Here is a 46,085-nt window from a genome sequence, read left to right on the forward strand (position 1 = left end):
AACGCAAACAACAAACAACTTCCTGAAAAGTAAGCCTTCAGCCTATTAGTACCAGTCAACTCCACGAGTCTTCAGTCCTCGCTTCCATACCCGGCCTATCAACCTCATCATCTATAAGGAGCCTCACACACCAAAAAGTGCCAGGAAATCTCATCTCGAAACAGGCTTCCCGCTTAGATGCTTTCAGCGGTTATCCCTCCCGAACGTAGCCAATCAGCCATGCACCTGGCGGTACAACTGACATACCAGAGGTTCGTCCGTCCCGGTCCTCTCGTACTAAGGACAGCCTTTCTCAAATTTCCAACGCGCGCAGCGGATAGGGACCGAACTGTCTCACGACGTTCTGAACCCAGCTCGCGTACCGCTTTAATGGGCGAACAGCCCAACCCTTGGGACCGACTCCAGCCCCAGGATGCGACGAGCCGACATCGAGGTGCCAAACCATGCCGTCGATATGGACTCTTGGGCAAGATCAGCCTGTTATCCCCGAGGTACCTTTTATCCGTTGAGCGACGGCCGTTCCACAACGTACCGCCGGATCACTAGTCCCGACTTTCGTCCCTGCTCGACCTGCCAGTCTCACAGTCAAGCTCCCTTGTGCACTTACACTCAACACCTGATTGCCAACCAGGCTGAGGGAACCTTTGGGCGCCTCCGTTACACTTTAGGAGGCAACCGCCCCAGTTAAACTACCCATCAGGCACTGTCCCTGAACCAGATCATGGCCCGAAGTTAGACATCCAGATTGACCAGAGTGGTATTTCAACAACGACTCCACACAAACTAGCGTCCATGCTTCACAGTCTCCCACCTATCCTACACAAGCCAAACCAAACACCAATACCAAACTATAGTAAAGGTCACGGGGTCTTTCCGTCCTGCTGCGCGAAACGAGCATCTTTACTCGTACTGCAATTTCGCCGAGTTCATGGTTGAGACAGTAGGGAAGTCGTTACTCCATTCGTGCAGGTCGGAACTTACCCGACAAGGAATTTCGCTACCTTAGGATGGTTATAGTTACCACCGCCGTTTACTGGGGCTTAAATTCTCAGCTTCGCCACAAAGGCTAACCAATCCTCTTAACCTTCCAGCACCGGGCAGGAGTCAGTCCGTATACATCGTCTTACGACTTCGCACGGACCTGTGTTTTTGATAAACAGTCGCTTCCCCCTGGTCTCTGCGACCCATACACGCTCCGGGCAGCAAGTACCCATCACGCTCAAGGTCCCCCTTCTCCCGAAGTTACGGGGGCATTTTGCCGAGTTCCTTAACCATGATTCTCTCGATCGCCTTAGTATTCTCTACCTGATCACCTGTGTCGGTTTAGGGTACGGGCGGCTAAAACCTCACGCCGATGCTTTTCTCGGCAGCATAGGATCACCAAATCCCCCAAAAAACAGGGTCCCATCACGTCTCAGGCACACAGCCGGCGCATTTAACAACCGACAACCCTACACGCTTAGACCACGACAACCATCGCGTGGCTTGGCTACCTTCCTGCGTCACACCTGTTAACACGTTTACCTCCAAAGATCGGGCCCCACAACCCACACAACACACAAACAAAAGCCTGCACATCATGCTTCGCATGGTTAGCATCACAATATCAGTATGGGCGGTTTTTCACCGGTACGGGAATATCAACCCGTTATCCATCGACTACGCCTGTCGGCCTCGCCTTAGGCCCCGACTAACCCAGGGCAGATTAACTTGACCCTGGAACCCTTGATCATCCGGCGGATGAGTTTCTCACTCATCTTTCGCTACTCATGCCTGCATTCTCACTCGCATAGCCTCCACCACTGGTTTACACCGCAGCTTCACCGGCCACACGACGCTCCCCTACCCAACAATCCAAAAAGATCATTGCCACAACTTCGGCGGTGTACTTGAGCCCCGCTACATTATCGGCGCAGAATCACTTGACCAGTGAGCTGTTACGCACTCTTTCAAGGATGGCTGCTTCTAAGCCAACCTCCTGGTTGTCTAAGCAACTCCACATCCTTTCCCACTTAGCACACGCTTAGGGGCCTTAGTTGGTGGTCTGGGCTGTTTCCCTCTCGACAATGAAGCTTATCCCCCACTGTCTCACTGCTACGCTCTCACTTACCGGCATTCGGAGTTTAGCTGACGTCAGTAACCCGTGAAGGCCCATCGGCCATCCAGTAGCTCTACCTCCGGCAAGAAACACGTAACGCTGCACCTAAATGCATTTCGGGGAGAACCAGCTATCACAGAGTTTGATTGGCCTTTCACCCCTATCCACAGCTCATCCCCTCCATTTTCAACTGAAGTGGGTTCGGTCCTCCACGACGTCTTACCGTCGCTTCAACCTGGCCATGGATAGATCACTCCGCTTCGGGTCTAGGTCATGCCACTCAAACGCCCTATTCAGACTCGCTTTCGCTACGGATACCCCACACGGGTTAACCTCGCGACATAACACTAACTCGCAGGCTCATTCTTCAAAAGGCACGCTGTCACCCCAAAAGGCTCCAACGGCTTGTAAGCACACGGTTTCAGGTACTATTTCACTCCCCTCCCGGGGTACTTTTCACCATTCCCTCACGGTACTGATTCACTATCGGTCACTAAGAAGTATTTAGACTTACCAGGTGGTCCTGGCAGATTCACACGAGATTCCACGAGCCCCGTGCTACTCGGGTGGCCACACCACGGACAGAACAATTTCGATTACGGGACTCTCACCCTCTACGGCCGACCATTCCAAGTCGTTCACCTACCATCCTGAACATCATGCCGGCAGCCAGTTAGAACTGCCACTGTGACTCCCACAACCCCCATGATGCAACGCCTAACCGCTATCACACACCACAGGTTTAGTCTCTTCCGCTTTCGCTCGCCACTACTCACAGAATCATTACATTATTTTCTCTTCCTGCGGGTACTGAGATGTTTCACTTCCCCGCGTTCCCCCCAACCAGCCTATACATTCAGCTGGTGGTAACTCACCATGAAGATGAGCCAGGTTTCCCCATTCGGAAATCCTCGGATCACAGCCCAGTTATCGGCTCCCCGAGGCTTATCGCAGATTCACACGTCCTTCATCGGCTCTTAATGCCAAGGCATCCACCGTGTGCCCTTAATAACTTACACACAATCAAGAAAAATAAGAATCTAAAATCAACAATCAAACCAACACCAAAGCATTGATTCAACGCAAATTCCAGAAGATGCTCGCGTCCACTATATAGTTCTCAAACAACAACCCACAACACAACAACAACACAAAAATAATCTCTTGCATCATCACCATGCCAGGCAAACAAAGGAACAACACACATGTGTTACCCCAAAACCCAACAATGCGCCTCATCCAACCCAAAACCAATATTCCACCCATGAGCAAAACCACCCACCCGACACTCGCGGATAGCATGGCCAACTAAATGTGCTCCTTAGAAAGGAGGTGATCCAGCCGCACCTTCCGGTACGGCTACCTTGTTACGACTTAGTCCCAATCGCCAATCCCACCTTAGACGGCTCCCTCCCAAAAGGGTTAGGCCACCGGCTTTGGGTGTTACCAACTTTCGTGACTTGACGGGCGGTGTGTACAAGGCCCGGGAACGTATTCACCGCAGCGTTGCTGATCTGCGATTACTAGCGACTCCGACTTCATGGGGTCGAGTTGCAGACCCCAATCCGAACTGAGACCGGCTTTTAGGGATTAGCTCCACCTCACAGTATCGCAACCCTCTGTACCGGCCATTGTAGCATGCGTGAAGCCCAAGACATAAGGGGCATGATGATTTGACGTCATCCCCACCTTCCTCCGAGTTGACCCCGGCAGTCTCCTATGAGTCCCCACCATAACGTGCTGGCAACATAGAACGAGGGTTGCGCTCGTTGCGGGACTTAACCCAACATCTCACGACACGAGCTGACGACAACCATGCACCACCTGTATACCAGCCCCGAAGGGAAACACCATCTCTGATGCGGTCCAGTATATGTCAAGCCTTGGTAAGGTTCTTCGCGTTGCATCGAATTAATCCGCATGCTCCGCCGCTTGTGCGGGCCCCCGTCAATTTCTTTGAGTTTTAGCCTTGCGGCCGTACTCCCCAGGCGGGGCACTTAATGCGTTAGCTACGGCGCGGAAAACGTGGAATGTTCCCCACACCTAGTGCCCAACGTTTACGGCATGGACTACCAGGGTATCTAATCCTGTTCGCTCCCCATGCTTTCGCTTCTCAGCGTCAGTTACAGCCCAGAGACCTGCCTTCGCCATCGGTGTTCCTCCTGATATCTGCGCATTCCACCGCTACACCAGGAATTCCAGTCTCCCCTACTGCACTCTAGTCTGCCCGTACCCACTGCAATACACGGAGTTAAGCTCCGGCCTTTCACAGCAGACGCGACAAACCGCCTACAAGCTCTTTACGCCCAATAATTCCGGACAACGCTCGCGCCCTACGTATTACCGCGGCTGCTGGCACGTAGTTAGCCGGCGCTTTCTCTGCAGGTACCGTCAATCTCTCTTCTTCCCTGCTAACAGAGGTTTACAACCCGAAGGCCGTCATCCCTCACGCGGCGTCGCTGCATCAGGCTTGCGCCCATTGTGCAATATTCCCCACTGCTGCCTCCCGTAGGAGTCTGGGCCGTGTCTCAGTCCCAGTGTGGCCGGTCACCCTCTCAGGCCGGCTACCCGTCGTCGCCTTGGTGAGCCGTTACCTCACCAACAAGCTGATAGGCCGTGAGCCCATCTATAACCACTACATAACGCTTTCCACCAACACCCCATGCGGAGATTGGTCGTATCCGGTATTAGACCCAGTTTCCCAGGCTTATCCCAGAGTTAAAGGTAGGTTACTCACGTATTACTCACCCGTTCGCCACTAATCCACCTAGCAAGCTAGGCTTCATCGTTCGACTTGCATGTGTTAAGCACGCCGCCAGCGTTCGTCCTGAGCCAGAATCAAACTCTCCGTTGAAAAAATAGAAAAGCTTGATAATCTGATCTCAAACAGCGAATCACACACGGGGGTGCGTGACTCAAGCTGACTAAATTTGAAACCATTTGATGATTATCAAATATAAATAAATATTTGGTATTAGTTTCAGTTTCAACCACCATAATGGTGATTTTATTGAACAAAGCACACTATTGAGTTCTCAAGCAACACACCGATTCAACACCTCAACTTACTATTTCAAGCAAGCCTTACCGTTGAACGGTCATTCATGTTATTTTCATCGTTACCGCGTTCCCGCGGCAACCCAATCAACTATACCAGCGTTTCGTTTGTCATGCAAATCCGTTTTTCGTGATTCACACCACAAAGTTTCCTTCCTAAAATCCTCCAACATCACCAACAAAGCAACCCGGATTTCCTTCAAGTAAGAAACCAAAACACTATACAATTGAAAGCCATTCAAACCGCTTCCGACTAGGAGAAACACCGAAGAAGTTCTTCGTTTTTTCCTCCTCGCCGCGGCGACTCATACAACTATACAGACGCCTAAACACCCATGCAACCTCAAAAAGGGTGAAGTAGACCACAAACATGGCGTTGTAAGGGTCTAAACCACCCTTCCAGAGACTAAACTACCTAGTCAAAGTATTTTATGGGTGCTAGAAAATCTTTAAAAAACTTCTAAAAAACCTTATAACCACAGAAGAAACCACTCAAACCCTCGCAGAATACCCTCCAGCGCCCCTCTGCAGCCCCTATTCCCATACCCTGCGCTTGATTCCTAACTCTTCATTTTGGGCGCCCATACCTATAGATACGAAAAGCCCCTCCCCTTCCATCCTGCAAGGAATAGAAGAAGAGGGGTGCAGCTACAGAGTGCTAAAGCTTAGTACTGAGGCGGTTAGTGCTGAGCTGATTAGTACTGGGGAGGCGCATCATTCGCCATATTGTTAAAGCGCGAGTACTTACCGCTAAACGCCAACGGAATAGTACGAGTCGGACCACCACGGTGCTTAGCAATAATCATATCCGCCTCACCCACGCGATCACTCTCAGGGTTATACATATCCTCACGATGCAGCAGAATCACCATATCCGCATCCTGCTCAATAGAACCCGACTCACGCAAATCCGAAACCATCGGACGCTTATCAGTACGCTGCTCCGAACCACGGTTCAACTGAGACAGCGCAATCACCGGAACATCCAACTCCTTAGCCAACAGCTTCAGGCTACGAGAAAACTCCGAAACCTCCTGCTGACGCGACTCAACTTTCTTACCCGAACTCATCAGCTGCAGGTAGTCCAGCACCACAAGCTTTAAATCATTACGCTGTTTGAGGCGACGGCACTTCGCGCGAATCTCCATCAGAGTCATATTCGGCGAATCATCAATAAAGAGAGAAGCAGAATCAATGCGCCCCTGCAGAGTCGCCAGGTTCGTCCAACCCTCAGTATCCAAATCCCCCTTCTTCAGGCGACCCATCGAAATCTTGCCCTCCGCAGAGAGAATACGCATCGCCAACTCAGTACGACTCATCTCCAGCGAGAAAAACACAGTCGTCATCTGATGATGAATAGAGGCAGAACGAGCAATATCAAGGGCCAGAGTCGACTTACCCACACCCGGACGAGCCGCAATAACAATCATCTGGCCACCGTGCAGACCACCGGTCAGCTCATCAAACTCAATAAAGTCAGTCGGTACACCGTACACGCCATCGGGGCGGTTCGAGTTCGCATCAATCTCGTTGATGGTCTCCTCCAACGCCTCAGAGAAAGATACATAGTCTTCCTTCGCGTTACCATCAGTCACCGCATAAATCTCAGCCTGCGCCTGATCCACCAAAGTATCGACCTCAGTCTCATTGGCGTAACCCAGCTGAGCGATCTTCGTACCCGCTTCAATCAGGCGGCGCATAATCGCGTGCTCCTTAACAATCTCAGCGTAATACTGAGCGTTAGCAGCAGTTGGAACTGACGCAATCAGGGTATGAATATAGGACGCACCGCCCACACGAGTCAGCTCACCACGCTTCTTCAGCTCATCAGCAACCGTAATCACATCCGCAGGGCTACCGTGACCGTAAAGAGAAAGAATCGCTTCATAAATCGTCTCGTGCGCCGGCTTATAGAAATCAGACGCACGCAGGCTCTCAACCACATCAGCAATAGCGTCCTTCGACAGCAGCATGCCACCGAGCACCGACTGCTCAGCCACATCATCATGAGGCATAGTGCGGGAACCATAATCAATGGCAGTTTCAGACATGCTTATCCTCGCGTTTCAATCCAATATCTACGACGTTCCAGAAACATTTTCTGCTGAACTCCTATGCTAGTTTCTCACGAAGGCACACGCGAAACACATACACGCCTAATGGGTAGCGCGCAGATAATCCTCAATCTTCTCAACAGCGAGCGCCGCGCCATCCATAGTGCGCATTGCCTCGCCCAGCTGCCGTGCCTTAGCGCATGCCCTCATCGCTGAGCAGACGTGACTGCCTCACAAAAACCAGGCCACTGCTATGTGCCTAGTAGATCCCTCGATATCAGAGTCGAGGGCACTAGTCATGAAAGCAGGTCTCGGACCATGTTTAAGTTTCTCTCTCTCCTTGTATTGCATGCCCTCTCGCATCTGGTGGCGGTGCTGCTACTACACACCTATAGTATGTCGCTGCCTGTAACACACACCATGGTACTTGAGTACCTGCGAGTATCAGCAGTGCTGTACTACTACAGGCTCGCCGGTACGGTGTCGTGGGCGTATATGGGTGGGGGTGGTGCGGCACTCGGAGGCTGTGGTGCAAGCAGATGCTGGGTGAGTGTCTGCTACTGGTGCAGTATCCAGTGCTGATGCTGGTACTAGTGCTCAGCGCCGTAGTCACTGCGGGACTGAGGTACTGTGTACTAGTATGCCTGGTGAGAGCAGGCTAGCGAATGAAAACGGAGCCTCAGTATTCCCCCGCATAACGAGGAATACTAAGGCTCCGTTTCGCTGTATAAGCTTCTCTTACTTCTTACGCAGAATCATGCCGATAGCGCCAATATGGTCGGCATGGCGGCGGAACACACCGCGCATACCCAACACGCGCTCACGAATCTGCGGCTTACGCACCAGATTGAACGCAATCTTCGCAACGCCAGCGGGACCTTCATCAGCCAGTAGACGCTTCGGCTCCAGCAGAGCCATATCGGTCTGGTACACATCCAGCACCTCAAAGCCAGCCTCTTCCGCCAGAGCAGTCCACTCGGCAACAGTCAGCGGGCGGGCATTCACGCGGATAGTACGCGCCAAATCCTTCTGGATCTCTTCCTTCAACTCGGGGCGCAGGTAATCGGGAACCAGCGACATCTCGTGAATAGCGTAGTAGCCGCCCGGACGCAGCAGACGAGCCGCCTCACGCATAATCTCCAGCTTGTGCTTATCGGTCTGCATGGTCAGCATCGCCTCGCCCACCACGGCGTCGTAGCTCTCCGAGGGCAGACCGGTCTCCTGGGCACTAGCATTCACCACACGGTAGTTCGGCTTAGTCGATGCACCAATACGCTCGGTCACGATTTCAGCAGCCTTGGGATCAAGATCCACACCGGTGTAGCTCTTGGGGGAACGCTTCACAATCTCCAAGGCGGTAATACCCAGGCCCGGCGCAAACTCCACGACGTCAATGTCACCACCCAGAGCGCGAGCCAGCAGCCAATTGGTGGTCTCGCGGCCACCGGGGCGCAGAACCTTCTTGCCCAGCTGAGCCAGAAGCCAGTGACCGGCAGCCTTTTCAGCGGGGCGGTCGGTACCGGGAACGGAAGGGGTCTTAGACACGGAAGACAACTCCTAAATACTTGTATTTAATATGCAAAATTTATCTTTCCCAATTCTAGACCCGCACGGCGCCCAAAAGAAAGACGAATCCACGAAAGTTTTGGACGCACGACCCGACAACCTTCAGAAAGCCAGGGCAGCAACACTGCTTCCCTCTGTCATCCAGGTGGTTAAAACAGAAACTGGAGCTGGACCTCTCAGTCCAACCCCAGTCTCATCACACACATACATACGAAAATCAGAGCCACTTCCGCAAGGGAAGTCCAACTTTCTGATGGTCCTCTCGAACCATCTATATAAAGTATTACGCGTAAACCTTTATTCCCTGTAGGTTAAAGCTGCAAGAAAGCTGGGAATAGATTTTTCTTCAAAATCGAGGTGCAGCACCCCGCATTTCATACCGAAACTACATGTCGCATTAAAAGAAGAATGGCAAGGCGCTTTTGCCTTGCCATCCTTCTTTCGCTAGCGGGCGACCCCGCTACACGAAACACACACATTCACATCGCAGTCCTCTCGAACCAACACTTATAGTAAACACCCCCAACCTTATGGGAGGATTGAATTTCGCTGGAAACAAGCTGGGAGAAAACCAACAGAACCCTGAGAGCTTTGATATTGTGCAGTTTTTGGTCTCTAAACCGGGCTAATAAGCCGCCATATACAGACCCAGCAGCACCAACGGGTTAGCCACTACAGAAATAACCGCCAGGCAAATATTAGCCACGCGGTACTGACCAAACTTCACCAGACCCACTAGCGCACACACCAACGCAATACTGGATACAAGACCGCCAACCACCAACAAAAGAAGCAGAAGAGCAGTAGCAAGATTAGCGTCCGCAAATGGGATAACCGCTAGAGCACACAGCAGCAAATTGACGCACTCCAACAGCACACCCGTGAATAGAAGCTGAGCGCTAGAAGACAAACGTGAAAAAGATCGAGCCATGTATACCAGTCTACGGTGTCTACCAGACTATGGGGCGCAAAGAGAATGTCGAATATGCAGACCGGTCTGGGATGCCCCGAAAGTCTCAAGATACTTCCCATATAGAGGTAATCCATCAAAATCCCCGACCTAAGGGGTGGGAATATCTACGCAATCAGCACGATAAACGAAAAAAACCGCGATGTCTCACGTGAAACATTGCGACTTTCTGTATCTAAAAGGGTAAAGCAAACGGGGTGCCCCTCACGAAGAGGGACACCCCGTCCGACACTCAACGCCGCAGCATCAAAGCACCAGCGTCAAATATCTAAAAACCTACTTACGCAGCAGCAACGACGTCCAGGACAACGTTAGCAACAACGTCAGCGTGCAGGCGGACAGTCACCTTGTACTCACCGGTACGCTTAATAGCGGAACCCAGGTGGATGGTGCGCTTGTCAACGGAGCCAATGCCAGCAGCCTCAATAGCCTCAGCAATAGCCTCAGCCTTGACGGTACCGAACAGGCGGCCGTCAGCGCCAGCCTTGTGTGCAACGACAACCGACTTAGCAGCCAGGGCCGCCGCAGTTGCCTGAGCCTCTTCCAGAGAAGCCTTAGCACGAGCCGCACGAGCGGCGCGGATGGACTCAACCTGCTTCTCGCCACCCTGGGTCCAGGTCAGAGCGAAGCCGCGGGGCAGCAGGTAGTTACGTGCGTAACCGTCCTTAACGGTGACAACATCGCCAGCTGCACCGAGGCCGGAAACTTCCTGAGTCAGAATGATCTTAGCCATGTTACTGTCTCTCCTTCTCTTTAGCGGCCAGCGCCGGAGTAGGGCAGCAGTGCAACTTCGCGGGCGTTCTTAATAGCCTGAGCGATCTTGCGCTGCTCCTGAACGGTCACGCCAGTCACGCGGCGAGCGCGGATCTTGCCGCGGTCGGAGATGAACTTGCGCAGAAGTGCGACGTCCTTGTAGTCGATAACGGTGACGTCAGCAGCCTTGAGGGGGTTCTGCTTGGGTTTGGGCTTACGGATTTCAGCCTTAGCCATCGTGGTGCTCCTTAGAGTTGGGAGCCCGCGGCGGATAACCGCGGGATGGATTGATAAATTACTATTCGGAAAACGAAACCGGCTTAGAACGGAGGTTCGTCGTCGGCGCCGCTACCCCAGTCATAGTTACCACCAGACTGAGAACTCCACGGATCAGCAGCAGGAGCTGCAGGGGCCGCCGGAGCAGCCGGAGTGGAGTAGCCAGACTGGCCAGAGTAACCATTACCCTGAGCAGCAGCAAAATTATTCTGCTGAGGAGCGGAGTAACCGCCCTGAGCAGCAGCGTTGTACCCAGCACCACCGCCAAAGCCACCCTGCGCACCGCCACCGAAGTTATTACCTCCGGCAGAACGCTGTGCGCGAGTCACCTGAGCAGTAGCAAAACGCAGAGTCGGGCCGATCTCCTCGACCTCAAGCTCAAACGAGGTACGACGCTCGCCTTCCTTGGTCTCGTACGAGCGGGACTTCAGACGGCCCTGCGCGATAACCTGAGTACCCTTCTTCAAGGTCTCTGCAACATTCTCCGCATAACCACGCCATACCGACGCACGCAGGAACAGGGTCTCCCCATCCTCCCACTGGTTCGTCTGGCGATTAAAAGTACGCGGAGTCGATGCGATCGTGAAATTAGCAACCGCCGCACCCGCAGGGGTGTAACGAAGCTCCGGATCGCCAGTCAGATTACCAATAACAGTAATAACGGTATCGCCTGCCATTTGATGCCTCCTCGATAAGAGTTACAAGTATATTGAATCCAGTACAGCGCAACCCCCTGACATTTTTAGGGGGTCAGCCGACCGGAAAGAAACAACTACTTGCTGGAGATCTTCTGATCCTCCGGGCGGATGATCTTGGTACGCATGACGGACTCGTTCAGGTTCAGAACACGATCGAGTTCAGCTGCAGTCTCGGGGGTAGAGGTGAAGTTCACCACTGCGTAGATACCCTCAGACTTCTTCTGGATCTCGTATGCCAGGCGACGACGGCCCCAGATGTCGACGTTATCGACGGAACCACCATCGTTGGTCACGATCTCGAGGAACTTGGACAGCGACGGCTCAACCGCACGGTCCTCAACCTCGGGGCTGAGGATAACCATCAGTTCATATGCACGCATGATTAAACCCCTCCTTTGGGCTAAACGGCTATGGGATTTCCATAGCAGGAGATTCAATGTGCCCTATACGTGAAACACACCGGGTGGGGAACACGCATAGATTTCTTAACAATACACGAGAAAATACAGATAGAACAGTACCGCACCGCGTGACCTCAACCATGCGATGCAGTACCATAAACCGCAGAAGCTACGCCTCCCGACGCTGCTCCCACCACTGCACCAGGCGAGCCTTCGCCTCCTCCTCAGGAAGCGAACCCTCATCCAGACGCACATTCAACAAGAACTTATACGCCTCACCCACCACAGGGCCCGGCGCAATACCAAGAATCTGCATAATCTGACCGCCATCCAGATCCGGACGAATCGCATCCAGCTCCTCCTGAGCAGCCAACTCAGCAATGCGACGCTCCAAATCGTCGTACGCCTCAGCCAGCGAGCGCGACAGGCGACGATTACGAGTCGTCACATCAGAACGAGACACACGATGCAGACGCTCCAACTGATCGCCAGCATCACGCACATAGCGGCGCACCGCAGAATCAGTCCAACCTGACTCGCGGTAACCATAGAACCGCATATGCAGTTCCACCAGACGAGCCACAGCCTTAATCGTGTCATTATCAAAACGCAGCGCACGCATACGCTTCTTCACCATCTTCGCGCCCACCACCTCATGGTGCAGGAACGAGACAGAACCGTCTTTCTCAAACTTACGAGTCTTCGGCTTACCAATATCGTGCATCAAGGCCGCAAAACGCAGAATAAAATCAGGAGCCGGACACGGACCATCCTCACCCGTCTCCTTCTCCATCGCCTGCTCCATCACTTTCAACGAATGCTCATACACATCCTTATGGTGATGCTCAGGATCAATCTCCATACGCAAAGCAGGAAGCTCCGGCAACACATAATCCGCCAGACCCGTATCCACCAGCAGGTTCAAACCCACCCGCGGATAATCCGCCTCAATCAGCTTCACCAGCTCATCACGTACACGCTCAGCCGAAATAATCTCAATACGGCCAGCCATCTCGCGCATCGCCTCGAAAACCTCCGGGGCAACCTCAAGATTAAAACGCGCAGCAAAACGAGCCGCACGCATCATACGTAGCGGATCCTCAGAAAAAGACTCCTCCGGCGAGCGCGGAGTACGCAAAACACCCGCACGCAAATCCTCAACGCCACCAAACAAGTCAACAACCTCACCACTGGGCAAAGCCGCCGCCATCGCATTAATCGTGAAATCACGACGCACCAAATCAGCGCTCAAATCCGTACCGAACTCAACCGTCGGCTTACGCGAATCCGAAACATACACCTCAGCACGGTACGTGGTCACCTCATACACCACGCCATTCTTACGCGCACTAATCGTGCCGTACTCCTTGCCGATATCCCATGTATGTTCACCCCACCCACGTAGAATCTGCTCGCTCTGCTCAGGAGTAGCATCCGTCGTCAAATCAAAATCGGTGAAGAGACCATCCTCAACCCGCAGATTATCGCGGACAATACCGCCCACCAAGTACAGCTCAAAACCCTCTGCACGGTACAGTTCTCCCAGCTCGGCGGCATCCGGGTACTTCGACACAACATCAATAATCAGCGACATAATCCTTTAATCGTGCCAGAAAAACCACCCATGCGCCCACCCCACACCCACAACACCCCATCAAAGACAGCTATCTCACCCCAAACCGAGACACAAAAACCTCAGCCTATCAGTTAAGGTAGAACCATGAGCATTCCCGTACCCCGCGCCCCCAAAACGCGCTTCACCGCGCCCGTGCGAGCGGTACCCGCCCCTGAAGAAGTCTCTGCAGGCGGGCTCATCATCGACTTCGACCGACCCGAACAGCTACCCGTAGCCATTATCGCCCGCATCAACCGCAACGGCCAACGCGAATGGTGCCTCCCCAAAGGCCACATCGAACACGGCGAAACCACCGTCGAAGCCGCACAACGCGAAATCAGCGAAGAAACCGGAATCACCGGCTACCCCGTAGCCTCCCTCGGCACCATCGCCTACTGGTTCACATCCAACGGCACGCGCATCCACAAAACCGTGCACCACTACCTCTTCGCAGCAACCGGCGGCGAACTCAGCATCGACAACGACCCCGACCACGAAGCAATCGACGTCGCCTGGGTTCCCCTCGAAGAGCTACCCACCCGCCTCTCATTCGCCAACGAGCAACACATAGCCCGCAGTGCGCGCGAATACATCACCACCCAGCTCTAAACACCCGCCGAAGAGCCCAAAAATAAAAGAAGCAATCACCCGCCGACACAGGAGAGACCTACGTGGCACGTAACGACGCCCGCTCAAGCGCAATCATGGCAGCAGGCACCCTCGTCTCGCGCATCCTCGGATTCGTCAAGACCATCCTGCTCACCGTAGCCATCGGCTCACTCTCAACCGTCGGCGACGTCTTCGAAACCGCTAACACCCTGCCCAACCTCATCTATGTCCTCGTAGCAGGCGGCGTGTTCAACGCAGTCCTCGTACCGCAAATCATCAAAGCGGCCAAAGCACAAGACAGCGGCGCACAATACATCTCCAAACTCGTCACCCTCACCATTACCGCAATCGGCCTCATCACCCTCATCACCGTCGCCTGCGCCTGGCCCCTCATCAGCATCATGGGCTCAGGCTGGAGCCCCGAACAACGACAGCTCGGCTTCATCTTCTCCCTCTGGTGCCTACCCCAAATCTTCTTCTACGGCCTCTACACCGTCATCGGACAGGTCCTCAATGCCAAAGACGCATTCGGTGCCTACATGTGGTCACCCGTACTCAATAATGTCATCACCATCCTGTCACTATTCCTGTTCATCTTCATCTTCGGCGCACAGACCCCCAACCCCAACCCTATCCACACCGTAGACAATTGGACCAATGCACAGACCCTTGTGCTCGCCGGCTCCTCCACCTTCGGCGTCATCATGCAGGCGCTCGTCCTGTTCATCCCCCTACGCAAGCTCGGCCTGCGCCTCAAGCCCGACTTCGCGTGGCGAGGTATCGGCCTGCGCGCAGCCTCCAAGCTCGCCGCATGGACCCTCGCTTCCGGTATCATCTCCAACCTCGCATTCCTCTACATGACCAAGGTTGCCGCAGGCATCGTCGGTCAGCGCGAACACTACGCCACCCTCGGCATCCAAATCCCCGGCCTGCAGGCACTCAACTACGCCTCCATGCTGTACATGCTCCCACACGGCGTCATCGGCATCTCCATCGCCACCGTGCTCTTCAACCGCATGAGCGCCTCCGCCATCGCCGACGACAGCGACAGCGTCATCTACGCACTCTCCCATGGCCTGCGCAACGCAGCCGTAGCCACCGTCTTCTGCATGGTCGCGCTCATAGTCCTGGCAGGGCCCATCGCAGTGCTCTTCAGCGGCGGCGACCCCATCGCAGCAACCATCATCGCCAAGCTCATCGTCATCACCGCACTCGGCACCCCCACCCTCACCATCAACTATCTCTACAGCCGCGTGCTCTACGCCCGCGAAGACGCACGCACCCCCTTCCGTATCCAGGTGTACTCCGCCATCATCATGGTCATCATGAGCTTCGCAGCATCCCTGCTCAACGCACAGTACACCGTGTACATGCTCGCCTTCATCTACCCGGTGCACAACATCCTGATCATGTTCATCAGCCACCACATGGTCCGCCGCCGCCTCGGCTACTACGGCCAGCGCGGCATCGTCAGCACCTACGCCCGCACAACCCTCGCCTCCCTCTTCGCCGGAGGCATCACGGCCATTGCACTCTGGCTGCTCGGCGGCTACCAGCTCGACGGATTTGCCTGGGCATCCAAGCTCACCGCAATCATCACCCTCGCCGTATGCGGCACCGTCATGGGCCTCGCATACCTCGCCGGCATACAAATCTTCCGCGTCAAGGAAGCCAACGCACTACTGGCACCCCTAACCTCGAAACTTGAGCATTTTGCCCGCCGCTAAGGCAGCACACAACGCCCAACCAGGGTAGCTGTCCGTGTACCCACCGCACCCCACACCAGGGCCCGCAGAGGACATAGGCAACCACCCGAACGCAACAAACTATCACTCAGCCCCGGTATCCTTCAATGCCGGGTAGAATCTAATAGTCAGGGCCCGCCACACGGCAGGCACTATGAAACCACCTCGGGAGAACACGTTGTCGCAACAGTTTCCGGTCGGATCGGTCCTCGGAGGCCGCTACGAGATCACCACACACATCATTATTACGGCAGAATCCGACATGGTGCTTGAAGGCACCGACCAGGTTCTCAACCGTAAGGTCTCGGTCGTCATCGCATCGCCCAGCCGCAGCGCACTGCTGGAAGCAAACTCCCGCGCGCTCGCAACCAACGCACGCGGCAACATCCAAATCCTCGACCTGGGCATCACCCCCGAAGGTAGCCGCTACCTCGTCACCTCCCACACCCGCCCCGACACCCTGCTGGACACCCTGCTGATCGAAAACCACGCACTCTCCAACGCAGAAGACGCACTGGGCACCGAAATCTTCGGTGACTCCGAGAGCAGCAGCTCCCCCAACACCTACGAGAAGGTCTCTTCCTCCGCCGCTAACCAGGAGAGCATCACCGCCGCCAAGAACTGGAGCTCATCCGGCGGTGCGGCAGTGACCGCATACTCCGAGCCCACCAGCATCTACGAAGATGACGAAGACGAAGAAGACGGCAGCCGCGGTACCTGGGCAGTCGCCCTGGCAGCAGTCCTGCTACTCGTCATTGTCGCAGGCAGTATCCTCACCTCCCTGGGTGCAATCGGCTCCAACCAGGCAGCCGCACCACACACCCCCAAGTCTTCCGCCTCGGCATCCGAATCGGCTGCGGCAGGCGCCAGCGCATCGGCATCCCCGACCGCTAAGGCATCAAACGACCCGGCTAAAATCGCATCCGTGGCTCGTTTCGCGCCCTCGAACCCCACGTTCATGAACGACATGGACACCCTCATCCCCCACCTGACCGACGGTAACGCCAACACCGCATGGATCAGCTACGGCTTCGGCACCGCCAACTACGCCGGCACCATCAAGGAATTCGGTCTGGCGCTGAAGCTGCAGACCCCCACCATCGTCTCCAAGCTGACCATCCAGCAGAACACCGGCGTCGGCGGCTCCTTCACCGTCTACACCAATAGCTCCGCATCCCTAAACGGCGCGGTTGAGGTCGGCAAGGGCACCTTTGAAGGCAAGGATGCAGTCGTCACCCTGGACACCTCCAAGCAGAGCATTGAAAAGGGCGCCTACGTGATCATCGTGGTCAACGAACTACCCCGCCTCACCCTGCCGATTGGAACTTGGAATTACGGTCTGCGCATCAACGAAATCAAGGTGGACTAATCAACCCATAACGCGACGCCGACAGGGCGCTCGCACCCCAGACATAAGGGCGTGGTTTCTGAACTCAACAGTTCGGAAACCACGCCCTTTTTGATGTCCATTTATGACTCTTTATGGCAGGGCCGCTACTCAAAGATTCACAGTGCGCGGAGTATCTGGATAAGGGTCCCCCAAAAATGGAATAATCGAGGATAAAGCCCTGTTATAGGGGCATAACGAAAGACCTACAAGGGAAAGACATATCCGATGACTGAGAATCTGGGAGGCCTCTTCGGAGGCGCCGCCCTGGGCAACCTGAACCTGGCATCCGCACCCGCCACCGAAGCGGCACCGACTGCCGAGGTTGAGGCCGACGCAACCGTCCACAACGTCATTATTGTGGGCTCCGGCCCCGCGGGCTACACCGCGGCAATCTACGCGGCACGCGCCGAGCTGAAGCCCGTCCTCTTCGCCAGCTCTCTGGCACCCGGCGGCTCCCTCATGAATACCACCGAGGTGGAGAACTTCCCCGGTTTCATTCAGGGTATCCAGGGCCCCGAGCTGATGGAGAACATTGGCCAGCAGGCTGAGCGTTTCGGTACGGACATCCGCTACCAGGACGTGGAAAAGGTCGAGCTCACCGGCGACGTTAAGAAGGTCTACACCGCAGATGGTGCTGTTCACCTGGCGAAGACCGTCATCATGACCACCGGTTCTCAGGTTCGTAAGCTCAACATCGAGGGCGAAGATCGACTCTCCGGTTACGGCGTCTCCTGGTGCGCAACCTGCGATGGCTTCTTCTTCAAGGACAAGGAAATCGCAGTGGTCGGTGGTGGCGACTCCGCACTGGAGGAGGCACTGTTCCTGACGACCTTCGCCTCCAAGGTGTACCTGGTGCACCGCCGTGATTCTTTCCGTGCTTCGGAAATCATGCAGACCCGCGCTTTCAACAACCCGAAGATTGAGGTTGTCTGGGACTCGGCTGTCACTGCCGTTCACGGTGAGAACAACCTCGAGTCGATTACTCTGACCAACACCAAGGACGGTTCTGAGCGTCAGCTGGCCGTTCAGGGTCTGTTCATCGCTATTGGATCCGACCCTCGCGTGGAACTGGTACGTGACCAGCTGGAGATTACCGAGAACCACACCATCGCAGTTCAGGGTCGTTCGTCGAAGACTTCCGTTCCCGGCATTTTTGCTGCCGGTGACGTGATTGACCCGACCTATCGCCAGGCAATTATTGCCGCTGGTTCCGGTGCTGTTGCCGCTCTGGACGCGCAGCACTACCTCGAAAACCTCTAAACTATTCGTATTACTCGCAGGGGAATCCGCCCCGTGTCAGAAAGGAGCACTCCGTGAGCAGTGCACAGCAGGCAACTGATACTACTTTTGACGAACTGGTTCTGAAGAACGACAAGCCCGTTATCGTAGACTTCTGGGCTGAATGGTGTGGCCCCTGCCGCATGGTTGGCCCCGTGATCGACGAGATTGCTGGTGAGTACGCCGGTCAGGTCGATGTGGTCAAGGTGGATGTTGAAGCAAATGGCGATACCGCCATGAAGTACGGCATTACCTCTATTCCCGCCATCTACCTTTTCAGGGGTGGCGAGGTCATCAAGAAGACCGTAGGTGCTAAGACGAAGTCCGCTCTGCTGGGCGAGTTCTCCGAGCACCTGGGCTAATCTTTCGAGAATCTAGAGAAAAACCCTCGGTGATGTTTCACATGAAACATCACCGAGGGTTTTTATATATACAACTGATTTCAGTTGCCAAATATTGTTTTATGTGAAAATTTAGCCCGAGAAATCAGAATCCAAAACGCGGATAATACGGTTCAAGTCCTCGACATTCGCGAATTCGATGGTCATCTTACCCTTGCGGGCCCCCAGCGAAATCTTCACCGAAGTATCGAGCTTATCAGCGAAAGCCTCCGCAATATAGTCCAGACGCTCACGGTGCTTCTGAGGCTGAGGAGTCTTACGTTCCTTCACCTCTGCAGTGCCGGATGCGTGGTTCACCAGCTCCTCGGTTGCACGAACCGACAGTCCCTCATTCACAATCTTCTGTGCGAGAGTCTCAATCTGAGCCTGGTCTGTCAGAGACAGCAGGGCACGAGCGTGACCGGCAGAAAGAATACCCGCCGCAACGCGACGCTGCACCAGAGCTGGCAGCTTCAGCAGACGAATCGTATTTGAAATCTGGGGGCGAGAACGACCAATGCGCTTAGCCAGCTGCTCCTGAGTAGTGTCAAACTCCTCCATGAGCTGCTGGTACGCCGCCGCTTCTTCAATGGGGTTCAGCTGACTGCGGTGCAGGTTCTCCAGCAGGGCGTCACGGAGCAGATCGCCGTCTTCAGTCTCACGAACAATCGCCGGGATGGTGCTCAGGCCAGCTGCCTGGGTTGCACGCCAGCGGCGCTCACCCATGACCAGTTCATACTTTTCAGCACCGTTTTCACGCGAGGGACGCACGACAATCGGCTGTAGAACGCCAATCTCACGTACCGAATGTATGAGCTCTTCCATATCCTGCTCATCAAAATCGGTGCGGGGCTGCTTGCGGTTGGGGTGAATATCACGAACATTCAGCTCAGCAAACTGGGCGCCGGGAACCGGGACCAGACCGCCCCGCTCTTCGGAAGCAGACTGCGGGGTGGAAACATCTTCACCAAAGAAGAAGTCCACCGGACGGCGAGTCAGGGTGGTATTGCGCAGTGCCGCGCCCATGTCCACACGGGATTTCTTCTTCGATGTTTCACGTGAAACATTCTGCGAGGAGGCGGGAGCTTCGACCTTCTCCTCTACCCTCTGAACTTCAACAGGCTTTTCCTGAGCAGGTACAGCTTCAGCAGGCTTATCTTCTACAGACTCAGCTTTAGCACTCTTGCGCTGCTTCTCCGGCTTGGCCTCATGAGCCATTTCGAAGAGGCCATCACTCATCGACTCTTCAATCGGAGTAGATGCTTTCTTGGGTGCAGTCTTTTCAGATGCCTTCGCCTCAGCATTACCAGAATTCTTCGTACTCTGAGGGATCAGCGCCCCCAGGCCACGACCCAAGCCGCGTCGCTTTTCAGCCATCGTTACTCCTTAGGACTCCCGGACGAGCCCGCTCATTTTTTTCTTCTTCATCTAGTGTAAACGAAATAAGCACTCGAAAGCAGGAGAGAAAACTGCACAGCACATAATCCGAATTATTCCTGATAATTAATTCTTTAAGGATGTTTTCTTGGGTTTAACCCAGAAAATACCGCACAAAATGAACCCTTTTGAATCATCAATAGACACTTCAAAAAGGCTCATTTCAAAAGATTTAGATTATGCAAATCGGCGTGAGAGTTCCTGTGCTGCCTCGCGGTAAGCGCGTGCACCAGTCGACGAAGAATCGTAGGTGATGACGGTCTGCTGATAGCTGGGAGCCTCAGAAATACGAACCGAGCGAGGAATCTTCACGCTCAGAGTCTCCTCCGGGAAGTGCTCGCGCACCTCCTCTGCCACCTGGAACGCCAAGTTGGTACGGGCATCGTACATGGTCAGCAGGATCGTGCTGATGCGCAGCTTAGAGTTCAGGTGCTTCTGAATCATCTGAATATTCTTCAGCAACTGGCTCAGGCCTTCCAGTGCGTAGTACTCGCACTGAATCGGAATCAGAATCTCTTCTGCCGCGACGAAGGCGTTGACGGTCAGCAGGCCGAGGCTCGGCGGGCAATCGATGAAGACATAGTCTAGACGCTCCATACCCTGCTTCTCGCGCCATTCAGTGTAGTCCATCAGGGCGTTCTTGAGGCGAGTCTCACGTGCGACCAGAGAGACCAGCTCAATCTCCGCGCCAGCGAGGTCGATATTGGCGGGGGCACAGAACAGGCCGGGCATATCGGGACATTCCTGAACAATTTCAGAAAGCGGCTTATCCTCAATCAGGACATTGTAGACACTGAGAACATCCACGCCGTGCTCAATACCCAGTGCGGTTGAGGCGTTACCCTGCGGGTCGTTATCGATCACCAGGACGTTGAGACCAGCCTCCGCGAGTGCAGCTGCGAGGTTCACTGCAGTACTGGTTTTACCCACGCCGCCTTTCTGGTTCGACACGGTGAAGACACGCGTATGCACAGGCTTGGGGAGCAAATCTGCAACAGATTTCTGAGCTTGAGGAGTCATCGGGTGCCTTCCATAATTCGGGTGGTGCGTCTACGGTGATACTTCTTCTAATGCCTCGCGTGTGGCAACACTCTGAGATATGTGTACGCAAGGAGGATTCAACCTCCGCTCCCCCACCATTCACTCATCTCAGTATGTTTCACGTGAAACATACTCCGTGAGGTAATGAAGCCTGTAGTGTTTCACGTGAAACATTAGTGATACCTGAATGGTTTGTGAAGGGTTCGGGGCCCTTAGTGAACCAGCAGGCTTTGATATAGAAGAGTCTAAGGTTTCAGTCCTTCCTTAAGGGTACCCGGCATCAGGTCAATACTCCACGCGAGAGGTCATTCTATGTACTCTACGGATGCAATTGCTGCGCGCACCCGGCAAGTAGGCGCACAAAAATGGGCGGCACCGCGTAAGCCAGTATATTCACCAGCTCATTGCGGCACCGCCCACTCAGGACGAAACCTTTAGAGGCGAACTCGAACCACCGTCGTCGGCTCTTCCAGCAGATCACCGCCGGCGGTGAGGATCTCGGTCTCACGCGCACCGTAACGGTTCAGCTTCTTCTTTGCTTTAGTAATCTCCTCCGCGGCACTACGACCCTTCAGAGCCAGCAGCTCACCGGTGCCGCGCAGAATCGGCAGAGTGATGTCCAGCAGACCCACCAGAGCGGACACAGCACGCGCAGTCACCACATCGGCCTCCACGGCACCCACAGCCTGCTCAGCACGCGAGCGCAGCACGATCACGTTCTCCAGCCCCAGATCCTCAACAACCTCATTCAGCCAAATCACGCGGCGCTCCAGAGGTTCAATCAGGGTCAGCTTCAAATCCGGGCGGGCAATCGCCAGACACAGACCGGGCAGGCCGGCACCAGAGCCAACATCAGCCACCGACGCGTTCAGCGCGATGTACTCCTGCACCACGGCACAGTTCAGCACGTGGCGAGCCCATAGGCGCGGCACCTCACGCGGGCCAATCAGACCACGCTCAATACCGGTCGTCGCCAGGTGCTGCACGTAACGCTCCGCCAAAGGCAGGCGTTCACCGAACACAGTCTCCGCTGCGGCGCGCTCACTCTCGTTGAGAGTAATCATCGAAGTCTCCATACTAGGCTCCTGCCTCGGGAAGAGAAATCACCACGTGACGACGGGGGCCTTCGCCCTCAGACTCACTGTACAAGCCAGCGGCAGCCACCACATCGTGGACCACCTTACGCTCATACGCACTCAGCGGCTTCATGTGCTCATCACGACCGGTAGCGCGCACCTTCTCAATCGCGTCAGCGGCAAGCTTCTCCAGCTGCTCACGACGCTCAGCACGATAACCAGCAATGTCCAGGATCAGGCGGGAACGGGTGCCGTTACCAGCCAGGACTGAGAGACGCACCAGCTCCTGCAAAGCCTCCAGAACCTCGCCGTGGCGACCAACCAGGTGGCGCAGTTCCTCATTGTCATCATCCTCATTGACGACCGACAGGTAGATGCGGTTATTGCGCACCTCAATATCGATGTCGCCATCCATATCGACAATATCAAGAAGCTCTTCGAGGTAGTCAGCGGCAATATCACCTTCCTCGTCGATGTCCTCAAAATCGTCTACTTCGCCCTCAAGGGGCTCCTCTACAAGCTGCTCCTCAACGAGCTGCTCGTCCTCATATTCCATAGCTTCAGTCACGATTGTCCTCGGGGTATTAGGAGGGGTGTCATAGGGGTAAAAAGTATCTCATACACGGTGCCGGGCCCGCGCCAACAACGGCGAGAACCCGGCCCGAGTCAAGGAAAGAAACTATTTCTTTCCGTTTTGCTTATTGCGTTGCTGCTTCTGGCGCTTCTTACCAACCGGTTGCTGACGCTGACCAGCTGCGGCACGCTCACGAGCCTCCTGCAAGTCCTTCTCGTGCTGCTCACGGGTCTTACCAATCGGGGGCAGGCCCTTCGCTGCCCGGCGGGCATTCAGCTCACGCTCAGCCTGAGAACCGGGGGTCGGGTTATTGCGGATAACCCACCACTGCTGGCCCAGCGACCAGATGTTCGAAACAGTCCAGTAGTACATAACACCCAGCGGGAAGTTAATACCGGAGACAGCGAAAATGATCGGGAAGATGTACATGATCATCTGCTGCTGACGGAACATCGGAGAGTTCAGAGCCGCCTCTGACATGTTCTTCACACTCAGTTGCTTCTGAATGTAGAACTGGGTCGCACTCATCAGAACAATCATGATGACAGCCTGAACGACAGTAGCGGTAGCGTCACCAGCACCCGGGTGCAGCATGGTCGCGAACAGCTGCGCACCAAAAATCTGCGAGCCATTGAACTGAGAAACCAGGTCAGCCGGCAGCATCAGCAGGCTCTCATTGTGCTGCGCCGCGTTGGGAATACCCATCAGCACCTGGTACAGACCGAAGAAAATCGGCATCTGCGCCAGAATCGGCAAGCAGGAAGCGAAGGGGTTCGTACCGTGCTTACGGTACATTTCCATCTGCTCCTGAGCCATAGCCTGGCGGGAGAGCTGGTCCTTCTTACCCTTGTACTTCTCCTGCAGCTTCGCCATATCGCCCTGCATCGCGGTCATACCGCGCATAGCCTTAATCTGCTTGACGAACAGCGGAATGGTCAGGGTACGCATCACCAGGGTCAGGAAGATAATGCACAGAACCCAAGTCAGACCGGAAGCCGGGTCCATGCCCAGCGAGGTGAAAAGAGTGTGGAACAGCCATAGGACCACGGAGACGATCCATTTAAACGGCCAAAGAATCAAATCAAAAATATTCACGCGGGAATACTCCTTAAGGACTCGGCTAAGTCATTGTGTGGGAGGCACCGCCTACTCAGGGCAGGCGTCACCGCCGGTGTGAGGGTTATAAAGATGGGGGTGGTTGAGCAGAATAATTTTCGGTTCTGCTCCGGGAGCGAAAGTACGCTTCCCCTCCGGAACTGGGTCGATACCTCCGGTCGCCCAGGGAACACACCGCAGAATACGGCGCACCGTCAGGGAAAGCCCGCGCATCGCGCCGTGGGTAGTCAGCGCCTCCAGGGCGTAGGCTGAGCAGGTCGGGTAGTAGCGGCACACATCCCCATAGAGGGGGGAGATGACCTTGCGGTAGGCCTTCATACACGCAATCAGCAGGTTCTGCGGTAGAACGTAGAGTGCCTGCAGGAAAGTTTCAGCCCTCACGAATTCGTTAGGTGCTAGAGCCAGCAACTCGTCGGGGCCCAGAATCTCGGCAGAGGCGCTATAGGTGCCGCTGTTATGCGCATGGAAGCGTTCTTCACAGCGCTCACGCTGGGGACGACTCACGGCTTCTCCTTACTCTGAGGCAGGTCGAGCTTAGCGAAAGTAGCCTCAAGTGCCGATTCGTAATCACGCCGCAGCTGATCCCAGCTGGCGCTCGCGGAGGCGGGAAGTGCTCGCACCGCGATGGCGTAGCCTTCCGGATGCGCGGCGCAGGTGAACGCAGCAAGTTCACGCAACCGGCGTTTGACCAGATTGCGTGTGACTGCGTTGCCCACCGCCTTCGACACAATAAAACCTACCTGGGTTGTTTTTCCAGGATTTTTCGCCGTAGATATAAGGATGTTCCGACGTCCTGTACGGATGCCGGAACGGAAGGCGTGGGAGAATTCAGCGCTGGTGCGCATACGGTGCCGTTGAGGCAGCACGTGTTCCCCTTTACGTAGTGTGGGAGATTCGGCTCTTGTGGTGAGCTAATCTCCGCATGTATTTCACGCTTAATGATAGTTCGCCCGCCGATGCGTGTGCATCGGCGGGCGAACTATATGCCGTGATTAGGCCGAGAGCTTTGCGCGGCCCTTACCGCGGCGGCTCGACAGAATCGCGCGGCCTGCACGGGTACGCATACGCAGACGGAAGCCGTGCTTCTTAGCGCGACGGCGGTTGTTCGGCTGGAAAGTACGCTTGCTCATACTTTGTCTCCTTGATTTTTTGCGGTTCGTGCCCTCACAGGTATCGGAACCGTACGCTTCTTGGTGCACGGAGGTACCGCGACTATTCGCAGTAGACGGTGCACACACAACAGCACAACTTTAGAAGAGTGGAGGGCGTAAATCAAGTTCTTGACGCTTTTTTCCGCGTGATTCCAGGCTCGTTTGTTCTGAGGAGGCGGGGGTTTCAGTGGGTATTAAGGATGCGGAGACACTACTAGCTCATGGGGTGCAAATCTGAGGATATTTACGGCAGCATAATATCCACCACGGTGTATATCTCATCCAACCCTTCTATTATTAGTGAGTTATCCACACCCATGCATTACCAGGCTGTTCCGCTAAATATCAAGGAAGAAGCCTTGCTACACACTCAAATCCACTACTTATCCACCTCTGTAATTACAAGTTTTCCACCGTGTGGAAAACTCTTGTGGATAACTTTCCTCCCCTGTGCATTAAGCGGGTAGAATCTTAATGACCTCGCGGTGGTTTCCGGCATGATTTTCTTTACTGAACCACCGCTTCACATCGAGTGAAAGTAAAGAATTCCATGACCGACTCCCTTCAGGCGCGCTGGGCGCATCTGATCTCTATTCTTGCCGCTGATCCGGCAGTGACGGCACGTCAGCGTGGTTTCGTGAATCTTGCGCAGCCTCAGGGTCTGATGGGTTCTTCTCGTCTCATCATTGAGGTGCCGAATAAGCTGACCCGTGCAGTCTTCGAGGAACAGATTAGTGCTTCGTTCCGTGCGGCTCTGCACGAGGCTTTTGGCCCCTCGACCACCGCGCTTTTCGATGTGAATGAGTCGATGCTTCCGGTTGAACCTGCAAGTCAGGACGTTTTCCAGGGTGAGCGTGAGGTGCCTGTCGAGCACCAGCCAACCCCTTCGATAACGACGGCTTCTGTGCATCCCGAGACGCCCGCTGGCTCGCGTGCCTTTGAGTACTACACGGAGCCGCATCCGGGTCCGGACCACTACGAGGTGCCCGCTGATGAGCAGGTCACCCGCCCCTCTATGCACGCTTTGGAGGCGGAGCGTGCCGGATTCCCCTCCGTACAGCAGCCCGCTCCGACAGCTCCTGTTGAGGCGCCATCTCCTCGCGAATACCAGACACCTTCTTTCGTTCCGGACGCCCCGGCGGTACCGGAGGCTCAGCAGGTGCATCCGCATGAAGACCCGGAAAACGTGCCGACTTGGGATAGCTCTGCCCGACTGAACCCGAATTACACCTTCGACACCTTCGTGATTGGTCAGTCCAACCGCTTTGCGCACGCAAGCGCTTTCGCAGTGGCGGAGCAGCCCGGCATTGTCTACAACCCGCTGTTCATCTACGGCGGTTCGGGTCTGGGTAAGACCCACCTGCTGCACGCAATCGGCCACTACACCAAGTATCTGTACCCGAATTTGCGGGTACGCTACGTGAATTCTGAGGAGTTCACGAATGACTTCATTAACTCGATTCGTGACGATGAGGGTTCGTCGTTCAAGCAGATTTACCGCAATGTCGATGTTCTGCTGATTGACGATATCCAGTTTTTGGCGGGTAAAGAAGCGACGATGGAAGAGTTCTTCCATACGTTTAACGCCCTGTATAACCACCAGAAGCAGATCGTGATTACCTCTGATTTGCCGCCGAAGCAGCTGACCGGTTTTGCTGAGCGTATGCGTTCACGGTTCGGTTCAGGCCTGAATGTGGATGTGCAGCCTCCGGAGCTGGAGACTCGTATCGCGATTCTGCGGAAGAAGGCTCAGAACGAGATTTTGCCGGTGCGCGATGACGTCATGGAATACATTGCGTCCCATGTCACGGCCAATATTCGCGAGTTGGAGGGCGCGCTAATTCGTGCGAGCGCTGCCGCCTCGATGAAGAAGCCGCCGGAGCCCATTACCCTGGCTGAGGCTGAGACTTATCTGAAGGATTTGCTCTCTGATACCGGTGGCGCGGAGATTACATCAGCACTGGTTTTGGCGACGGTGGCGAAGTATTTTGATGTCTCCATTGAGGATATGCAGTCGAAGTCTCGCACCCGTACACTCACGAATGCGCGTCAGGTGGCGATGTATCTTCTGCGTGAGCTGACCGAGATGTCTCTACCGCGTATTGGCAACGATTTGGGTGGCCGCGACCATACGACGGTGATGCACGCGGTGCGTAAGGTGAGCGCACAGATGGCTGAACGTCAGACAATTTTCAATCAGGTGACTGAACTGACGAATTTGATCCGCCAGGAGCAGCGTGCCGCCGGCTAAATGTGCTTTTCTCCCCGTTCCGTAGCTTATTTTGCGCCTCGACTAGATGTTTTATAGGATTCCGGGCGAGCATTCACGCTGGATTCAAGGATTTTAGTGACTCGAAAAAGTGGATTTTCGGGGTGTGGATAAGCTGTGCTTTAACTCATGCATTCGTGTGGACGTTAAGTGCATGAATATTCAAAAGGTGTGGAATCGAGAAAATGTATAAATATCCATACACAATGCATCCTCAGCACTGAGTGGATTCTTCCACTTAATGTCCACAGGCTACTTCCGTGTCATTGCAGGCAAGGAAGGGGTTTTCCACCGTTTCCACAAGCGTTAACAATACTACTGTACTTAAAGAAAAAATCCTCCCCATAACAAGTCGTTCTGCTCAACAAACCGGGCTGGTTAAGGTTTTTCTATGTGTCCCTACTGAAAATCGTAGATTTTTGCGGATTTGGATTGATTGCTGCATGCTATCTCTGAGGTTGGGTTTGCATAAGAAACCAACACTGAATCATCATCTAGTTCGAATCTTTTTTCGACTGGATTCACTGCATCTTCCACCTATCTTTGTAATTACAAAAATACAGCGGCCCTTAATGCCTTACCCCACCCAATTTTTCACTACAGGATTGACCTTCGAGTCTCTGTGTAATTACAAAATCCGGTAGGATGGATAGACGCGCGCGCGGAAGATTCACTGCGCATCAGAGCACGCGGTATTTCCGGCTCTATCGTCCAAAGTTTTACGTGCGCCCAAAAACTACTATCTAATTCCGTGAAAGGCGCCTTCTCGATGAAATTCACCGTTGAACGCGATGTCCTTGCCGAAGCAGTCGGCTGGACGGCACGCTCACTTCCGTTGCGTCCCACCTCCCCCGTACTCAACGGTCTGCTGATTACCGCCTCCGCAGGTGAGGTTAGCATCGCAAGCTTCGATCACGAGACTAGCGCCCGTCAGGTCATTGCAGCCGATGTTGAAGTAGAAGGCGTTTGCCTGGTTCCCGGCAAAATCCTGGCAGAAATTTGCCGTTCTTTGCCGAACGCGCCCGTCGAGTTCACTGCAGATGAGTCCGTTATTCGTATTCACTGCCGTTCCGCTAACTTCCAGCTGGCTGGCATGCCGGTCGTGGACTACCCTGAGCTTCCCGAGCTTCCCGAAATTTCCGGTACCGTGGACGGCGCTGAGTTCGCTGAAGCCGTTAAGCAGGTTCAGATTGCGGTGTCCAAAGATGAGACCCTGCCGCTGCTGACCGGTATCCGCGTAGAAATTAATGGCGACACCATGACCCTGCTTGCCACCGACCGCTATCGCCTGGCAATGCGCGAAATTAAGTGGAACCCGGTCAATCCCGATGTTCAGGCGGCTGTGCTGCTGAAGGCTAAGACCGTCTCTGAGGTCGGTAGCACCCTCTCCGGATCTGGTGAACTGTCTATCGCTCTGCCCGCCGCCGGCGAGCTAATCGGCTTTACTGCCGGCTCCCGCCGCACCACCAGTGTTCTAATGGACGGTGACTACCCCAACATCCGCGCACTGTTCCCGGAGCAGACCCCAATCCACGCAGTTGTTCGCACCTCCGATCTGGCTGAGGCTGCTCGACGTATCTCCCTCGTGGCGGAGCGCAATACTCCCCTGCGTCTGAAATTCACTCAGGGTTCGGTTGCTATTGATGCCGGCCGCGGTGATGAGGCTCAGGCTTCCGAGACTCTGCAGGCGCACCTGTCAGGTAATGACATCACCGTTGCGTACAACCCCGCCTACCTCTCGGATGGTTTGAAGGTTTTCGGTACTGAGTTTGTTCGTTTCTCCTTCACCGATGCGCCGAAGCCCGCCGTGATTTCCGGTCAGAACGAGCCTCTGGCTGAGGATGACCGCAACTACCGTTACCTGCTGATGCCGGTTCGCCTGCCGTCGAACTAGTTCCAGCCTTTGCCGCCCCGTACGTCTTTCGGTGCCCATGCGCCGCGAGTATGTGCGGGGTTGCGCTGTTTTTTCTGTGCTCATCCACGCGGAAAAACCTAGTATTGTGACCTCTCACTGTGCCTTCCAGCAGGGTGCCGTGAAGCCCTAAGATAAGAACCCTAGCTAAGAACCCGCGTATGAAACCCCGTGAAAGGAGCTTCCGGTGTATATCGACCATATTTCGTTGTTGGATTACCGCACCTACGCTCTGCTGAGTCTGCCTCTTTCGGCGGGAGTTACGGTGTTTCTGGGCTCGAATGGTGTGGGGAAAACCAACATTGTTGAGGCGATTGACTATGCAGCGTCGCTATCTTCGCACCGTGTAAGTTATGACGGACCGCTGGTGCGGATGGGCGCTTTGCGAGCTTATATTCGCACCCGTACGGTGCGTGGTTCGCAGCAGACGGTGACTGAGTTTGAGATTGCTCCGGGGCAGAGTAACCGGGTGCGCATTAATCGTGCCGCGCCGGTTCGTGCTAAGGAGGCGCTGGGTATTGCCCGCACGGTGCTGTTTTCTCCGGAGGATCTTCAATTGGTGAAGGGGGATCCTGCGGGTCGTCGTCGTTTTGTGGATGAGCTGGCTATCTCTTTGCGTCCGGTGGTTGCCGGCTACCGTAGCGAGTATGAGCGGATTTTGCGGCAGCGTAATTCGCTGCTGAAATCCATGCAGCGTAAGGCGCGGGACGAGAACGCTTTGAGCACACTCTTGGTGTGGGATGAGCAGCTGTCGACTCTGGGCGCCCAGATGCTTTCTGCGCGTTTTCGTCTGCTGCAGCGTTTTTTGCCGCAGCTTCGCCGCGCCTATGCGGGGCTGACGGACGGCTCTAAAGAGGTCGGGTTCAACTATGAGTCGACTGTTTTTTCGAGCATGGGCGAGCGCTCAATCGAGCATGCGGCGCTGATGCGCATTGAGGACCTCAAGGAGGCTTTGATGCGTGGTTTTGCGGAGCGTAGGCGCGATGAGATTGAGCGTGGCGTGACCCTGGTGGGTCCGCACCGTGAGGATATTACCCTGCTTCTCGGCGGCATGCCGGTGAAGCATTTTGCCTCGCACGGGGAGAGCTGGTCTTTTGCGCTGGCACTGAAATTGGCGTCCTGGTTTGTGCATGTTGAGGATGACTCCTCGGTGGGTTCTTCGCCGATTCTGATTCTTGATGATGTGTTTGCGGAGCTGGATTCTGCGCGCCGCCACCGCCTGGGTGCGATGGTTGCTGGCGCGGAGCAGGTGCTGATTACCTGCGCGGTACTTAGTGATATTCCGGAGGAGCTGGGCGACTACCGGCTGGTGTCGGTGACCGCGGGACACGCCGAGTATGCGCATCCTGCCACCGACTCTGTCACTGACTCTGCGGGACGGTCGAGCTCAACCGATTCTGCGCTCGAGGAGAGTGACGGCAATGAGTAACCCCACCCGTCCCCAAAACCATGTTTCACGTGAAACATTCGATGAATTCGCGGAATCGCAGTTTGTGGAGACTCAAAATCCGCGCGAGGTTGACTGCGTAGGTGAGTTCTACCGTGACGAGGTGGATGCCCCCTCCGCCCTGCTGACCCGCATGCGAGTGGCGGCTCAAGAACGCGGCGAGGCGCCCCTGAACGTCTTCTCAGCGAATAAAATTATGCGCGATTTTGGTGCGGTCATGTCCGGCACCGCCTCGAAGAAGAAATCACTGCGAGCGCAGGGCTGGGACCCCCGCGTTATGGGCGGCTATAGCGGCCCCGGAGAGAGCTCTCGCGATCCCAAACCCCTCGGTGGTATCGTCAGTGCTCTGATGCGTTCTCGCGGATGGAAAGAGCCCGTGGCAGTCTCTAGTGTGCTGGCTCGCTGGGCAGAGCTGGTGGGTCCTGAAATCGCGGCGCACACCCGCCCGATCAGCTTCGAAAACTCCATTGTTGAAGTCCAATGCGACTCTACCGCCTGGACGACTCAGCTGCGCCTGATGCAGGGGCACCTCATTGAACTATTCCGCCACGAACTGGGTGAAGGTATCGTAGCTCAAGTTCGAGTACTGGGTCCGAACAACGGACACTGGAATCAGCGAGGCTATCGGCGCGCTACCGGCATGCGCGGTGTACGCGACACATACGGGTAGCCTTCTGATTGACCCCGACTCTCGGGCACCTTCTGGTTGAACAGCGTTAGGTCAAAATAAGCCTTTTTCTACACGGCATGAAAGCTATAGAAGCGCCAGCAATCCCCACGAGGCTGTGAACTGTACCCCCTTACCTCAAGAGGGGGTTGAACCACTCTAAACCGCCTTTGTGGGCTTTTGAGCGGGTGATAGCCCTCAAAAAGCTCAATAAATGACGTATACAGATGGTTTTATGCTCTCTTGCTCGGTAAAATAAAAGAGACAATGCGTAAAGTGTGCCCACCTATGGGCACTACCGGCAGCACGGGTTGTAATAGGCACTTTCTTGTGCCCTCTGTGAGGCGTTCTAGGCTCCGCTCTTGACTACCCGTAACTTTTCTTCGCCGGTTGCATCATCTACTCAAGGAGTTCTGCCTCGTGGCATCTGAACAGAATGCATCTGAACAGCAGCATGAATACGGTGCATCCGATATTACCGTGCTGGAAGGTCTGGAAGCGGTTCGCAAGCGCCCCGGCATGTACATTGGCTCGACCACTGAGCGCGGTCTGCACCACCTGGTCTACGAGGTTGTAGATAACTCGGTTGACGAGGCGCTCGCTGGCTACGCCTCCGAAATTGACGTGACCATTCAGGCTGACGGTTCTGTCCGTGTGAAGGATGATGGCCGCGGTATTCCCGTGGATGAGCACCCCACCGAGCGCAAGTCCACCGTTGAGGTTGTTATGACCGTGTTGCATGCCGGTGGTAAGTTCGGTGGCGGCGGCTACTCGGTCTCCGGCGGTCTGCACGGTGTGGGTATCTCCGTGGTGAACGCACTGTCGACCCGCGTGATTACCGAGGTGCACCGTCAGGGCTACGCATGGCATATCTCCTTCTCTAACGGTGGCGCGCCGGATGGCCCCCTGCGCCGTGGTGAGCCTTCCGATAAGACCGGCACTATCCAGACCTTCTACCCGGATCCTGAGATTTTCGAGACTGTTGAGTTCGACTTTGAGACTCTGCGCGCACGTTTCCAGCAGATGGCGTTCCTGAACAAGGGGTTGACCATTACCCTAACTGATGAGCGCGAGAAGTTCGTTGGTGACGAGGTTACCGACGAGGAGAAGGCGAATACCCTCAACCGCGTGCGCGCGAATGCTGAGGGTTTCACGACCGTCACCTACCGTTATGACAACGGCCTGTTCGACTATGTGCACTTCCTCAATGCAGGTGCGAAGACCATCGTGAACGAGGAGATTGTCTCCTTCGAATCTGAAGACACCGACCGCAATATGAGCCTGGAAGTGGCAATGCAGTGGACCGGTGCATACAAGGAATCCGTCTACTCATACGCGAACACGATTAACACCCATGAGGGCGGTACCCATGAAGAAGGTTTCCGTGCTGCTCTGACCTCGCTGGTGAACCGTTATGCGCGTGAGAATAAGCTGCTGCGCGATAAGGACGATAACCTCACCGGTGAAGATGTGCGTGAGGGCCTGACCGCGGTGATTTCGATTAAGATTTCTGAGCCGCAGTTCGAAGGTCAGACCAAGACTAAGCTGGGTAACTCGGAGGCTAAGTCCTTCACCCAGCGTGAGGTGAATGATCACCTCGGCGACTGGTTCGGCCGTAACCCCGCGGTGGCTAAGGATATCGTGCGCCGCGCAATCACTGCCGCTCAGGCACGTATTGCAGCTCGTAAGGCACGCGAGACGACCCGCCGTAAGGGTCTGCTGGAAACCAGCTCCATGCCCGGTAAGCTCAAGGACTGCTCCTCGAAAGATCCGTCGATTTCTGAGATTTACCTGGTGGAGGGTGACTCTGCGGGTGGTTCGGCGGTCCAGGGTCGTAACCCGAATACTCAGGCTATTCTGCCGTTGCGCGGTAAGATCCTGAACGTTGAGCGAGCTCGCCTAGATCGTGCCCTGTCGAATGCTGAAATTCAGGCGATGATTACCGCTTTCGGTACCGGTATTGGTGATGACTTCGATATTGAGAAGGCTCGTTACCACAAGATTGTTCTGATGGCGGATGCGGATGTGGACGGTCAGCACATTACGACTCTGCTGCTGACTCTGCTCTTCCGCTTTATGCGTCCGCTGATTGAGGCCGGATACGTGTACCTGGCTCAGCCGCCGCTGTACCGCATCAAGTGGTCGAATGCGCCGCACGACTATGTATACTCGGACGCTGAGCGTGATGAGGCTCTGGATCGTGGTGCCGCAAAGAACCTGCGCCTGCCCAAGGATAACGGTATTCAGCGTTACAAGGGTCTGGGCGAGATGGACTACACCGAACTGTGGGACACCACCATGGACCCAGCACGCCGCACCCTGTTGCAGGTGAAGATGGAGGATGCAGCTGCTGCTGACCAGATCTTCTCTGTTCTGATGGGTGAAGATGTGGAAGCTCGCCGTGAGTTTATTCAACAGAACGCCAAGGACATTCGTTTCCTTGATATCTAGCCCGAAACGGTATATACCCCATATGACATATGTCAAATGAGGTATATGGCTCTATGGGGCATAAACAAATGAGAAAGTTATGAGCGAAGAACACCAGAATGAGACCACCGAGGTTGACGTAGTCAGCAATGGTGGTGCTGAAAGCGTAGACCACCACGGTCACATTGAGCAGGTGGACCTGCAGACTGAAATGCAGCGTTCCTACCTGGACTATGCGATGGCGGTTATTATCGGTCGTGCCCTGCCGGATGTGCGTGACGGCCTCAAGCCGGTGCACCGCCGTGTGATCTACGCGATGTACGATGGCGGCTACCGTCCGGACCGATCCTTCAACAAATGCGCCCGCGTGGTCGGCGATGTGATGGGTCAGTTCCACCCCCACGGTGACAGCGCTATCTACGACACTCTGGTGCGTCTGATTCAGAGCTGGATTATGCGTTATCCGCTGGCACTGGGTCAGGGTAACTTCGGCTCTCCGGGTAATGACGGTGCTGCAGCGCCTCGATACACCGAGACCAAGATGGCTCCCATTGCCTTGGAGATGGTGCGTGATATCAACGAAGACACCGTTGATTTCCAGCCCAACTACGACGGCAAGTCCCTGGAGCCTACCGTTCTACCCTCACGCATCCCGAACCTGCTGGTTAACGGTTCTTCGGGTATTGCTGTGGGTATGGCGACTAATATTCCGCCGCATAACCTGCGTGAGGTTGCCGAGGGTGTGGAGTGGTTCCTGAAGAACCCGCACGCCACCAATGATGAGCTGCTGAACGCGCTGATGGCGCGCATTAAGGGCCCCGACTTCCCCACCGGTGCACAGATTCTGGGCACCAAGGGCATTGAGGATGCGTACCGTACCGGTCGTGGTTCCATTACCATGCGCGCGGTGGTCAACGTGGAAGAAATCCACGGTCGTACCTGTCTTGTGGTGACCGAGCTGCCGTACCAGGCAAACCCGGATAACCTAGCAATTAAGATTGCTGAGCTCATCAAGGACGGTAAGGTCAGCGGCATCGCGGATTTGCGCGATGAGACGTCGGGTCGTACCGGTCAGCGTCTGGTGATTGTGCTCAAGCGTGATGCTTCCCCGAAGGTTGTGTTGAACAACCTGTACAAGCACACCCAGCTGCAGGAAAACTTCTCCGCGAATATGCTCGCCATTGTTGATGGTGTGCCGCGTACCCTGTCCCTGGACGCGTTTGTGCGTCACTGGGTGGATCACCAGATGGACGTTGTCGTTCGTCGTACCCGTTACCGTCTGCGTCAGGCGGAGGAAGAGGCGCACATCCTGCGTGGCCTACTGAAGGCTCTGGATGCTTTGGATGAGGTTATCGCCTTGATTCGCCGCTCCCCCACCGCTGATGAGGCGCGTAGCAGCCTGATGGAGTTCCTGCAGATTGATGAAGCTCAGGCGCAGGCAATTCTGAACATGCAGCTGCGTCGTCTGGCTGCGTTGGAGCGTCAGAAGATTCAGGATCGCCACGATGAGCTGATGCGTATGATTGCTGAGTACAACGCGATTATTGCCTCGGAGACTCGCCAGCGCGAGATTATCTCTGAGGAGCTGGGCGAGATTGTGAATCGCTACGGCGATGAGCGTCGCACCCAGATTATGTACGGCTACAACGGTGACATGTCCATGGAGGACCTCATCCCTGAGGAGGAGGTCGTGGTTACGATTACTCGCGGCGGCTACATTAAGCGCACCCGCAGTGATCAGTACCGTAGCCAGCACCGAGGTGGTAAGGGTATTAAGGGTGCCTCTCTGCGCGGTGATGATGTGGTGGAGCATTTCTTTGTGACCACTACGCACAGCTGGATTCTGTTCTTCACGAACCTGGGTCGCGTGTACCGTGCGAAGGGTTACGAGCTGCAGGAAGCTGGCCGTGACGCGAAGGGCCAGCACATTGCGAACCTGCTGGAGTTCCAGGGCGGCGAGCATATTGCTCAGGTCATGGAGCTGAAGAGTTACGACGATGCTGAGTACCTGGTGCTTGCTACTCGCGGCGGTATGGTGAAGAAGAGCCGCCTGAGCGATTACGATACGAACCGTACTGCCGGCCTGATTGCGATTAACCTGCGTGAGGGCGATGAGGTTGTTTCGGCGTTCACTGTGTCGGCTCAGGACGATATTCTGCTGGTGTCGCGTAACGGTATGTCGCTGCGCTTCCACGCTGATGATGAGTCGCTGCGTCCGATGGGTCGCTCCACTTCCGGTGTGACCGGTATGAAGTTCCGTGAGGGCGATGAGCTGATTTCTGCGAATGTGGTCACTGAGGGCTCCTTCGTCTTCGTGGTCACTGAGGGTGGTTACGCGAAGCGTACGAGCGTGGATGAGTATCGCGTGCAGGGCCGTAACGGTTTTGGCATTAAGGTTGCTAAGCTAGTTGAGGATCGTGGTGCCCTGGTGGGTGGCCTCATTGTGGATGAAGAGGACGAGGTGCTGGTGGTTATGGCCAGCGGTAAGGTCGTTCGCTCGAACGTGAATGAGGTTCCCGCGAAGGGACGCGATACTATGGGTGTTATCTTTGCAAAGCCCAGTAAGGGCGATTCTATTATTGGTGTTGCGCGCAACCAGGATCGTCAGCTGGATGATAGCGACGATGAAACCACTGAGAACACCGAGGCTTCGGAGTCTTCTGAGACGCCCGGTACGGACAACGAGGGTGAAGCGGCAACTGCCGATCTCACCGCTACTGGAGGTAACTAATGAGCAGCACTCCTGCGTCGACACAGCGTTCGGCGTCGGCTGGCGCATCCAAGTCTTCGGGTGCGGCTAAGGCTGGTGCGCGTCGCCCGGCTCAGTCGCGTTCGGGTCAGGCTCGTCCTGGCGGTACCGCTAAGCGTCCTGCTGGCAAGCGCCCTGTAAAGACTATGCGTCCGACCGGTTCGCGCCGTCAGTTGGTGCGTCCGGCGCCGCGTTCGAAGATTCGTCGCGCGCGTTTGGTGGTTCAGAAGGTTGATACGTGGTCGGTGGCTAAGCTGATCTTCCTGCTGTCTATTGCTCTGGGCATTGTGACTGTGGTGGCTTCGGTGATTCTGTGGCTGTTCCTGCAGGCTTCTGGCGCGTTTGTCGGTGTGAACCAGCTGATTAGCTCTCTGGGTACCGGTTCGACTGCTGTAGATATTTCGCAGATGATTTCGCTGGGTCAGGTTGCTTTGGTGACTACTATTTTTGCTGTGGCCAATACTGTAGTCTTTACTCTGCTGGGTATGATTGGCGCGATTCTTTACAACCTGGCTGCGAAGCTGGTTGGTGGCGTGACCTTGACTCTGAGCGATGAGTCCTAGTTTGTAGCTTTTTGAGCTTTGTGTGCGGGCGGTACTGTCTCCGATGGAGACGGTGCCGCTCGTTCTGTATGCTCGGGAACCTTCGATATTAAATGTGATGCAGAACATGCTTTTTTGGTTTGGTGTTACCTTCAAAAACCTGTATAGTTATATTTCGTTCTACGGAAGAAATTCCGCAGAGGGAGGGCGTATAGCTCAGACGGTTAGAGCGCTTCGCTGATAACGAAGAGGTCCCAAGTTCGATTCTTGGTACGCCCACTCCACACTATGAAAGGCAATAATGAAGAGATTATTGATTCTTACTGTTATTTCGTGTGTCACTGTGAAGATCTTGAAGAAGTATCAGAGCAATGAAGTCGTGAAGGCTTGGAAGAATAACTAAACAGTGGTTTCCGCTGAGACGGGGGCGTGGCGCAATTGGTAGCGCATCTGCTTTGCAAGCAGAGGGTTAGGGGTTCGAGTCCCCTCGCCTCCACTTTCCGGTGATTATAGCAAGAGGGAAACGCCTGGCTCCATTCCGAACCCAGAAGCTAAGACTCTTCGCGCCGATGGTACTGCACTTTTGAGGGTGTGGGAGAGTAGGTCATTGCCGGTTTATTTTTGAAAAAGACCCCGTATCGAAAGATGCGGGGTCTTTTGTTGTATGCTGAAGCTGGTATATGGCAATCTGGGCATCTGTCCCATGTTGTATCTGACCTATGTATGCTTGCGGTCTTTGAGGGGAGCTCTTGACTGTAGCTTGGTGATCTTGGCGTGTGATGGCAAGTACAGTTGATCGAAACCCACATCTGCAGCGAAAAGGGTGCTGCTTGGGCGTGAATGAGGGATAAATGAGGTCTGAATAATAAAGATGAGTCACAAAAAAGAAAGCTGGGAGGTTCCTGAAGGTGAACACTTGGTGAACACACTTTAGCCTATCGATGGATATAATCGCCCCTCTCCCCCACATCTACGCTTAAGCCACATAAACCAACTTAAATATTCTGTTGGGTGCACCTATCCTGCCGCGGAATTTCAGTGTTTTTGCTCCTAAAATGTAGGCTCTCCAGTGAAACCCTCACGAAAACCCGTAAATAGATATGGGTTCATCTGTTATTTCGTGTTAATCCGGAATACTTTAGATTTCGCGAAAACCGACAGATAATTTTCTTGTGACTACAGAACTCATTATTCTCGTGATCGTGGTGCTTACCGCGCTCGCCTTCGACTTTACGAATGGCTTCCATGACACCGGTAACGCGATGGCAACCTCCATTGCAACCGGTGCTCTGAAGCCTAAGACCGCCGTGGCGCTTTCTGCGTCCCTGAACCTTGTGGGCGCATTCCTCTCCGTTGAGGTGGCACGCTCGGTCGGTAGCGGTATCGTGAACCTAGACCGTATCGATGTAGCGACGGATGGTTCAGCGCTGATGCTCATCGTCTTTACCGGCCTGGTTGGCGGCATCCTCTGGAACGTTTTGACCTGGCTTTTGGGTCTTCCCTCCTCCTCGTCGCACGCTCTGTTCGGTGGCCTGATTGGTTCGGCTATTGTCGCTATCGGCTTTGACGGAGTGCAGTGGATGGGCGTTCTATCCAAGATTATTGTTCCCGCGGTTCTCTCCCCCGTCATCGCGGCTATCGTGGCAGCAACCGGTACCTGGCTGGTTTACCGTATTGCTGCTCCGGTTGCTGATGACCGTAAGCACGGTGGTTTCCGCAAGGGACAGATTGCGACCGCCTCCCTGATGTCTCTGGCACACGGTACCAACGATGCGCAGAAGACCATGGGCGTGATTTTCCTGGCTCTGGTTGCTTCGGGCACCCTGAACAATGACGATGCGATTCCCATGTGGGTGAAGGCAGCCTGTGCTGTTGCTATTGCCCTGGGTACTTACCTGGGCGGCTGGCGCATTATCCGTACCCTCGGTAAGGGCATTGTTGAGGTGGATACCCCTCAGGGCGTTGCTGCTGACGGCGCGTCTGCTGCGATTATTCTGACCTCTTCGCACTTCGGTATGGCACTGTCCACCACTCACGTGGCATCCGGCTCGATTCTGGGTAGTGGCCTGGGTCGTAAGGGCGCTGAGGTTCGCTGGTATGTTGCTGGCCGTATGGTGGTTGCTTGGCTGATTACTCTGCCGGCTGCCGCAATTGTAGGTGCGCTGACCTGGTTGATTGGTCACGGCCTGAATACTCTGAGCGGTACTCAGTTTGTTGGCGAAATGACCGTGTTTGCGTTGCTGATTATCTTCTGCTTCCTGATGTGGCGCCATTCCCGGAAGGACAACATTGATGCTTCGAATGTGACTGGCGACTGGGATGAAAAGGAAGGCGCTGCAGTCACCAGCGCTGAAGTATCCGCAGAAGCTCAGACTCTTGCTACTGAGAAGGCAGGTTCGTAGCCATGCAGTACGTAATCGACATTCTAGATAAGGTCATTCCGGTGTTTATCGCCGGTCTGTTCTTCGGTGCGGGCCTTCCGGCACTGTATGCGATGGGTCTGCGTCTGCTGGCCGGTCGTACCGAATACACGGCGGACGGCAAGCTTGTGGAAATTGAGCCTCCGGGAACGATGGCGAAGATTGCCGCGTCCTGCATTTTTGCTATTATCGTAGCAATCGTAATCATCGGTATTCTCTGGGTCGCTAAGGACTTTATCGACCACACTTTCGGCTGGAATATCTTCGGCGTAACCGGTGGAGGCCACTAATCCCGTGAACACTAAATTGCATATGATGACTGCTTTGAAGGAGGGGCTCGGTGCCTGATAAGAGCATAATCTCTCGAGTAATCGACTGGCTGAGCATCGGGTATCCCAAGGATGTTCCGGTGCAGGACCGTGCGGCAGTGATGGCTATTTTGAAGATGCGTCTGACCGATGAGCAGCTGCAGGAAGTTGTTCGTCAGCTCATGCAGTCTCGCGCTGCCCGTGGTGAGGCATATGTCAGTGACCAGCGCATTAATGAGTACATGCGTCGCGTGGTGGACCATACTCCGACTCCTCAGGATATTGATCGTGTCGCTAAGATTCTTGGTGCTCACGGTTTCCTAATTGCGGAGAATCACGTGAACGAGGATGCAGAGCCCCTCGCAGGCGGCACCGAGTATGTTGCGTATGAGGATCCGACGACCGGTGAGATTCGCATTGCGGAGCTTGCTGCTGAGTCGGCTAATATCCCGGCTCCGAACGCTGCTTCGGTTGAGGAAGCCTAAATAATCTGTGCTGAGAGTTCAGAGCTCTCATGAAGCTTATGATCTATGGGGTGGACTGAGTCCACCCCATAGATTTTCTTTATGCCCTTGTGATTGATGCGCCGCGATTCTTTAGCAGATGTAAGGACGCGAGCGGTATTCTAGAGGGACTTCACTCCCCTCAAACCGCCGGTGGGCTTTGCGCTCGCTCTCACTATGGAGATTCTGTGTCTTCTTCACCTACCCCTGAACCCGAGAACTCTCACATTACATCCGCTCAGGGCTCTTCTGAGGCGGCATCGGTTGCCGCTGAGGACTCTGTTGCTCAGACCCCATCTACTCGCGTAAATGCCGCTCGCAAGGCTATTGCCGGGCAGATGCGCCACCTCGTGGTGCCCCGCCGCTCACTGCTTCTGACAGGCGGCGTGGTTGCCGCCACCGGGGTGCTCGCCGCAATGCCGCAGATTGCGGCAACCGGAGTGCTGGGCGAGGATGCGGCAGCGGTGGTTTCAACCGAGAAGCTGTTGGCGCGCCGCGAGCGTCTGATTCGTGAAAATATCGATACCCGCTACCTGAAGATTGAGTCGCTGGGGCGTATCTATGTGGGTCAGGGGCGCCGTGAGCAGGATCTGCGTCTGGTGGGTTCTTTCTCCCTCACGGAGGCGGCACAGGCCGATTTGCCGGTGGCTGCTACAGCGCTGACAAACCTGTCTGTCTACGGTTCTTTGAATCGGCTGAGCGTCACCTACGGAGGTGTGGACTTGGCGAATGACCCGCAGAATATTGCTCATACGGTGACGGATGCGCCGGTGAGCCCGCTACGCGTGAACGAATCGGCAATCCTGAAGGAAGAGCAGTGGCTGAAGGTGCTGACCGCTAACGCGGCTCTGGGAACGACTGCGAGCTACGCCCAGGTGGGCCTGCTGGCAGATGAGCTGCATCTGAATACTGCAGTGATTGATGAGAACTATGAATCCCTGATGAAGCGTTTCCGTACTCTGGCTGAGCTGGATTTGAAGAACGAGAGGGTGCAGCAGATTCACCTGAATATTCAGTTGGCTCCGGAGAAGGCACTGAGCCTGCCCTCGGGTGCGCAGTCGAAGATTTCGGTGAGTGTTGCCGAGTCTTCGCGTGTGGCAACGGTCACTGATGTGTTGTCGAAGGCTGCCACGAAGAAGGAGCTCAACACTTTGGCGTCGTTCTCACTGGTGTGGAATGCTCGCGAGAAATATCCGTCGGCGAGCCAGCGGGATGGGTTTAAGGTGGGTTTCACGGCTCCTGAGTCGAAGGAGGAGACTGCGAAGGAGGCACAACGCACTGCGGTTCGTAAGTACCTGCAGGAAGTTAGTGCCTCCCTGCAGGCTCTGACGAAGCGTGAGGCGACAGTGCCGGGTGAGGTTATTACCTAAATCCCTCAGTAATGTGATGGGTTTAACTAAAAAAATGCACCTGAGGATTTGGTGAAGTCGTAAAAGGTGTTATAGACTAGTAGGGCACCACGGGGGCGTGGCGCAATTGGTAGCGCATCTGCTTTGCAAGCAGAGGGTTAGGGGTTCGAGTCCCCTCGCCTCCACTTTCCGGTGATTATAGCAAGAGGGAAACGCCTGGCTCCATTCCGAACCCAGAAGCTAAGACTCTTCGCGCCGATGGTACTGCACTTTTGAGGGTGTGGGAGAGTAGGTCATTGCCGGTTTATTTTTCAACCGAGAACCCCATGTTGAAAGACATGGGGTTCTTTGTATATCCGGGTATCTCAGGGAAATACAGCAGGGTGCACCCAAGGAGATTTAGTGCTCTATCTCTAGCGCCTCCTTTTGCCTCTGCCCCCCCTAAAAAAATAAATAAATAAATAGCCGCCCACCAGAGTACAACTCTAGCGGGCGGCTATCTTTCATAAAGCACTCCCTCACGCCGCTAGCGGCGTCTCAGAACGTGTAGAGAGGAAAAATGGGGAATATAACGCTTATGCGTTCTTCCAGGGGTCCTCCACGGGGCGAGCTGCGTTATAGGCTGCAGCGCCCGCAACACCCAGAGCAACCAGCAGACCCAGGAATGCCAGGCCCTTACGGGGGCGCTTGCCGCCGTTACGCTCAATACGAGCTAGTTCCTTCTCAGCGGAACGAACGGTCTTCGTGGTAGCCTTACGAGCCTTGTTCAGGGCCTTCTTGTTGCCGGTCAGCTTCTCAGCGAACATCTCAGCGGTCTTGCCTTCCAGCGCGGATTCAACAGCAGCCAGAGAAGAGACGATAGCCTGAGCCTTAGCAGCCTTGCGTGCCTTACGCTTCTTGCAGCAGAACATAGGGTGACCTCCATCGGTTAAAATGCGCTAGCAACCAGAAAACGCCGCCGCGCGCGTAGTGTTCACCTCTCAGGATATTCAATTCCCGCCCAAAAAGCCCGCCCAACGGTGCGCCCGGGGCGAAAAAATATGTTAGATGGCGAATGAGCACCGCCCCGTGCCACAATAGAGCCATGACTAATGCAACTGCTAAGGCAACTATCCACACTAACTACGGTGACATCATCGTCGAGCTCTTCGGCAACCACGCACCGCTGACTGTTGAAAACTTCATCGGTCTGGCTGACGGCTCCCGTCAGTGGAAGCACCCCCGCACCGGTGAAATCATGAACACCCCCCTGTACAAGGACGTCGTGTTCCACCGCATCATCAAGGACTTCATGATTCAGGGTGGCGACCCCCTGGGCATGGGCGTTGGTGGCCCCGGCTACCAGTTTAAGGACGAGATTCACCCCGAGCTCTCCTTCTCCAAGCCCTACCTACTGGCAATGGCTAACGCAGGCCCCGGCACCAACGGTTCTCAGTTCTTCATCACCACCGTTGAGACCCCCTGGCTGAACGGTCGCCACACTATCTTCGGTGAGGTTACCGATGAGGCATCCAAGAAGGTTGTTGACGCTATTGAGGGCGTTGAGACCGGCTTCCAGGACCGCCCGGTCAAGGACGTTGTCATCTCCTCGATCGATATCGAAAAGCTCTAACAAACCCGATCAGAAAGCTCATACAAGCATTCTGCTGAAGGTATTGAGAAAACACGTATAGTTCAGGGGCCCGCCAGGATTCTTCCGGTGGGCCCCTGCGCTTATATGCCCACATACACCACCTTCGGATGAACTGGTACACAACCTTTGGAGGTTCAGTGGAGAACTTTCCCAACTACGCAGGCTATGCACAGACCCCCACGGTCTGCATCAACCACCCCAACCACGTGAGCTACGCCCAGTGTGGGCGCTGCAATCGAACTGTCTGCGGCGAATGCCAGGTGGCACTGGACGTGGGGATGGTCTGCCCCGATTGCTACCGCGATCTCACGGGCGGCAGCTCGAAGGCGCCGGGCTCCTTCCTGGCGCACCATTGGCATATTAGCTACACGCTCATTTTGATAACCGCTACGATTTACGGCCTGCAACAGATCATCCCCAGCCAATGGGTCGTTAAACATGGCGCCATCTGGTGGCCCTACGTCCAGCACGGCGAGTACTACCGCATCATTAGCTATGGTTTTCTGCATTCGCAGAATGACCCGATGCACCTGGTGTGGAACGTGATTAATCTGTTTATCTACGGCGTGTCCCTCGAACGCATGATGGGCCGCTGGAAGTTCCTCTTCGTGTATCTGGGCTCAATCGTCTTTGGAGCCATCGGCGTGTATGTATTGGCTCCTGCAACCAGTGTGGTGGGTGCCTCCGGAGGTATTTTTGGCCTGATGGGTTCGTTCTTGACCCTACTGATCATCATGAAGCAGAAGGACACCGCCCGTGTGTTTGCCATGATTACCGCGGTAAATGTCATCTATAGCCTTTTGACTTCGTCAAATATTTCCCACGCGTGCCACGCGGGTGGCTTTATAGGCGGCGTACTGCTGACGCTGCTACTTTTTCCTTTTGCGAAGAAGCCCGAGTCCTCGAATCCGCTGCCGTAAAGCCCTTAGGAGTGGCTCAACGGCAGGTATTGAGCCTGAAAAACCGCGGAAATCCGACACTGATATACGTTATCCACAGTAGTTTTCCACACTGTGTATAACTACATTCGTGTAATTCCACGATTGTGAGTGTAGGTTAAAAATCTGTAGATACAGGCTAAAACAATCGAATTACACAGGCTGAATTACACGGGTGTAAGAGTTTTCCCCAGATTTCTCCACAGATGTGGAAAACTTTAAACACCAGGGTGTGTGTAATTACAAAAAAATTCCGGTGCTATGCACCGGAGAAAATAAAAAGTGCCCGGACAGATCAACTTTCCGGGCACTTTCACGTATCGAGCCCCTCACGGGGCAAAGAAGCAGCGGGCGCGAACCTAATTTGCCTGAGCCTCCGCCTCCTCAACCTCCTCGGGAGTGAGCTCCACACCGGTGTACAGACGGAACTGCTCAGCAGCCTGCAGAGCAATCACTTCACCGCCGTGAATAACTTCCTTACCTGCCGCGCGAGCTGCACGCACCAGTGGAGTCTCAACGGGCATCGCCACCACATCAAAGACCACTTGCGCCTCAGCAATAGCCTCTTGCGGGTAAGACAGCTCCTCGCTCTCCTCACTGCCAGCCATGCCAATCGGGGTCACGTTCACCAGAATTGGCGCTCGCAGATTGCCCACCTCCGGTGCCCAGGCGTACTCGTAACGCTCAGCCAGCGCACGGCCGGTCTTCTCGTTGCGGGCTATAATCATGCCCTGCGAGAAGCCTGCGTCAAAGAACGCGCCAGCCACAGCCGCCGCCATACCGCCGGAACCACGCAGCAGGAACGGTAGCGACGGATCCACATTATGCGAACGCAGCAGGGAAGCTACCGCAATCACATCCGTGTTGTACGCTTTCAAGAAGCCGTCAGTGTTCATAATCGTGTTTACTGCACCAATAACCGCAGCCGAGTGATCCATATCGTCTATCAGCGGAATAACAGCCTGCTTGAACGGCATAGACACCGAGCAGCCGCGAATACCCAGTGCACGCACGCCGGCGATAGCACCCTCAATATCAGTGGTGGTCATCGCCTTGTATAGATAATCCAGACCGTGCTTCTCATACAGATAGTTATGGAACTTAATGCCGTGATTTGACGGATGACCAGACAGAGAAATACAGATCGCCGTATCGCGGTTCAGCGCAGGGCGAGCCATCTTAAGCCTCGCCGCCAGCGTCGAGAGTGTTCTGAATCAGCTTCTTCACCTTGTTGCGGCTCACCAGGTCAGCAACCACAAAGTGGGTGTCGCCGGTGTCCACGGTGGGAACGATTGCGTTGCCGTCGTTGAGGGACTTCACGTGTGCCTCAGCCTGCGGGTCTTCCCAAATGTTGACCCAGGTAGCGTGGTCGCCCAGCTCACCCAGCTTAGAATCCAGAGCCTCGCAATAAGGACAGCCGGGACGCCAATAAATGACGACGCCGCCATCCTTCATGACCTCGCGTGCCTTCTGCTGATCGGACTGCTGACGTTCAAACATGGTTCCTCCATAGATGGGGTGCTCCGCGGTCTTCAGGAGGCGCTGAAACCTGCCTGAGAGCGTAGCTTAATAAAATTGACATATCAAGCATAGCCTGAGGTTACAGGGGTGGGGGAGAGGTCCTCATAGGGCG

General features: G+C 55.0%; 37 protein-coding genes, 3 tRNA genes and 4 rRNA genes. 23 read left to right on the forward strand and 21 right to left on the reverse strand.

Annotated elements, in window-relative coordinates; translation table 11 throughout:
* Window positions 1-25 precede the first annotated feature (25 nt).
* From O3648_RS06265 to O3648_RS06310, 10 genes are all read right to left on the reverse strand, one after another.
* Window positions 26-3,117, reverse strand: a 23S ribosomal RNA gene (locus tag O3648_RS06265).
* A gap of 306 nt (window positions 3,118-3,423) precedes the next feature.
* Window positions 3,424-4,952, reverse strand: a 16S ribosomal RNA gene (locus O3648_RS06270).
* Between the two features lie 898 nt (window positions 4,953-5,850).
* Window positions 5,851-7,206 carry a replicative DNA helicase gene (gene dnaB / locus O3648_RS06275; RefSeq protein WP_371569121.1) on the reverse strand — a complete coding sequence of 452 codons (1,356 nt, stop codon included), beginning with the start codon at window positions 7,204-7,206 and terminating at the stop codon, window positions 5,851-5,853.
* A gap of 741 nt (window positions 7,207-7,947) precedes the next feature.
* Complete coding sequence (locus O3648_RS06280; RefSeq protein ID WP_279741977.1) at window positions 7,948-8,754, reverse strand: class I SAM-dependent methyltransferase; 807 nt, start codon at window positions 8,752-8,754, stop codon at window positions 7,948-7,950.
* A gap of 646 nt (window positions 8,755-9,400) precedes the next feature.
* Window positions 9,401-9,706, reverse strand: coding sequence for a hypothetical protein (locus O3648_RS06285; RefSeq protein WP_279741976.1), 306 nt, complete (start codon window positions 9,704-9,706; stop codon window positions 9,401-9,403).
* Between the two features lie 319 nt (window positions 9,707-10,025).
* Window positions 10,026-10,478 (reverse strand): 50S ribosomal protein L9, encoded by a 453-nt coding sequence (gene rplI / locus O3648_RS06290; RefSeq protein WP_279741975.1) that lies wholly within the window; start codon window positions 10,476-10,478, stop codon window positions 10,026-10,028.
* Window positions 10,479-10,498: 20 nt separating this feature from the next.
* Window positions 10,499-10,735 carry a 30S ribosomal protein S18 gene (gene rpsR, locus O3648_RS06295; protein WP_004005948.1) on the reverse strand — a complete coding sequence of 79 codons (237 nt, stop codon included), beginning with the start codon at window positions 10,733-10,735 and terminating at the stop codon, window positions 10,499-10,501.
* Between the two features lie 83 nt (window positions 10,736-10,818).
* The gene (locus O3648_RS06300; RefSeq protein ID WP_279741974.1) at window positions 10,819-11,451 is read right to left on the reverse strand and encodes a single-stranded DNA-binding protein; all 633 of its coding nucleotides are present in this window, start codon (window positions 11,449-11,451) and stop codon (window positions 10,819-10,821) included.
* A gap of 95 nt (window positions 11,452-11,546) precedes the next feature.
* Window positions 11,547-11,852, reverse strand: coding sequence for a 30S ribosomal protein S6 (gene rpsF / locus O3648_RS06305; RefSeq protein WP_279741973.1), 306 nt, complete (start codon window positions 11,850-11,852; stop codon window positions 11,547-11,549).
* 190 nt (window positions 11,853-12,042) lie between these two features.
* Complete coding sequence (locus O3648_RS06310; protein WP_279741972.1) at window positions 12,043-13,467, reverse strand: CCA tRNA nucleotidyltransferase; 1,425 nt, start codon at window positions 13,465-13,467, stop codon at window positions 12,043-12,045.
* Window positions 13,468-13,593: 126 nt separating this feature from the next.
* Here O3648_RS06310 and O3648_RS06315 point away from each other — a divergent pair, with 126 nt between their 5' ends.
* The 5 genes from O3648_RS06315 (at window position 13,594) to trxA (ending at window position 18,872) form a co-directional block, all read left to right on the forward strand.
* Entirely contained in the window at window positions 13,594-14,097 is a 504-nt protein-coding gene (locus O3648_RS06315) for an NUDIX hydrolase (protein WP_279754399.1), read from the forward strand.
* A 62-nt stretch (window positions 14,098-14,159) separates the two neighbouring features.
* Window positions 14,160-15,824, forward strand: coding sequence for a murein biosynthesis integral membrane protein MurJ (gene murJ / locus O3648_RS06320; RefSeq protein WP_371569126.1), 1,665 nt, complete (start codon window positions 14,160-14,162; stop codon window positions 15,822-15,824).
* A 196-nt stretch (window positions 15,825-16,020) separates the two neighbouring features.
* Window positions 16,021-17,211 (forward strand): serine/threonine protein kinase, encoded by a 1,191-nt coding sequence (locus tag O3648_RS06325; protein ID WP_371569129.1) that lies wholly within the window; start codon window positions 16,021-16,023, stop codon window positions 17,209-17,211.
* Between the two features lie 246 nt (window positions 17,212-17,457).
* A complete protein-coding gene (trxB, locus tag O3648_RS06330) occupies window positions 17,458-18,492 on the forward strand; it encodes a thioredoxin-disulfide reductase (protein WP_279741968.1) in 1,035 nt (344 codons plus the stop codon).
* Between the two features lie 53 nt (window positions 18,493-18,545).
* Window positions 18,546-18,872 (forward strand): thioredoxin, encoded by a 327-nt coding sequence (gene trxA, locus O3648_RS06335; RefSeq protein ID WP_371569131.1) that lies wholly within the window; start codon window positions 18,546-18,548, stop codon window positions 18,870-18,872.
* A gap of 111 nt (window positions 18,873-18,983) precedes the next feature.
* Here trxA and O3648_RS06340 read toward each other — a convergent pair whose 3' ends face one another.
* The 8 genes from O3648_RS06340 to rpmH form a co-directional block, all read right to left on the reverse strand.
* Entirely contained in the window at window positions 18,984-20,267 is a 1,284-nt protein-coding gene (locus O3648_RS06340) for a ParB/RepB/Spo0J family partition protein (RefSeq protein ID WP_371569133.1), read from the reverse strand.
* Between the two features lie 237 nt (window positions 20,268-20,504).
* Complete coding sequence (locus O3648_RS06345) at window positions 20,505-21,347, reverse strand: ParA family protein (RefSeq protein WP_279741965.1); 843 nt, start codon at window positions 21,345-21,347, stop codon at window positions 20,505-20,507.
* 455 nt (window positions 21,348-21,802) lie between these two features.
* Window positions 21,803-22,444, reverse strand: coding sequence for a 16S rRNA (guanine(527)-N(7))-methyltransferase RsmG (gene rsmG, locus O3648_RS06350; RefSeq protein ID WP_279741964.1), 642 nt, complete (start codon window positions 22,442-22,444; stop codon window positions 21,803-21,805).
* 1 nt (window position 22,445) lies between these two features.
* Window positions 22,446-23,012, reverse strand: a complete 567-nt coding sequence (locus tag O3648_RS06355) for a R3H domain-containing nucleic acid-binding protein (protein ID WP_279741963.1) — start codon at window positions 23,010-23,012, stop codon at window positions 22,446-22,448.
* Between the two features lie 111 nt (window positions 23,013-23,123).
* Window positions 23,124-24,113 carry a membrane protein insertase YidC gene (gene yidC, locus O3648_RS06360; protein WP_279741962.1) on the reverse strand — a complete coding sequence of 330 codons (990 nt, stop codon included), beginning with the start codon at window positions 24,111-24,113 and terminating at the stop codon, window positions 23,124-23,126.
* Between the two features lie 51 nt (window positions 24,114-24,164).
* Window positions 24,165-24,638 carry a membrane protein insertion efficiency factor YidD gene (gene yidD, locus O3648_RS06365; protein ID WP_314078024.1) on the reverse strand — a complete coding sequence of 158 codons (474 nt, stop codon included), beginning with the start codon at window positions 24,636-24,638 and terminating at the stop codon, window positions 24,165-24,167.
* Window positions 24,635-25,000: a ribonuclease P protein component gene (gene rnpA, locus O3648_RS06370; RefSeq protein WP_371569137.1), complete on the reverse strand. Its 366-nt coding sequence runs from the start codon at window positions 24,998-25,000 to the stop codon at window positions 24,635-24,637. Before rnpA ends, yidD begins: the two co-directional genes overlap by 4 nt.
* 126 nt (window positions 25,001-25,126) lie before the next feature.
* The gene (gene rpmH, locus O3648_RS06375) at window positions 25,127-25,264 is read right to left on the reverse strand and encodes a 50S ribosomal protein L34 (protein WP_005504094.1); all 138 of its coding nucleotides are present in this window, start codon (window positions 25,262-25,264) and stop codon (window positions 25,127-25,129) included.
* Between the two features lie 571 nt (window positions 25,265-25,835).
* On the opposite strand from rpmH, the gene dnaA reads away from it, so the two are divergent.
* The 16 genes from dnaA (at window position 25,836) to rrf (O3648_RS06455) (ending at window position 42,186) form a co-directional block, all read left to right on the forward strand.
* Entirely contained in the window at window positions 25,836-27,536 is a 1,701-nt protein-coding gene (dnaA, locus tag O3648_RS06380) for a chromosomal replication initiator protein DnaA (protein ID WP_371569139.1), read from the forward strand.
* Window positions 27,537-28,323: 787 nt separating this feature from the next.
* A complete protein-coding gene (gene dnaN / locus O3648_RS06385; protein ID WP_279754405.1) occupies window positions 28,324-29,448 on the forward strand; it encodes a DNA polymerase III subunit beta in 1,125 nt (374 codons plus the stop codon).
* Between the two features lie 205 nt (window positions 29,449-29,653).
* A complete protein-coding gene (gene recF, locus O3648_RS06390; protein WP_314078030.1) occupies window positions 29,654-30,895 on the forward strand; it encodes a DNA replication/repair protein RecF in 1,242 nt (413 codons plus the stop codon).
* A complete protein-coding gene (locus tag O3648_RS06395; RefSeq protein WP_279741956.1) occupies window positions 30,888-31,583 on the forward strand; it encodes a DUF721 domain-containing protein in 696 nt (231 codons plus the stop codon). The genes recF and O3648_RS06395 overlap by 8 nt, the downstream gene beginning before the upstream one ends.
* Before the next feature lie 417 nt (window positions 31,584-32,000).
* On the forward strand, window positions 32,001-34,031 hold the full coding sequence (gene gyrB / locus O3648_RS06400) for a DNA topoisomerase (ATP-hydrolyzing) subunit B (protein WP_279741955.1): 2,031 nt from the start codon (window positions 32,001-32,003) through the stop codon (window positions 34,029-34,031).
* Window positions 34,032-34,110: 79 nt separating this feature from the next.
* Entirely contained in the window at window positions 34,111-36,741 is a 2,631-nt protein-coding gene (gene gyrA / locus O3648_RS06405; protein ID WP_279788222.1) for a DNA gyrase subunit A, read from the forward strand.
* Window positions 36,741-37,322 (forward strand): DUF3566 domain-containing protein, encoded by a 582-nt coding sequence (locus O3648_RS06410; protein ID WP_279788223.1) that lies wholly within the window; start codon window positions 36,741-36,743, stop codon window positions 37,320-37,322. Before gyrA ends, O3648_RS06410 begins: the two co-directional genes overlap by 1 nt.
* Window positions 37,323-37,506: 184 nt before the next feature.
* Window positions 37,507-37,580 (forward strand) — tRNA-Ile (locus O3648_RS06415).
* A 144-nt stretch (window positions 37,581-37,724) separates the two neighbouring features.
* Window positions 37,725-37,797 (forward strand) — tRNA-Ala (locus O3648_RS06420).
* A 3-nt stretch (window positions 37,798-37,800) separates the two neighbouring features.
* Window positions 37,801-37,917 (forward strand): 5S ribosomal RNA (rrf, locus tag O3648_RS06425).
* A gap of 556 nt (window positions 37,918-38,473) precedes the next feature.
* Window positions 38,474-39,703 (forward strand): anion permease, encoded by a 1,230-nt coding sequence (locus O3648_RS06430; protein WP_371569144.1) that lies wholly within the window; start codon window positions 38,474-38,476, stop codon window positions 39,701-39,703.
* 2 nt (window positions 39,704-39,705) lie between these two features.
* A complete protein-coding gene (locus O3648_RS06435; protein ID WP_279741951.1) occupies window positions 39,706-40,011 on the forward strand; it encodes a hypothetical protein in 306 nt (101 codons plus the stop codon).
* A 50-nt stretch (window positions 40,012-40,061) separates the two neighbouring features.
* Window positions 40,062-40,514, forward strand: coding sequence for a DUF3349 domain-containing protein (locus O3648_RS06440; protein WP_279741950.1), 453 nt, complete (start codon window positions 40,062-40,064; stop codon window positions 40,512-40,514).
* Between the two features lie 206 nt (window positions 40,515-40,720).
* On the forward strand, window positions 40,721-41,902 hold the full coding sequence (locus O3648_RS06445; protein WP_279788225.1) for an acetamidase: 1,182 nt from the start codon (window positions 40,721-40,723) through the stop codon (window positions 41,900-41,902).
* Between the two features lie 91 nt (window positions 41,903-41,993).
* Window positions 41,994-42,066: transfer RNA gene (locus O3648_RS06450), tRNA-Ala, on the forward strand.
* 3 nt (window positions 42,067-42,069) lie between these two features.
* Window positions 42,070-42,186, forward strand: a 5S ribosomal RNA gene (gene rrf, locus O3648_RS06455).
* Window positions 42,187-42,456: 270 nt separating this feature from the next.
* Here rrf (O3648_RS06455) and O3648_RS06460 read toward each other — a convergent pair.
* The gene (locus O3648_RS06460; protein ID WP_371569148.1) at window positions 42,457-42,792 is read right to left on the reverse strand and encodes a hypothetical protein; all 336 of its coding nucleotides are present in this window, start codon (window positions 42,790-42,792) and stop codon (window positions 42,457-42,459) included.
* Window positions 42,793-42,965: 173 nt separating this feature from the next.
* Here O3648_RS06460 and O3648_RS06465 point away from each other — a divergent pair, with 173 nt between their 5' ends.
* Together O3648_RS06465 and O3648_RS06470 are read left to right on the forward strand one after the other, a co-directional pair.
* On the forward strand, window positions 42,966-43,493 hold the full coding sequence (locus O3648_RS06465; protein ID WP_279741948.1) for a peptidylprolyl isomerase: 528 nt from the start codon (window positions 42,966-42,968) through the stop codon (window positions 43,491-43,493).
* A gap of 398 nt (window positions 43,494-43,891) precedes the next feature.
* Entirely contained in the window at window positions 43,892-44,434 is a 543-nt protein-coding gene (locus tag O3648_RS06470) for a rhomboid family intramembrane serine protease (protein ID WP_279788227.1), read from the forward strand.
* A gap of 377 nt (window positions 44,435-44,811) precedes the next feature.
* Here O3648_RS06470 and O3648_RS06475 read toward each other — a convergent pair whose 3' ends face one another.
* Complete coding sequence (locus tag O3648_RS06475) at window positions 44,812-45,630, reverse strand: shikimate 5-dehydrogenase (protein ID WP_371569152.1); 819 nt, start codon at window positions 45,628-45,630, stop codon at window positions 44,812-44,814.
* A 1-nt stretch (window position 45,631) separates the two neighbouring features.
* Complete coding sequence (locus O3648_RS06480; protein WP_279741945.1) at window positions 45,632-45,952, reverse strand: glutaredoxin domain-containing protein; 321 nt, start codon at window positions 45,950-45,952, stop codon at window positions 45,632-45,634.
* Window positions 45,953-46,085: the final 133 nt, after the last annotated feature.

Source organism: Rothia sp. 27098_8_161, from assembly GCF_041432905.1.
Lineage (GTDB): Bacteria > Actinomycetota > Actinomycetes > Actinomycetales > Micrococcaceae > Rothia.

Bases quoted from the DNA above. Each gene is read 5' to 3' on its own strand.
- rplI (WP_279741975.1), bottom strand. From the start codon at position 10,478: ATGGCTAAGATCATTCTGACTCAGGAAGTTTCCGGCCTCGGTGCAGCT.
- rpmH (WP_005504094.1), bottom strand. From the start codon at position 25,264: ATGAGCAAGCGTACTTTCCAGCCGAACAACCGCCGTCGCGCTAAGAAG.
- dnaA (WP_371569139.1), top strand. From the start codon at position 25,836: ATGACCGACTCCCTTCAGGCGCGCTGGGCGCATCTGATCTCTATTCTT.
- O3648_RS06460 (WP_371569148.1), bottom strand. From the start codon at position 42,792: ATGTTCTGCTGCAAGAAGCGTAAGGCACGCAAGGCTGCTAAGGCTCAG.
- dnaB (WP_371569121.1), bottom strand. From the start codon at position 7,206: ATGTCTGAAACTGCCATTGATTATGGTTCCCGCACTATGCCTCATGAT.
- O3648_RS06435 (WP_279741951.1), top strand. From the start codon at position 39,706: ATGCAGTACGTAATCGACATTCTAGATAAGGTCATTCCGGTGTTTATC.
- O3648_RS06475 (WP_371569152.1), bottom strand. From the start codon at position 45,630: ATGGCTCGCCCTGCGCTGAACCGCGATACGGCGATCTGTATTTCTCTG.
- gyrA (WP_279788222.1), top strand. From the start codon at position 34,111: ATGAGCGAAGAACACCAGAATGAGACCACCGAGGTTGACGTAGTCAGC.
- O3648_RS06310 (WP_279741972.1), bottom strand. From the start codon at position 13,467: ATGTCGCTGATTATTGATGTTGTGTCGAAGTACCCGGATGCCGCCGAG.
- O3648_RS06345 (WP_279741965.1), bottom strand. From the start codon at position 21,347: ATGACTCCTCAAGCTCAGAAATCTGTTGCAGATTTGCTCCCCAAGCCT.
- O3648_RS06340 (WP_371569133.1), bottom strand. From the start codon at position 20,267: ATGGCTGAAAAGCGACGCGGCTTGGGTCGTGGCCTGGGGGCGCTGATC.
- dnaN (WP_279754405.1), top strand. From the start codon at position 28,324: ATGAAATTCACCGTTGAACGCGATGTCCTTGCCGAAGCAGTCGGCTGG.
- rsmG (WP_279741964.1), bottom strand. From the start codon at position 22,444: ATGGAGACTTCGATGATTACTCTCAACGAGAGTGAGCGCGCCGCAGCG.
- O3648_RS06465 (WP_279741948.1), top strand. From the start codon at position 42,966: ATGACTAATGCAACTGCTAAGGCAACTATCCACACTAACTACGGTGAC.
- trxB (WP_279741968.1), top strand. From the start codon at position 17,458: ATGACTGAGAATCTGGGAGGCCTCTTCGGAGGCGCCGCCCTGGGCAAC.
- rpsR (WP_004005948.1), bottom strand. From the start codon at position 10,735: ATGGCTAAGGCTGAAATCCGTAAGCCCAAACCCAAGCAGAACCCCCTC.
- O3648_RS06395 (WP_279741956.1), top strand. From the start codon at position 30,888: ATGAGTAACCCCACCCGTCCCCAAAACCATGTTTCACGTGAAACATTC.
- O3648_RS06285 (WP_279741976.1), bottom strand. From the start codon at position 9,706: ATGGCTCGATCTTTTTCACGTTTGTCTTCTAGCGCTCAGCTTCTATTC.
- O3648_RS06480 (WP_279741945.1), bottom strand. From the start codon at position 45,952: ATGTTTGAACGTCAGCAGTCCGATCAGCAGAAGGCACGCGAGGTCATG.
- O3648_RS06410 (WP_279788223.1), top strand. From the start codon at position 36,741: ATGAGCAGCACTCCTGCGTCGACACAGCGTTCGGCGTCGGCTGGCGCA.
- rpsF (WP_279741973.1), bottom strand. From the start codon at position 11,852: ATGCGTGCATATGAACTGATGGTTATCCTCAGCCCCGAGGTTGAGGAC.
- O3648_RS06300 (WP_279741974.1), bottom strand. From the start codon at position 11,451: ATGGCAGGCGATACCGTTATTACTGTTATTGGTAATCTGACTGGCGAT.
- O3648_RS06315 (WP_279754399.1), top strand. From the start codon at position 13,594: ATGAGCATTCCCGTACCCCGCGCCCCCAAAACGCGCTTCACCGCGCCC.